57 protein-coding genes (1 of these 57 running past the window's edge) are annotated in these 56,431 nt (G+C 51.2%); 24 read left to right on the forward strand and 33 right to left on the reverse strand.

Going from position 1 to position 56,431, the window contains the following annotated elements:
• Positions 1-161: 161 nt before the first annotated feature.
• Positions 162-548, reverse strand: coding sequence for a cytochrome b562 (cybC, locus tag ACJHWR_RS04430; protein WP_001232253.1), 387 nt, complete (start codon positions 546-548; stop codon positions 162-164).
• A 55-nt stretch (positions 549-603) separates the two neighbouring features.
• Positions 604-1,956: a metalloprotease PmbA gene (pmbA, locus tag ACJHWR_RS04435; protein WP_001162169.1), complete on the reverse strand. Its 1,353-nt coding sequence runs from the start codon at positions 1,954-1,956 to the stop codon at positions 604-606.
• Positions 1,957-2,049: 93 nt separating this feature from the next.
• On the opposite strand from pmbA, the gene yjgA reads away from it, so the two are divergent.
• The gene (gene yjgA, locus ACJHWR_RS04440) at positions 2,050-2,601 is read left to right on the forward strand and encodes a ribosome biogenesis factor YjgA (protein ID WP_000166270.1); all 552 of its coding nucleotides are present in this window, start codon (positions 2,050-2,052) and stop codon (positions 2,599-2,601) included.
• Positions 2,602-2,683: 82 nt separating this feature from the next.
• On the opposite strand, the gene mpl is transcribed toward yjgA, so the two are convergent.
• Entirely contained in the window at positions 2,684-4,057 is a 1,374-nt protein-coding gene (mpl, locus tag ACJHWR_RS04445) for a UDP-N-acetylmuramate:L-alanyl-gamma-D-glutamyl-meso-diaminopimelate ligase (protein ID WP_001219785.1), read from the reverse strand.
• A 175-nt stretch (positions 4,058-4,232) separates the two neighbouring features.
• Here mpl and fbp point away from each other — a divergent pair, with 175 nt between their 5' ends.
• Positions 4,233-5,231 carry a class 1 fructose-bisphosphatase gene (gene fbp / locus ACJHWR_RS04450; RefSeq protein WP_000853753.1) on the forward strand — a complete coding sequence of 333 codons (999 nt, stop codon included), beginning with the start codon at positions 4,233-4,235 and terminating at the stop codon, positions 5,229-5,231.
• Positions 5,232-5,263: 32 nt separating this feature from the next.
• Here the strand turns inward: fbp and yjfF are convergent, their stop codons facing one another.
• The 4 genes from yjfF to ytfQ all read right to left on the reverse strand — a co-directional run bounded on the left by yjfF (position 5,264) and on the right by ytfQ (position 9,873).
• Positions 5,264-6,259, reverse strand: coding sequence for a galactofuranose ABC transporter, permease protein YjfF (gene yjfF / locus ACJHWR_RS04455; RefSeq protein ID WP_000595993.1), 996 nt, complete (start codon positions 6,257-6,259; stop codon positions 5,264-5,266).
• The gene (gene ytfT, locus ACJHWR_RS04460) at positions 6,246-7,268 is read right to left on the reverse strand and encodes a galactofuranose ABC transporter, ATP-binding protein YtfT (RefSeq protein WP_012311695.1); all 1,023 of its coding nucleotides are present in this window, start codon (positions 7,266-7,268) and stop codon (positions 6,246-6,248) included. The genes yjfF and ytfT overlap by 14 nt, the downstream gene beginning before the upstream one ends.
• A 13-nt stretch (positions 7,269-7,281) precedes the next feature.
• Positions 7,282-8,784: a galactofuranose ABC transporter, ATP-binding protein YtfR gene (gene ytfR / locus ACJHWR_RS04465; protein WP_001095664.1), complete on the reverse strand. Its 1,503-nt coding sequence runs from the start codon at positions 8,782-8,784 to the stop codon at positions 7,282-7,284.
• Between the two features lie 132 nt (positions 8,785-8,916).
• On the reverse strand, positions 8,917-9,873 hold the full coding sequence (ytfQ, locus tag ACJHWR_RS04470; protein WP_000265933.1) for a galactofuranose ABC transporter substrate-binding protein YtfQ: 957 nt from the start codon (positions 9,871-9,873) through the stop codon (positions 8,917-8,919).
• 309 nt (positions 9,874-10,182) lie between these two features.
• On the opposite strand from ytfQ, the gene ppa reads away from it, so the two are divergent.
• Positions 10,183-10,713, forward strand: a complete 531-nt coding sequence (ppa, locus tag ACJHWR_RS04475) for an inorganic diphosphatase (RefSeq protein WP_000055075.1) — start codon at positions 10,183-10,185, stop codon at positions 10,711-10,713.
• 78 nt (positions 10,714-10,791) lie between these two features.
• Here ppa and chpB read toward each other — a convergent pair whose 3' ends face one another.
• The 5 genes from chpB to tamA form a co-directional block, all read right to left on the reverse strand.
• Positions 10,792-11,142 carry an endoribonuclease toxin ChpB gene (gene chpB, locus ACJHWR_RS04480; RefSeq protein ID WP_000239581.1) on the reverse strand — a complete coding sequence of 117 codons (351 nt, stop codon included), beginning with the start codon at positions 11,140-11,142 and terminating at the stop codon, positions 10,792-10,794.
• Positions 11,136-11,387 carry a type II toxin-antitoxin system antitoxin ChpS gene (chpS, locus tag ACJHWR_RS04485; protein WP_001223213.1) on the reverse strand — a complete coding sequence of 84 codons (252 nt, stop codon included), beginning with the start codon at positions 11,385-11,387 and terminating at the stop codon, positions 11,136-11,138. Before chpS ends, chpB begins: the two co-directional genes overlap by 7 nt.
• Before the next feature lie 211 nt (positions 11,388-11,598).
• A complete protein-coding gene (locus tag ACJHWR_RS04490) occupies positions 11,599-11,940 on the reverse strand; it encodes a gamma-glutamylcyclotransferase (RefSeq protein WP_001219160.1) in 342 nt (113 codons plus the stop codon).
• Positions 11,941-11,942: 2 nt separating this feature from the next.
• Positions 11,943-15,722, reverse strand: coding sequence for an autotransporter assembly complex protein TamB (tamB, locus tag ACJHWR_RS04495; protein WP_000060872.1), 3,780 nt, complete (start codon positions 15,720-15,722; stop codon positions 11,943-11,945).
• Positions 15,719-17,452 (reverse strand): autotransporter assembly complex protein TamA, encoded by a 1,734-nt coding sequence (gene tamA, locus ACJHWR_RS04500; RefSeq protein WP_001269298.1) that lies wholly within the window; start codon positions 17,450-17,452, stop codon positions 15,719-15,721. Before tamA ends, tamB begins: the two co-directional genes overlap by 4 nt.
• 205 nt (positions 17,453-17,657) lie before the next feature.
• On the opposite strand from tamA, the gene msrA reads away from it, so the two are divergent.
• Both msrA and ACJHWR_RS04510 read left to right on the forward strand, forming a co-directional pair.
• Positions 17,658-18,296, forward strand: a complete 639-nt coding sequence (msrA, locus tag ACJHWR_RS04505; protein ID WP_012311599.1) for a peptide-methionine (S)-S-oxide reductase MsrA — start codon at positions 17,658-17,660, stop codon at positions 18,294-18,296.
• Positions 18,297-18,618: 322 nt separating this feature from the next.
• Positions 18,619-19,962, forward strand: a complete 1,344-nt coding sequence (locus tag ACJHWR_RS04510; RefSeq protein WP_000935036.1) for a hemolysin family protein — start codon at positions 18,619-18,621, stop codon at positions 19,960-19,962.
• A gap of 61 nt (positions 19,963-20,023) precedes the next feature.
• Here the strand turns inward: ACJHWR_RS04510 and ACJHWR_RS04515 are convergent, their stop codons facing one another.
• Positions 20,024-20,230: a DUF1107 domain-containing protein gene (locus ACJHWR_RS04515; protein ID WP_000689228.1), complete on the reverse strand. Its 207-nt coding sequence runs from the start codon at positions 20,228-20,230 to the stop codon at positions 20,024-20,026.
• A gap of 324 nt (positions 20,231-20,554) precedes the next feature.
• Between ACJHWR_RS04515 and ACJHWR_RS04520 the strand changes: the two genes are divergently transcribed.
• Complete coding sequence (locus ACJHWR_RS04520) at positions 20,555-21,112, forward strand: YtfJ family protein (protein ID WP_000175289.1); 558 nt, start codon at positions 20,555-20,557, stop codon at positions 21,110-21,112.
• Here the strand turns inward: ACJHWR_RS04520 and cysQ are convergent.
• Complete coding sequence (gene cysQ / locus ACJHWR_RS04525) at positions 21,102-21,842, reverse strand: 3'(2'),5'-bisphosphate nucleotidase CysQ (RefSeq protein ID WP_000886909.1); 741 nt, start codon at positions 21,840-21,842, stop codon at positions 21,102-21,104. The genes ACJHWR_RS04520 and cysQ overlap by 11 nt on opposite strands.
• A 189-nt stretch (positions 21,843-22,031) precedes the next feature.
• Between cysQ and cpdB the strand changes: the two genes are divergently transcribed.
• Positions 22,032-23,975, forward strand: coding sequence for a 2',3'-cyclic-nucleotide 2'-phosphodiesterase (gene cpdB, locus ACJHWR_RS04530; RefSeq protein WP_000589431.1), 1,944 nt, complete (start codon positions 22,032-22,034; stop codon positions 23,973-23,975).
• A 128-nt stretch (positions 23,976-24,103) separates the two neighbouring features.
• Here cpdB and ACJHWR_RS04535 read toward each other — a convergent pair whose 3' ends face one another.
• On the reverse strand, positions 24,104-24,484 hold the full coding sequence (locus ACJHWR_RS04535) for a winged helix-turn-helix transcriptional regulator (protein ID WP_001317588.1): 381 nt from the start codon (positions 24,482-24,484) through the stop codon (positions 24,104-24,106).
• An 88-nt stretch (positions 24,485-24,572) separates the two neighbouring features.
• On the opposite strand from ACJHWR_RS04535, the gene qorB reads away from it, so the two are divergent.
• From qorB to ytfE, 3 genes are all read left to right on the forward strand, one after another.
• Positions 24,573-25,433 carry an NAD(P)H:quinone oxidoreductase gene (gene qorB / locus ACJHWR_RS04540; protein ID WP_000560583.1) on the forward strand — a complete coding sequence of 287 codons (861 nt, stop codon included), beginning with the start codon at positions 24,573-24,575 and terminating at the stop codon, positions 25,431-25,433.
• Positions 25,434-25,540: 107 nt separating this feature from the next.
• The gene (locus ACJHWR_RS04545) at positions 25,541-26,506 is read left to right on the forward strand and encodes a DMT family transporter (RefSeq protein WP_001572291.1); all 966 of its coding nucleotides are present in this window, start codon (positions 25,541-25,543) and stop codon (positions 26,504-26,506) included.
• 107 nt (positions 26,507-26,613) lie between these two features.
• Entirely contained in the window at positions 26,614-27,276 is a 663-nt protein-coding gene (gene ytfE, locus ACJHWR_RS04550; protein WP_000331451.1) for an iron-sulfur cluster repair protein YtfE, read from the forward strand.
• A 44-nt stretch (positions 27,277-27,320) separates the two neighbouring features.
• Here the strand turns inward: ytfE and ACJHWR_RS04555 are convergent, their stop codons facing one another.
• From ACJHWR_RS04555 to fklB, 4 genes are all read right to left on the reverse strand, one after another.
• On the reverse strand, positions 27,321-28,814 hold the full coding sequence (locus ACJHWR_RS04555; RefSeq protein ID WP_000936769.1) for a hypothetical protein: 1,494 nt from the start codon (positions 28,812-28,814) through the stop codon (positions 27,321-27,323).
• A gap of 32 nt (positions 28,815-28,846) precedes the next feature.
• Complete coding sequence (locus tag ACJHWR_RS04560; protein ID WP_000240851.1) at positions 28,847-30,004, reverse strand: hypothetical protein; 1,158 nt, start codon at positions 30,002-30,004, stop codon at positions 28,847-28,849.
• A gap of 133 nt (positions 30,005-30,137) precedes the next feature.
• A complete protein-coding gene (cycA, locus tag ACJHWR_RS04565) occupies positions 30,138-31,541 on the reverse strand; it encodes a D-serine/D-alanine/glycine transporter (RefSeq protein WP_000228367.1) in 1,404 nt (467 codons plus the stop codon).
• A gap of 308 nt (positions 31,542-31,849) precedes the next feature.
• Positions 31,850-32,470, reverse strand: a complete 621-nt coding sequence (gene fklB / locus ACJHWR_RS04570; protein WP_000211225.1) for an FKBP-type peptidyl-prolyl cis-trans isomerase — start codon at positions 32,468-32,470, stop codon at positions 31,850-31,852.
• A 217-nt stretch (positions 32,471-32,687) separates the two neighbouring features.
• Here fklB and ACJHWR_RS04575 point away from each other — a divergent pair, with 217 nt between their 5' ends.
• The gene (locus ACJHWR_RS04575; RefSeq protein ID WP_001119488.1) at positions 32,688-33,317 is read left to right on the forward strand and encodes a LysM-like peptidoglycan-binding domain-containing protein; all 630 of its coding nucleotides are present in this window, start codon (positions 32,688-32,690) and stop codon (positions 33,315-33,317) included.
• Here ACJHWR_RS04575 and ACJHWR_RS04580 read toward each other — a convergent pair whose 3' ends face one another.
• Positions 33,318-33,956 carry a TetR/AcrR family transcriptional regulator gene (locus tag ACJHWR_RS04580; protein ID WP_001361377.1) on the reverse strand — a complete coding sequence of 213 codons (639 nt, stop codon included), beginning with the start codon at positions 33,954-33,956 and terminating at the stop codon, positions 33,318-33,320.
• A gap of 209 nt (positions 33,957-34,165) precedes the next feature.
• On the opposite strand from ACJHWR_RS04580, the gene ACJHWR_RS04585 reads away from it, so the two are divergent.
• Genes ACJHWR_RS04585 through ACJHWR_RS04620 form a run of 8 tightly spaced genes read left to right on the forward strand, consistent with a single transcriptional unit; the run spans position 34,166 to position 43,089 of the window.
• Entirely contained in the window at positions 34,166-34,957 is a 792-nt protein-coding gene (locus ACJHWR_RS04585) for a 3-ketoacyl-ACP reductase (protein WP_000843407.1), read from the forward strand.
• A 9-nt stretch (positions 34,958-34,966) separates the two neighbouring features.
• The gene (locus ACJHWR_RS04590; RefSeq protein WP_001205230.1) at positions 34,967-35,809 is read left to right on the forward strand and encodes a sugar phosphate isomerase/epimerase family protein; all 843 of its coding nucleotides are present in this window, start codon (positions 34,967-34,969) and stop codon (positions 35,807-35,809) included.
• A 9-nt stretch (positions 35,810-35,818) separates the two neighbouring features.
• Positions 35,819-36,595 (forward strand): enoyl-CoA hydratase/isomerase family protein, encoded by a 777-nt coding sequence (locus ACJHWR_RS04595; protein WP_001283555.1) that lies wholly within the window; start codon positions 35,819-35,821, stop codon positions 36,593-36,595.
• Between the two features lie 9 nt (positions 36,596-36,604).
• On the forward strand, positions 36,605-38,146 hold the full coding sequence (locus tag ACJHWR_RS04600; RefSeq protein ID WP_001226970.1) for an acyl CoA:acetate/3-ketoacid CoA transferase: 1,542 nt from the start codon (positions 36,605-36,607) through the stop codon (positions 38,144-38,146).
• Positions 38,143-40,224, forward strand: a complete 2,082-nt coding sequence (locus tag ACJHWR_RS04605) for an FAD-binding protein (RefSeq protein WP_000080366.1) — start codon at positions 38,143-38,145, stop codon at positions 40,222-40,224. Before ACJHWR_RS04600 ends, ACJHWR_RS04605 begins: the two co-directional genes overlap by 4 nt.
• Before the next feature lie 20 nt (positions 40,225-40,244).
• A complete protein-coding gene (locus ACJHWR_RS04610; RefSeq protein WP_012311688.1) occupies positions 40,245-40,721 on the forward strand; it encodes a TRAP transporter small permease in 477 nt (158 codons plus the stop codon).
• A 42-nt stretch (positions 40,722-40,763) separates the two neighbouring features.
• Positions 40,764-42,065, forward strand: coding sequence for a TRAP transporter large permease (locus ACJHWR_RS04615; protein ID WP_000386846.1), 1,302 nt, complete (start codon positions 40,764-40,766; stop codon positions 42,063-42,065).
• A gap of 52 nt (positions 42,066-42,117) precedes the next feature.
• Entirely contained in the window at positions 42,118-43,089 is a 972-nt protein-coding gene (locus ACJHWR_RS04620; protein ID WP_000695886.1) for a TRAP transporter substrate-binding protein, read from the forward strand.
• Between the two features lie 111 nt (positions 43,090-43,200).
• On the opposite strand, the gene rplI is transcribed toward ACJHWR_RS04620, so the two are convergent.
• Genes rplI through rpsF form a run of 4 tightly spaced genes read right to left on the reverse strand, consistent with a single transcriptional unit; the run spans position 43,201 to position 44,640 of the window.
• Positions 43,201-43,650: a 50S ribosomal protein L9 gene (gene rplI / locus ACJHWR_RS04625; protein ID WP_001196062.1), complete on the reverse strand. Its 450-nt coding sequence runs from the start codon at positions 43,648-43,650 to the stop codon at positions 43,201-43,203.
• Between the two features lie 41 nt (positions 43,651-43,691).
• The gene (rpsR, locus tag ACJHWR_RS04630; protein WP_000135199.1) at positions 43,692-43,919 is read right to left on the reverse strand and encodes a 30S ribosomal protein S18; all 228 of its coding nucleotides are present in this window, start codon (positions 43,917-43,919) and stop codon (positions 43,692-43,694) included.
• A gap of 4 nt (positions 43,920-43,923) precedes the next feature.
• Positions 43,924-44,238, reverse strand: a complete 315-nt coding sequence (priB, locus tag ACJHWR_RS04635; RefSeq protein WP_001296681.1) for a primosomal replication protein N — start codon at positions 44,236-44,238, stop codon at positions 43,924-43,926.
• Between the two features lie 6 nt (positions 44,239-44,244).
• Positions 44,245-44,640 carry a 30S ribosomal protein S6 gene (gene rpsF / locus ACJHWR_RS04640; protein ID WP_001216676.1) on the reverse strand — a complete coding sequence of 132 codons (396 nt, stop codon included), beginning with the start codon at positions 44,638-44,640 and terminating at the stop codon, positions 44,245-44,247.
• A gap of 327 nt (positions 44,641-44,967) precedes the next feature.
• Between rpsF and yjfY the strand changes: the two genes are divergently transcribed.
• Positions 44,968-45,243, forward strand: coding sequence for a DUF1471 family protein YjfY (yjfY, locus tag ACJHWR_RS04645; protein WP_000492914.1), 276 nt, complete (start codon positions 44,968-44,970; stop codon positions 45,241-45,243).
• A 128-nt stretch (positions 45,244-45,371) separates the two neighbouring features.
• On the opposite strand, the gene ulaF is transcribed toward yjfY, so the two are convergent.
• From ulaF to ulaA, 6 genes are read right to left on the reverse strand one after another with little or no spacing between them, the layout of a single operon-like run.
• Complete coding sequence (ulaF, locus tag ACJHWR_RS04650) at positions 45,372-46,058, reverse strand: L-ribulose-5-phosphate 4-epimerase UlaF (RefSeq protein WP_001170789.1); 687 nt, start codon at positions 46,056-46,058, stop codon at positions 45,372-45,374.
• The gene (gene ulaE / locus ACJHWR_RS04655) at positions 46,058-46,912 is read right to left on the reverse strand and encodes an L-ribulose-5-phosphate 3-epimerase UlaE (protein WP_000949488.1); all 855 of its coding nucleotides are present in this window, start codon (positions 46,910-46,912) and stop codon (positions 46,058-46,060) included. Before ulaE ends, ulaF begins: the two co-directional genes overlap by 1 nt.
• A 9-nt stretch (positions 46,913-46,921) precedes the next feature.
• Positions 46,922-47,572 (reverse strand): 3-keto-L-gulonate-6-phosphate decarboxylase UlaD, encoded by a 651-nt coding sequence (ulaD, locus tag ACJHWR_RS04660; RefSeq protein ID WP_000056760.1) that lies wholly within the window; start codon positions 47,570-47,572, stop codon positions 46,922-46,924.
• A gap of 13 nt (positions 47,573-47,585) precedes the next feature.
• Complete coding sequence (ulaC, locus tag ACJHWR_RS04665; protein WP_000776521.1) at positions 47,586-48,050, reverse strand: PTS ascorbate transporter subunit IIA; 465 nt, start codon at positions 48,048-48,050, stop codon at positions 47,586-47,588.
• A 9-nt stretch (positions 48,051-48,059) separates the two neighbouring features.
• The gene (gene ulaB, locus ACJHWR_RS04670; RefSeq protein ID WP_000218360.1) at positions 48,060-48,365 is read right to left on the reverse strand and encodes a PTS ascorbate transporter subunit IIB; all 306 of its coding nucleotides are present in this window, start codon (positions 48,363-48,365) and stop codon (positions 48,060-48,062) included.
• A 15-nt stretch (positions 48,366-48,380) separates the two neighbouring features.
• A complete protein-coding gene (gene ulaA, locus ACJHWR_RS04675; protein ID WP_001300695.1) occupies positions 48,381-49,778 on the reverse strand; it encodes a PTS ascorbate transporter subunit IIC in 1,398 nt (465 codons plus the stop codon).
• A 354-nt stretch (positions 49,779-50,132) separates the two neighbouring features.
• Here ulaA and ulaG point away from each other — a divergent pair, with 354 nt between their 5' ends.
• The gene (ulaG, locus tag ACJHWR_RS04680) at positions 50,133-51,197 is read left to right on the forward strand and encodes an L-ascorbate 6-phosphate lactonase (protein ID WP_012311879.1); all 1,065 of its coding nucleotides are present in this window, start codon (positions 50,133-50,135) and stop codon (positions 51,195-51,197) included.
• Positions 51,198-51,304: 107 nt separating this feature from the next.
• A complete protein-coding gene (ulaR, locus tag ACJHWR_RS04685; RefSeq protein ID WP_000133639.1) occupies positions 51,305-52,060 on the forward strand; it encodes an HTH-type transcriptional regulator UlaR in 756 nt (251 codons plus the stop codon).
• Here ulaR and yjfP read toward each other — a convergent pair.
• Positions 52,057-52,806 carry an esterase gene (gene yjfP / locus ACJHWR_RS04690; protein WP_000569683.1) on the reverse strand — a complete coding sequence of 250 codons (750 nt, stop codon included), beginning with the start codon at positions 52,804-52,806 and terminating at the stop codon, positions 52,057-52,059. The genes ulaR and yjfP overlap by 4 nt on opposite strands.
• Before the next feature lie 181 nt (positions 52,807-52,987).
• Between yjfP and bsmA the strand changes: the two genes are divergently transcribed.
• Both bsmA and yjfN read left to right on the forward strand, forming a co-directional pair.
• On the forward strand, positions 52,988-53,317 hold the full coding sequence (bsmA, locus tag ACJHWR_RS04695; RefSeq protein WP_000254636.1) for a biofilm peroxide resistance protein BsmA: 330 nt from the start codon (positions 52,988-52,990) through the stop codon (positions 53,315-53,317).
• A 148-nt stretch (positions 53,318-53,465) separates the two neighbouring features.
• Positions 53,466-53,741, forward strand: coding sequence for a DUF1471 family protease activator YjfN (gene yjfN / locus ACJHWR_RS04700; protein ID WP_000811566.1), 276 nt, complete (start codon positions 53,466-53,468; stop codon positions 53,739-53,741).
• Between the two features lie 116 nt (positions 53,742-53,857).
• On the opposite strand, the gene ACJHWR_RS04705 is transcribed toward yjfN, so the two are convergent.
• A complete protein-coding gene (locus ACJHWR_RS04705) occupies positions 53,858-55,483 on the reverse strand; it encodes an isovaleryl-CoA dehydrogenase (protein ID WP_012311664.1) in 1,626 nt (541 codons plus the stop codon).
• A gap of 83 nt (positions 55,484-55,566) precedes the next feature.
• A protein-coding gene (locus tag ACJHWR_RS04710; RefSeq protein ID WP_000944003.1) for a glutathionylspermidine synthase family protein crosses the window boundary here: on the reverse strand, positions 55,567-56,431 show its 3' portion. The gene runs 299 nt beyond the window's last position; only the last 865 of its 1,164 coding nucleotides appear in the window; the start codon falls outside the window, past its right edge; the stop codon is at positions 55,567-55,569.

Below are 56,431 nucleotides of genomic sequence, written 5' to 3' on the forward strand. Positions count from 1 at the left end.
GCATTATAGCATTACATATGCATTACATTCATTTCTGGAAAACGCCTCGCAAAAATGAGGACGACACGCAGGAATATGCCGTGGTGAAGATAGATATTGCGGTGATTTTACGAAGGGAGAAGAAAGCGTTGGGCGGTAACGTTTCACCGCCCAATAAGGAATTAACGATACTTCTGGTGATAGGCGTTGCGGGTCGTTTTCAGTTGCTCTGCGGCAGCCTGCGCTTCTTTTACTTTACCTTCATTTGCCAGCTTCAGCGCGTCGTCAATCTGACCGACCAGAATGTCGAAACCGTGGCGGAAGTCTTTCATTTCCGGGCTGTCCGGTGATTTGCCTTCAAGCTTCGGCGGCGTCGCTTTTTGCGCATCCAGCGCCGCAGCGCGCATTTTAGTTAACGCGTCTTTGACTTGCACCGCGTTATCGGCTTTTTCGACCACTTTTAAATTGTCGTTGAGGGTTTCCATATTGTCTTCCAGATCAGCGGCAAACGACGCCGAACTGAATACCAATGAGGAGACGGCAAGAATAGCTAACAGGCTTTTACGCATTGCTCACTTCCTTTTTTATTATGGAGATTTGGCGCGGCAGGTCGCGCCAGTTTTTTTACTGCCCGGCGATTTTCATCTCCGGCAACAGCACTGAACCACACTGTATGTTACTGCGTGTTTCAATATCATTACCAACAGCAACGATATTACGCCACATATCTTTTAAATTACCTGCGATGGTGATTTCGCTCACCGGATACTGAATTTCGCCATTCTCTACCCAGAAGCCCGCTGCACCACGGGAATAATCACCGGTAATGGCACTCACGCCCTGGCCCATCAGCTCCGTCACCACCAGCCCGGTGCCCATCTCTTTGAGCATTTGTTCGAAGCTTAGCCCTTGTCCGGCAATCCGCCAGTTGTGAATACCGCCCGCATGTCCGGTGCTTTTCAGCCCCAGTTTTCGCGCCGAATAGCTGGTCAGCAGCCACTGAGTCAGGATGCCATCTTTGACGATATCGCGGCGCTCGGTGCGCACACCTTCGCTGTCGAATGGTGTAGATGCCAGCCCTTTCAGCAGATGCGGATGTTCTTCAATAGTCAGCCAGTCCGGCAGAATTTGTTTACCCAGCGAATCCAGCAAGAAGGTCGATTTACGGTAGACCGCACCACCCGCTATCGCCCCCACCAAATGACCAAACAACCCTGTTGCCACTTCATTGGCAAAAATGACCGGCGCTTTCATGGTGGAGAGTTTACGCGGTGACAGACGCGATAAAGTGCGGCGAGCACAGTCGGCCCCAACCCACTCTGGCGTTTGTAGATCGCTCATCGCACGCCCAATGGTGTAGGCATAATCGCGCTCCATATCGCCATTTTCTTCGGCGATTACACAACTGGAGAGCGAATGACGCGTTGAGCAGTAACCCTGCAACATGCCGTGGCTGTTGCCAAAAACTTTGACACCGTAGTGGCTGTTAAAGCTACCGCCTTCGGTATTGGTGATGCGTTTGTCCGCCTGCAATGCCGCCTGTTCCGCGCGGGCCGCCAGTTCAATGGCTTCATCCGGGGAAACTTCCGCAGGGTGGAACAAGTCGAGATCCGGTGCGTCAAAGGCCAGCAGCTCTTTGTCTGCCACGCCGGCACAGGGATCTGGCGAGGTATAACGGGCAATATCCAGCGCCGCCTGTACGGTGCGGGCAATGGCCTGCGGGCTTAAATCGGTAGACGATGCGCTCCCTTTGCGGTTCTGGTGATAAACAGTGATCCCCAGCGCGCCATCGCTATTGAATTCAACATTCTCCACTTCACCATAACGCGTGCTTACGCTAATGCCGGTGGTCTTGCTGACGGCAACTTCTGCACCGTCCGATTTGCCTGAGGCCAACTCCAGCGCAGTCGAAACTGCTTCTTCCAGAATCTTGCGCTGCGCTTCAACTTGAGAGATTACTTTCATTGCAAGTGCCATAATGTAGAGAGTTTCTCTGAAGTCTAACAGAGAACCGTTTTTCAGTGCGCATCTTAACTGGTAACATTAGCCTCTTTTTTTAAGGAGCCTGAGATGACTAAGCAGCCCGAAGACTGGCTCGACGACGTTCCCGGTGATGACATCGAAGACGAAGACGATGAAATTATCTGGGTCAGTAAAAGTGAAATTAAACGTGACGCCGAGGAGCTAAAACGCCTGGGCGCAGAAATTGTTGATCTGGGGAAAAACGCGCTGGATAAGATCCCGTTAGATGCGGATCTGCGTGCGGCTATTGAGTTAGCCCAGCGTATTAAGATGGAAGGTCGCCGCCGCCAGTTGCAGCTCATCGGCAAGATGCTGCGCCAGCGCGACGTAGAGCCTATTCGTCAGGCGCTGGATAAGCTGAAAAACCGCCACAACCAGCAGGTGGTGCTGTTCCATAAACTGGAAAACCTGCGCGATCGTCTGATCGACCAGGGTGATGATGCCATCGCTGAAGTATTGAATCTGTGGCCCGATGCCGATCGTCAGCAACTGCGTACTCTGATCCGTAACGCGAAGAAAGAGAAAGAAGGGAATAAGCCGCCGAAATCCGCGCGCCAGATTTTCCAGTATCTGCGTGAGTTAGCGGAAAACGAAGGGTAATTTTCGTTGTTGATGTGAGTATGGTTTGCCGGATGCGGCGTGAACGCCTTATCCGGCAATACTATATCAGGCTGAGGCCGAATTACTGCGCGGCTTCCGCTTTCTTCGCCAGCCCATCCAGCAGTTTCTGATGGATCCCACCAAAACCGCCGTTGCTCATCACCAAAATATGGTCGCCAGGCTGAGCGGTTTTCACCACCATATCTGCCAGCGTATCCACATCGCCGCTCCAGTGTGCAGGCTGAACGCAGGCTTCTGCCACTTCTGCCACCTGCCACGGAATATGCGCCGGTTGCAGCAGGAAGACTTCATCGGCACGACCTAATGAAGGTGCCAGATCGTCTTTGCAGATCCCCATTTTCATGGTATTCGAACGCGGCTCCAGCACGGCAATAATGCGCGCCGTACCGCCAACTTTGCCACGCAGCGCCGCCAGCGTTGCCAGAATCGCCGTCGGGTGATGGGCAAAATCGTCATATACCGTGACGCCATTCGCTTCACCACGCAACTCCAGGCGGCGACGAGCGTTAATAAACGAACCCAGCGCGTTAGCAGCATCTGCTGGCGCTACGCCAACATGACGGGCCGCCGCAATCGCCATCAGGCCGTTGTGCATATTATGTTCGCCCACCAGCGACCATTTCACTTCGCCCACTTTTTCGCCATCCAGCAAGACTTCCCATTCGGAAGCGTCAGTGGTCAGCTTTTTCGCCTGCCAGTGCCCCTGCTCGCCCACCAGCTCCTGCTCGCTCCAGCAGCCCATCGCCATGGTCTGTTTCAGGTTGATGTCGTTTTCCGGCCAGATAATACGGCCCTGCCCCGGAACGATACGCACCAGATGGTGGAACTGTTTCTGGATCGCCTTCAGGTCGTCAAAGATATCGGCGTGATCGAACTCAAGGTTGTTGAGGATCAGCGTACGCGGGCAGTAATGGACAAATTTAGAGCGTTTGTCGAAGAAGGCGCAGTCGTACTCATCCGCTTCGATAACAAAGAAATCGCTTTCGCCCAGACACGCCGAGACCTCAAAGTTCCCCGGCACACCGCCGATCACAAATCCTGGTTTGTAACCACACTGTTCCAGAATCCAGGTCGCCATTCCCGCCGTGGTGGTTTTGCCGTGTGTACCGGCAACGGCCAGCACCCAGCGGTCACGCAGCACAAAATCGTGCAGCCACTGCGGACCTGACATATAAGGGATGTTTTTTTCCAGTACCGCTTCCACACACGGATTTCCACGGGTCATGGCGTTGCCAATAATCACCAGATCCGGCTGCGGGTCGAGCTGGCTGGCATCGTAACCCTGAATCAGTTCAATGCCTTGCTTCTCAAGTAAGGTGCTCATCGGCGGATACACATTGGCGTCCGAACCCGTTACTTCATGGCCTAACTGGCGCGCCAGCATCGCCAGACCGCCCATAAACGTGCCACAAATTCCTAAAATATGAATGCGCATACGTCACTATCCTTTTTTAATCTGCCGCTCATTTTACGCATATGTCGGGCAAGTGAGAAACGCATTTCAGGATAATCCGCAATTTGCTGGCGCGATTCACCTGAGCGCAACATTGAGATTATTTGTTAAGATTGTTGCGGTCGCTTTACTCCATAAACATTGCAGGGAAAGTTTTATGAAAACGTTAGGTGAATTTATTGTCGAAAAGCAGCACGAGTTTTCTCATGCTACCGGTGAGCTCACTGCTTTGCTGTCGGCAATAAAACTGGGCGCCAAGATTATCCATCGCGATATCAACAAAGCAGGACTGGTTGATATCCTGGGTGCCAGCGGTGCTGAGAATGTGCAGGGCGAGGTTCAGCAGAAACTCGACTTGTTCGCTAATGAAAAACTGAAAGCCGCACTGAAAGCACGCGATATCGTTGCGGGCATTGCCTCTGAAGAAGAAGATGAGATTGTCGTCTTTGAAGGCTGTGAACACGCAAAATACGTGGTGCTGATGGACCCCCTGGATGGCTCGTCCAACATCGATGTTAACGTCTCTGTCGGTACCATTTTCTCCATCTACCGCCGCGTTACACCTGTTGGCACGCCGGTAACGGAAGAAGATTTCCTCCAGCCTGGTAACAAACAGGTTGCGGCAGGTTACGTGGTATACGGCTCCTCTACCATGCTGGTTTACACCACCGGATGCGGTGTTCACGCCTTTACTTACGATCCTTCGCTGGGCGTTTTCTGCCTGTGCCAGGAACGGATGCGCTTCCCGGAGAAAGGCAAAACCTACTCCATCAACGAAGGAAACTACATTAAGTTTCCGAACGGGGTGAAGAAGTACATTAAATTCTGCCAGGAAGAAGATAAGTCTACCAATCGCCCGTATACCTCACGTTATATCGGTTCACTGGTCGCGGATTTCCACCGTAACCTGCTGAAAGGCGGTATTTATCTCTACCCAAGCACCGCCAGCCACCCGGACGGTAAACTGCGTTTACTGTATGAGTGCAACCCGATGGCATTCCTGGCGGAACAAGCAGGCGGTAAAGCGAGCGATGGCAAAGAGCGTATTCTGGATATCATCCCGGAAACCCTGCACCAGCGCCGTTCGTTCTTTGTCGGCAACGACCATATGGTTGAAGATGTCGAACGCTTTATCCGTGAGTTCCCGGACGCGTAATCTCCTGCGCCTCTCCACACGGAGAGGCGTTTTTATCGCTGCGCAATGTTGACTCTTGTCACAGGCGAACTCTGACGATTCTCCCACAGCACCGTTAATCCACGCTGTAATGCTATAAAAATAAACAACAAAATACCGATGGCGATTTTCGTCCACCAGGAACTCAGCGTGCCATCAAAGTTTATGTAAGTCTGAATCAGTCCCTGAATCGCCACGCCAAAAAGCGTCCCTAATACCGTTCCAACGCCACCGCTCAAAAGCGTACCGCCAATTACCACTGAGGCGATAGCATCCAGTTCCACACCTACGCCCGCCAGCGCATATCCGGCCTGGGTATAAATCGAGAAGACAATCCCCGCCAGCGTTGCCAGTCCGGTGGAGAGCATATAAATGCGAATAGTGGTGCTGCGAGTGGAAATCCCCATCAGGTTCGCCGACGTTGCGTTGCCGCCAATGGCGTATACCTGATTACCAAAACGGGTACGATGCGCGAGGAAAATACCGATAACCACCACCGCCAGCATCAGCAGCCCCATCGCACTTAAGCGACCGCCGCCAGGGATTTTCCATGCAAGGCTTGAGAGCGTGTCATAAACAGGATGATTTATCGGGATCGACTCTTCCGAAACGAGATAGCTGACGCCACGCAAAAAGAACATTCCCGCCAGAGTAATAATAAACGCCGGGATCTTCAGGGCGTCGATCAAAAGCCCCATAAATGCGCCGAAAGCACAGCCCATCACCAGCACTAGCGGAAACGCCAGCAACGGCGAGAGGCCGAAATCGCCAATCACTTTTGCCAGAAACACGCCGGTAAAGGCGATCACCGAACCGACGGAGAGATCGATCCCACCGGAGAGGATCACAAAGGTCATACCAACGGCGATTATCCCAAGAAAGGCATTATCAGTCAGGATATTGCAGATCACTCTTGTGGAAGCAAAACCGGGAAACTGGGTCAGACAGTAGATATAACCCAACACAAAGACGCCGATGGTGATCATCAGTGGCAAATTACGTTTTATCACGGTTACGTACCCCTTTAATCAGACTGATAAAGCGTTGCGACTGAACAATCAGCACACAAAGCACCACCACCGCTTTTACGACCTGGTTCATCTCCGGCGGAAAGCCAGAAAGCAAAATTCCGGTGTTCATTCCCTGAATAATCAGCGCCCCCACCACCGAAAGCAGCAGGTTAAAGCGCCCGCCCATCAGCGATCCGCCGCCAATCACCACCGCGAGAATGGCGTCCAGCTCCAGCCATAACCCGGCGTTATTGGCATCGGCACCGCGAATATCCGCCGCCACGATAATGCCCGCAATCGCCGCACATAGCCCGCTCAACACGTAGGTGAGCATGACGATGATTCGCGTGTTAACTCCGGCATTTTTTGCCGCCCGAATGTTGATACCAACGGCTTCGATAAACATTCCCAGCGCCGTTTTGCGGGTCAACAGCCAGAAGAGGAGAAGCGTCAGCACCGCAATAATGACGGGCGTTGGCAGGAACAACAGCGATCCGCTGCCGAACCATGAGAGATCCGGCGAGTTAAACGTGACGATCTGCCCGGCGGTGATCAACTGCGCCACGCCGCGCCCGGCAACCATCAGGATCAGGGTGGCGACAAACGGCTGAATTTTAAGGATTGCCACCAGAATGCCGTTCCACAATCCCGCCAGGATGCCGGTGCCCAGGGCGCTTAACAAAACAATCGGCAGGCTAAATCCCGCGACCGTCATCGCAGCGGTAGTCGCTCCGGCGATAGCCATCACTGCCCCTACGGAGAGATCGATACCACCGGTGGCGATCACCAGCGTCATGCCAATCGCCAACAGCGCAACGGGTGCCGCACGGTTAAGAATGTCGATGGGGCTACCGAACAAACGCCCGTCCTGAAGCACCACTTGCCAGAAATGCGGGGCTACCAGGCTGTCGACCAGCAGCACCAGCAATAGTGCCGCCAGCTGCGGCATTCCCGTTGGCCAGCGAAAGCGCCTTTTCGACGGCGTAGTGTCCGGGAGAGATTGAGGCATCACACTGTTCTCCTTACGCCGCAATGGCGTTCATGATCGCCGGAACGGAAAGCGCTGCCAGCGGGATCTCCGCCACCTGTTTGCGATCGCGCATGATAATCACCCGATCGGCATAGCCCACCAGCTCTTCCAGTTCAGAGGAGATCACCAGCAGCGCCAGACCGTCAGCGCATAGCGTTTCAATCAGGCGGATGATCTCGGCGTGCGCACCAACGTCAATTCCACGCGTTGGCTCGTCGAGGATCAGAAATTGCGGACGAGTCAGCAGCCAGCGAGAGAGCAGCACTTTTTGCTGATTGCCGCCGGAGAGAAATTCAATCGGTTGTTCAGTGGAAGGGGTGCGAATGCCAAGCTGGCGGATAAAGCGTTCGGCAATCTCTTGCTGTTCTTTGCGGGAGATCGGTCGCAGCCAGCCGCGCTGGGCTTGTAGCGCGAGAATGATATTTTCCCGCACCGAGGCGGCGGCGATGATGCCATCGGTTTTCCTGTCTTCCGGGCAAAAGCCAATGCCAAGTACCGAAGCCTGATGTGGCGATCGCAGGGTTTGCGGTTTGCCTTTGATCAACGCCGTGCCGCTGTCAGCAGGTTTAATACCGAAGATCACTTCGGCGGTTTCGGTACGTCCTGATCCCAGCAAGCCTGCCAGACCGACGATCTCGCCGGGGCGCACTTCGAGATCAAACGGTGCGATCATTCCTTTTTTGCCGTAATTTTTGAACGCGGCGACGGGTTTGTCGCTCAACAATGTTCGTCCGGCACGCTGTAGCGCGTGGGTGTCCAGCTCGCGCCCCAGCATCATTTTTACCAGTTCGATCTGTGGTAGCTCGCGGGTTTCCCGACAGCCTACGAAACTGCCGTTGCGTAAGACGGTGATCCGATCGCTGACCTGATAGACCTGATCGAGAAAGTGAGTAACGAAGATCAGGCTGACGCCGCGATCGCGCAACTGACGCATCAGGCCAAACAGTAACTCTACTTCCTGAGTGTCGAGGCTGGCGGTGGGTTCATCGAGGATCAGCACTTTGGCGGAGAGATCGATGGCCCGGCAAATGGCGACGATTTGCTGCATCGCGACTGAAAAGCGGTTGAGCGGTTCGCGCACGTCGAGGGAGAAACCGTAAGATGCCATCAGTTCGGTGGCGCGCTTTTCCATCTCTTTACGGCGTAGAAGGCCGAAACGTTTGGGTTCGCGACCTATGAATAGATTATCAGCGACCGACATATTGGGTAGCAGGTTGACTTCCTGATAGACGGTGCCGATGCCGAGTTGTTGTGCGTGGGCGGTGTTTTTCGGTGAGATAGTCTGGCCTTCCAGCCAGATGGTGCCACGATCGGCGTGGTAGACACCGGTTAAGGCTTTGATTAGCGTTGATTTTCCCGCCCCGTTTTCACCGAGCAGCGCCATAATTTCGCCGCGACGCAGGCTGAAATCAACGTTGTCTAACGCTTTGACGCCGGGGAAAAATTTACTTAATCCTTCGGTGCGGAGGATTTCCTGGTGTTGGTTAGTATTCATAGTTTCCCCCGTTGTAAAGCGTGCGCCAGATAAGACACAACAGCGTCGCATCAGGCATCTCGCACAACCGCCGGATGCGGCGTGAATGCCTTATCCGGCGGCCCACAAATCGGCATTAGGCATTGATGCCCCTCAATACCCCATATTTTTCTTCTTCTCTAACTCTTCTTTTGCGGTATCAGGCAGGTAAAGGGTGGACTTGGTCAGCGTCAGCTTTTCAGGCATGGTGCCGTCTTTTTTGTATTTCTCCAGCGCGTCAAAAGCAGGGCCTGCCATATTCGGCGTTAGTTCAACGCTGGCGTTCGCTTCGCCATCAATCATCGCTTTGTAGATGTCCGGCACGCCGTCGATAGAGCCTGTCAGGATATCTTTGCCCGGTTTCAGGCCCGCTTCTTTAATTGCCTGAATTGCACCAATTACCATGTCATCGTTATGGGCGTAAACCATGCAGATGTTTTTGCCGTTGTTTTCCGCTTTGATAAAGCTCTCCATCACTTCTTTGCCTTTGCTGCGGGTGAAGTCACCTGACTGCGAGCGGATAATTTTGATATTTGGCGCATTCTTAATGGCTTCGGCAAAGCCTTTCTTACGGTCAATGGCGACGCTGGCTCCAACGGTGCCCTGCAACTCCACCACGTTGCATGGTTTGCCATTCACTTCTTTTACCAGCCAGTCACCAATCAACTTGCCTTCGAGGATGTTGTCGGCGGTGACAGTGGTCATATAGAGAGATTTGTCTTTCACATCGATGGAACGGTCAAGCAAGAAGACCGGGATTTCGGCATCTTTCGCCTCTTTTAATACCGGCTCCCAACCGGTCGCTACCACTGGAGCGATAAAGATCGCATCCACCCCTTGCGCGACGAAGGAACGTACCGCTTTAATCTGGTTTTCCTGCTTTTGCTGACCATCGGCAATTTTCAACGTAATTCCGCGCTTTTCGGCTTCACTTTTCGCCACATTGGTTTCTGCGGCGCGCCAGCCGGATTCCGATCCGACCTGCGAAAATCCAACGGTTAATGGAGCGGCCAACGCCATAGACGACATGGCTGCCGAGACTGCAGAGACTACAAGTAAGCGTTTCCACATAGGGTTGTCCTCGTCGGGGTAATTATTATTGGTGAAAAGATGTTCGCGAAAAAACTATAGACAATTCGTTATGTAACGGATTGCGTTACATCACACTTCAAAAAAGTAAATAAAACGTTAATCACAAGTTTGTAATCGCTTTCATCTCACTATGAAAAATGCGGCTACGGTTATGGATTTTCCTGCTCTTTAAACCATCTTAAAACTGGCTAAAAAGGAAAATGAAGAAGAAAACAAGCGAAGACATTCGGCGCGAGTTGGCTATAATACTCGGCACTTGTTTGCCACATATTTTTAAAGGAAACAGACATGAGCTTACTCAACGTTCCTGCGGGTAAAGATCTGCCGGAAGACATCTACGTTGTTATTGAGATCCCGGCTAACGCAGATCCGATCAAATACGAAATCGACAAAGAGAGCGGCGCACTGTTCGTTGACCGCTTCATGTCCACCGCGATGTTCTATCCGTGCAACTACGGTTACATCAACCACACCCTGTCTCTGGACGGTGACCCGGTTGACGTACTGGTCCCGACTCCGTACCCGCTGCAGCCGGGTTCTGTGATCCGTTGCCGTCCTGTTGGCGTTCTGAAAATGACCGACGAAGCCGGTGAAGATGCGAAACTGGTTGCGGTTCCGCACAGCAAGCTGAGCAAAGAATACGATCACATTAAAGACGTTAACGATCTGCCTGAACTGCTGAAAGCACAGATCGCTCACTTCTTCGAGCACTACAAAGACCTCGAAAAAGGCAAGTGGGTGAAAGTTGAAGGCTGGGAAAACGCAGAAGCCGCTAAAGCTGAAATCGTTGCCTCCTTCGAGCGCGCAAAGAATAAATAAGTTCTTCTAGCGTAATAACCCTGAACGCCGGGCTTCGGTTAGTAGGGGTTTTTTATGCCCGCGATAAATAAACACACCTTATTCCACCACCGCCTGCAAACGTAATAACGCCTCTTCCACCACCTCACCCGCAGCCAGACCAATACGCTTTGCCAGCCGGGCGCGTAGATCCATCATCCGCACCTGATTCACCAGCACCACGCCGTGCACATCGCCTTCTTCGCAATGTAAAGGAACGCTAAATCCGGCATAACGGGCAAAATTTCCGCCCTGCGTAATGGGGGCCACCAGCGTCATTCCCAGTTGATTAAAGGCTTGAACGGAGAGCACAAGCGCAGGTCGACCAGCACCTTGCTGTTCATGGCCGCTTGCTGGATCAAAGCCAACCAGCACAATGTCTCCCCGTTCAAATTCACTTTTCTTTACCATATTTCGTCACCCGCAGGGGTGGATTTACCCCAGACATCCTGCTCGCTAAGTTCCGTGGCGTTCATGTCACACTGTGCCAGCAGTTCATCAAGCGAGTAGCGCCTGGAGATGGGTGTCAGAATCAGTTGATTGTTGCTCACTTGCGCCTCCACGCTCTGCCCCGGCCGTAAGTTAAGTTCTTTCATCACAACATTAGGAATGACCATACCTGAACTGTTCCCCCATCTTTTTATGGTAATACGCATCTGCACCTCCTTAAGTTATACAAAGTATAACTCACGGTGCTACAGGAAACGTTTTACCCCTGCGCATTTGTGAACGCCAGCAGAGTTTTTTATGCGTTAACAGATATGGAAAGCGGCTCGGAGAGAAAAGCAAAAGGTGAGGGAATTACAAAACAGAATGCGAGTCGTCTCGCAAAAAACAACGCCACCCGAAGGTGGCGTATGCGTATGGTTACTTATCCCTGTCTAACCAGTCGCCGCTTTCAATTAGCTTTAATCCATCGACGGGTCGTTGATAAACGTACATCCATGCACTCCCGTACGGCGTCTGAATCAACTGGCGCGCGTATTCACCGCCCCTGGTGCGCAAGGCATCAAGTTCGGCCAGCGTGGCGTTGTCAATACGATAAACTTCACCGTGTACTGTTCCGTTCCCCGGAACTGCGCCTGGATAGTGGCCCAGGCTATACAACTGGTAGTTATCGATACTGAAATCGCCCAGTAACTGGGCATTGGTCATCCAGTGACTGTTGCCTTGTTTGTGGCGTAAACTGCCGTAGACAAATATTCGCATTGCTAAAACTCGAACTGATAGAGCAAATCCAGTGCCTGGTCTACACCAGACACGGCTTCCAGATATAGCTTAGGCATCAGGCGATAACGTAACGTGAGTGTTGCTATAGAGTCAAATATACCCACGCCGTATTTCACTTGCAGACCTGGCAATACATAGCCGCTGACCACCACCTGGGAGGAGTCGCCTACTCCCTGGGTGTCGAGCGCTAAATTGCTTACGCCAAACGTCTCGCCGATTTTACCCACAATCTGACCACTTTGTGCAACCCCCAGACCAATCAGCATCGAGGTCATCGCCGCACTGTCGCTCTGATCGCTCTCCAACCCTTGTCCACGTAGCAAATAAGACAAGGCAGCCTGTTGCGACATCGCCGGGTCAGAGAAGATCTCCGCTTTCGGTTCGTCCGCCAGACCAGTGACGCGAACTCCGGCGATTACGTCGTCTTCTGTAGCATCCGGGTTACGAATAGCTTCGATATTAAGATACGGTTGATCCGGCGGACCAGAGAACAGTAACTCACCCTTACGCACAATCAGATCCTGACCATAGGCATGGAAGCGCCCTTCAGGGATGTTGATCTGCCCGTTCAGGCCCAGCCCTTGTTTATCCTGTACGACGTTAAGATCGCCCGTCAGCCGCGCTTTCAGGCCAAAGGCGTCAATGCGCACATTGTTGCCGACGTGGACAATCAGGTTGCTGTTAATCGGAATCGACGCCGTTTTTGCCTCTTCCGGTTGCAGGTTATCGTTAAGCATCACCACATCGCTGGAGACGCCCACCGCGCTTTCCGGCAGCTCATGCACCACGATGCGCGCCCACGGGACATCCACGCGACCATCGAGGGTAAACAGGTTTGGTGTAGCCTCGAATACAACATCTGGTGATACATCCATTCGTACCATCGGCGGCACGGTGATACGCACTTTACTGCCCTTCGCTGTTACCCGCGCCCGCCAGTTTTCAATCTGGCTCCAGTCGGCGTCGCCGTTCAGGTAGATCTCACCCTGCTGGGTCCGTACTGTACCGGCAAGCGTCGAGCGCATACCGCTAAAGTTGACCGCAAGCTGGCTCGGCTGCATATCAAACGGCATAAAGTTGCCGTCGATATCCACACCCGTAACCTGTAGCTGCCCAAACAACTGCGGGCTTTGCACATCACCACCCAGACGTAAGTTGGCACTCACCATCCCCGCAGCTTTTTCCCCACGGGTAAAGATAGGGTTTATCATCGCAAGGTTGAAGTTACGGATATTGACGTTGCCACCAAGATTACGGCGGCCTTGCGGATCGGTCACCTGCACCTGTCCATCAAACTGGCCGTTATTGGTCAGGCGGATGGTCCAGCCCAATTCGGCACGGTTGTTACGCAATTCCGCCGTCAGATTCAGCGTCTGAAACGCCACGGGCAGCGCCGCATCGTTGACGGTTTGCGTTACCTGCACATTACGCCCCGAAAGGGTGATACTGCCCTGCGGCAGCCCCTCTTTCGTGGTGTCCCAGGCAACGTCCGCTTTACCCGTGAAGATACCGCTGGCCTGAGTGGTTTCTGGCATAAACGGTTTCAGCATGGCGAGGTCGAAGCGGTTGAGATTCACCACCGCACGCCCTTCGGCCCCCGCATCGATAGTTTGCGGCACGCACAATTCCGCATTCGGGTTAAGCCAACAGTGTGGCCCGATGCTGATTTTTTGCTCCTTATTGCGGTAATCCAGCGCAATATCGCGGGTCAGCGACCACGGGCCGACCGGCGTCTGGAAGCGGGTATTGCTAAGAGTTCCCTTCCAGCGTTCTTCTTTGCGATCAAAACTTCCTGCCAGATTAAGCTGCCCGGAAACCGGCTCGCCCTGAATCCGCAACTGTAACTCGTGCTGTTTTTCGCTGCCTTTGGCATTCAGGGTGACGAGGTTGATACTCACATCGGGCTGCGAGATTTGCTCAACGCGTACGTCAAGTTTACCCGCAATCTGATCGGTGGATTTGATATCGCCTTCCACGCGAACCTGCGCCACGGAAAGTTCCTGCCAGCGCAGGCCGCGCGCGGTGATATCTGCCAGTAGTTGTGGCGCTTCCACCGTGCCGCGAACTTTCACCAGCCCTTTCGCTGTACCGCCAAGCCCCGGCAGCGCGTTATCCAGCCCCGGCGCGTTGATGGTGGCATCAAGATTGAGATCTTTTACCCCCAGCTCGCCTTTCACTTCGGCACTGTTTGGCCCCAGTTCCAGATGCAGCCCTGGGATCTTCCACTGCATATAACTGTTGCCTTTCAGCGTGCCGTCAACGTTCACTTTGTTCTGTTTGACGTTACCGGTCAGCTTCAGTTCTGGCACCTCCATCTGCCAGGTACCGCCGTACAGGCTACCGCGGGTTTTAATCAAGCCATTGAGTTTCGACGGCCACTCCGGGAACTCTTTGGCGGTGTTAATGCCGTTAAGCGTTAGCTCACCGCGCCAGCTAATTGCCTGCTGCCAGTCGAGCAACGCCTTGAGTTCAGTTTTCCCTTCCAGCGCCGCGACGGTAAGTTTGTCGAGATTGACCTGCTGTTCATTACCTTTGGCATCAAGGGTAATGGTGGCTGGCGGGATCTCCTGTCCCTTCACTGCCGTTCGCATAGAGAGCGTGTAATCGGTCATTTTACCGGTGAGTTTCAGTTTCAGATCATCCGCCTGATACTGCTTCTCACCAGTGAACGGCCAGTAAAGCTGTTTGCTGTTCACTTCCACGTTGAGCGGCAATCCGGCTTCCGCCAGTCGCGTCTGGGCGCGTAAATCCATATCCACCGGACCGGAAAGGTTTACGCCAATCTCCAGCTGTTCGCGCAGCGCGCCGCCCACTTTCAGCTTCACCTTTTCACCTTTCAACGGCTCCACGTTCAGTGTGCTGTTGAGGGTGATATCCACCGGCCAGTTGTCTGACAGCTGCGCCGTGCCGCTGGCGTTGACGATCCCTTGACTGGAATCGATATCCAGGGCGTCCAGTTTAGTATTACCGTCGATGCTGCTCACTTTCAGCAGCATGGTGCTCACGGTGATGTCCGTGTCACCCGTCACGCGCAGCTGCTCGCCCTTAAACTCTTCAATGTTCAGGTTAAGCGGCAAATGCACGTCGGTCATTTCCGGCAATACCGGGCGAGAAAAGAGATCTTTCAGCGTTTCGCCGAGCGGTTTTTCATCAGGCTGCGGATTTTCAATCTTCGGTTCGACCACTTCTTCCTGCGCCACGTCCGCCACCTTCGGCAAGGCAATCAGCAAGCCTTTCAGCGACGTCGGTTTCAGGGTCAGAGTTTTCTCCTGCCAGTTCAGGCCGGAGGTGAAGTCCATCACCGATACCGTGGTGTCATCAATCTTGATGTTGACGTTGTCCAGCGCCACCCGTGTCAGGGTAATGGGATACGGCGTGGAGAGATCCAGCGGACCGCTATCTTCCTCTTCTTCAACCTGTTCAGAAGGAGGCATTTTTTTACTGTCGATGTTGACCTGAATGTCTTTCAGCGCCAGGTCATTAATACAAACGCTACTGTTCCACAGGCACTCAAGCCCGACCGCCAGATGCAGATTGCCCGCTTTTACCGCCACGCCTGGCTGCTCATAACGAACGTCAGACAAGGTGAGATCGCGCCAGCCGCCGGTGACCTTGCCAATATCCAGTCCTGGCACCCAGCGATCCGCCGCTTTAAATACCAGATGCAGGCCGCTAGTGGTGCCCACCAGAAACGCCACCGATCCCAGCAACAGTAAGATAACGATAACCACGCCGAGGCTGATTTTTTTCCATAAACTCATAATTCTGGCCCCAGACCGATGTAAAACTGTAACCCGTGCTCGTCTTTATCCGCGACCGGTACGGCAAAATCGAGCTTGATTGGCCCGACCGGCGATTCCCAGCGCACGCCGACCCCGGTACCGGTTTTAAAGTCGCTGCGGCGAATATCGCTTACCGCTTCGCCGCTATCGACAAACACCGCGCCCCACCATTTTCCGGTCACGTTGTACTGGTACTCCAGCGATCCGGTTATCAACTTCGAGGCCCCTTTCAGGTCACCGTTGGCGTATTTCGGAGCGATTGATTTGTATTTGTAGCCGCGAATACTGCGATCGCCCCCGGCGAAGAAACGCAGATCCGGCGGTACTTTGTCGAAATCACCCGTTTCAATCCAGCCCAGCGTGCCGCGTGTCACAAAACGATGGCGATCGTACAGTGTGCGGATCCAGACGTTCTGCGCCTGGAAAACGGAGAAATCGACATCTGAGCCCCAGGCCGTGTTGGAGTAGTCGATAGAGTAGCGTTGCGAGTCGCCCCAGGTTGGCATCAGGCCACCGCGAGAACGCGTGCGGCTAATCATCACCCCAGGATAAAACAGCATCGTGGTGTTGGTAATTTCACCCTGGGTAAAGTGATCGAGGCTCCAGCGCAGGTTAATGGCACGCTGCCAGCCGCTGGAGAGATCCCAGTAGCGAGAAGCCACCAGCGTAGTGGAGTCAGACTCGGTATCGTTCAGGTCAGTGCGCTTAAAACCGCCCTGCACCAGATAATATTGTTCCAGTGGATTCTTCAACAGCGGCATTTTATAGCTGAAGTCGAGGATCTGTTCCGGCGCGGAAATACTGGTACTGGTGGTCAGACTGTGACCATAAGAGTTCATCCACGGCTTTTTCCACGTCGCTTTCACGCGCGGTCCCACGTCCGTAGAGTAACCGACCCCGGTTTCGATGGTGTTTTCAGTTCGCGGCGAAACCACGCCCGTCAATGGTAATACTTTCGTTTCGCGCGATTTATCAAATTGTGGAGCCACTACGACCGAGTTAAACCAGCCGGTAGCAGAAAGTCGACGGTTCAGCTCTGCCAGATCTTTCGATTCGTACTCATCGCCCTCTTTAAACGGCACCAGATTTTGCAGGTATTCATCGCGGATTTGTGATCCTTCAAAGGTCACATGCCCAAAGCGGTAACGTTCGCCACTGTTATAATCAATATCCCAGAAGGCTTTATGCAGGCCGAGCGCAATGCCCAGCTGCGCTTTGGTAAATTCGCTATCGAAATAACCTTTACGCAACGCAATGCTGGTTAAGGACTTTTTGAAATTTTCATAATCGCCCTGGTTCAGTACCGTACCAATAGCCGGGCGAGTATCGAGCAATTTCAAATAGTCTTTATCGGTCCGCGCGCCGCCGCGCAATACCACATCGGTGCCGCCAATTAACACCGGCACGCCTGGCGTGACTTTGGCGATCAATACCTGACGCCCTTTCTTTGGCGGTGGACGGAGATCAAATTCAATGGTCGGCTGGTAATAACCCAGCGCTTTCAGACCTTCGCGGATGGCATCATCGACGCGTGCGCGAAAGCGACGGTCTGGCGTCACTTCATCACTTTCAATCGTAGAAAGCTGCGCACGAACGTTCTTTTCCAGCTGTCCCGATAACCCCTCGACCTGTAGACGGATGTTCGCGGCGACGGCAGATCCGCTTAAGCAGAGTAAGCTTACACAGCATAACTGTCGGATATAGCGCACATTTTCTCCTGAATATCCTTTTTTCCTGCCCCTGGAACGCCGTTAAACGGCTTAACAAAAATCCAGTAATATGGATTAAAAAGCAGACTAAACCCCAAATATTTCTTATGTTTTACTTTAGACCTATTCACAGCGGTTATTGTGTGCAAATACGCCTCTTGTTACAACCTTAACCCCAATGACCGATTTTCGGGAGAGCGACACCATGAGTTTATTTGATAAAAAGCATCTGGTTTCCCCCGCCGATGCCCTGCCTGGACGTAACACCCCGATGCCCGTAGCCACGCTGCATGCGGTCAACGGTCACTCAATGACCAATGTACCTGACGGAATGGAGATTGCCATTTTTGCGATGGGTTGTTTCTGGGGTGTGGAGCGTCTGTTCTGGCAGTTACCCGGCGTTTACAGCACCGCCGCAGGCTATACCGGCGGCTATACGCCAAATCCGACTTATCGGGAAGTGTGCTCCGGCGATACTGGCCATGCCGAAGCGGTGCGCATTGTTTACGATCCATCCGTCATCAGCTATGAGCAGTTGCTACAAGTATTTTGGGAGAATCACGATCCCGCCCAGGGAATGCGTCAGGGCAATGACCACGGTACGCAGTATCGTTCAGCGATTTATCCTCTGACCCCAGAACAGGATGCCGCCGCTCGCGCCAGTCTGGAACGTTTTCAGGCGGCGATGCTTGCCGCCGATGACGATCGTCGCATCACCACGGAAATCGCTAACGCCACACCGTTTTATTATGCCGAAGATGACCACCAGCAATATCTGCATAAAAACCCGTATGGTTACTGTGGAATTTGCGGAATTGGCGTCTGTCTGCCGCCGGAAGCATAGCGTTACGGGTACAAATGTAGATTGTTGATAAAGTGCTATTTGTCTATGCCGGATGCGGCGTAAACGCCTTACCAGGCCTACAAAATCGTCCAAAATCAATAAATTGTGGGGACTGCGTAGGCCTGTTCGGCATAGCGCATCAGCCAGTTTTTCATTTTTCAGCTGTCTGAATTTTAACCCTCTGGCGGCTTTACAGTACCTTACGCTATACTAGCCACTGAAAATGCCGGTTCACTTTCTTCGAATCGGCTTTCAATGTGTATTTCACACAAATTAATCAACTTCCCCTTCCGAGGATCTGGCCTGAAAGGTCGGATAAGATATGTTAAACAGTATTTTAGTCATACTCTGTTTGATCGCTGTAAGTGCGTTCTTCTCGATGTCCGAGATCTCGCTTGCCGCCTCACGCAAAATCAAACTTAAACTGCTGGCTGATGAAGGCAATATAAATGCCCAACGCGTTCTGAATATGCAGGAAAATCCCGGCATGTTCTTTACCGTGGTCCAAATCGGTCTGAACGCAGTGGCGATTCTCGGCGGTATCGTCGGTGATGCGGCATTTTCTCCAGCTTTTCACAGCCTGTTCTCCCGCTATATGTCGGCAGAACTCTCTGAGCAACTGAGCTTTATTCTCTCTTTCTCGTTAGTGACTGGCATGTTTATCCTGTTTGCGGATTTAACCCCGAAACGCATCGGTATGATTGCGCCAGAAGCTGTGGCTTTGCGTATCATCAACCCGATGCGCTTCTGCCTGTACGTTTGCACCCCGCTGGTGTGGTTCTTCAACGGACTGGCGAACATAATCTTCCGTATTTTCAAACTGCCAATGGTACGTAAAGATGACATCACTTCTGATGACATCTACGCGGTAGTGGAAGCCGGTGCGCTGGCAGGCGTGTTACGTAAACAGGAACACGAGCTGATTGAAAACGTCTTTGAGCTGGAATCCCGTACCGTTCCGTCTTCAATGACACCGCGTGAAAACGTGATTTGGTTTGATCTCCACGAAGATGAGCAAAGTCTGAAGAATAAGGTGGCGGAACATCCGCACTCTAAGTTTCTCGTCTGTAATGAAGATATTGACCACATCATCGGATATGTCGATTCTAAAGACCTGCTGAACCGCGTGCTGGCTAACCAAAGCCTGGCACTGAACAGCGGCGTACAAATTCGCAACACGCTGATTGTGCCGGATACGTTAACCCTTTCAGAAGCGTTGGAAAGTTTTAAAACCGCAGGTGAAGACTTCGCGGTGATCATGAACGAGTACGCGCTGGTAGTGGGGATCATCACCCTCAACGACGTGATGACCACGCTGATGGGCGATCTGGTCGGTCAGGGGCTGGAAGAGCAGATTGTCGCCCGTGATGAGAACTCATGGCTGATTGACGGCGGCACCCCGATTGACGACGTCATGCGCGTGCTGGATATTGACGAGTTCCCGCAGTCGGGCAACTACGAAACCATCGGCGGCTTTATGATGTTTATGCTGCGTAAGATCCCGAAACGCACCGATTCGGTGAAATTCGCCGGCTACAAATTTGAAGTGGTGGATATCGATAACTACCGTATCGACCAACTGCTGGTGACCCGGATCGACAGCAAGGCCACCGCCCTTTCGCCAAAACTGCCTGACGCTAAAGATAAAGAAGAAAGCGTCGCGTAACCCCCAGAAACATCAACGGCTCCTGAATCAGGAGCCGTCTTATTACTGCATAGCACTTTGGTTAAGCCATCTCTGTTTGCAGACGCATAACCTGACGGTTAACTTCGGACATCACTGACAAATGCAGCTTATCCTTCACTTTTGGGATAAGAATCTTACCCTTATCAAATTCAAAAGCGCCAACGTCCTTGATGTATAACCGTCCACGGAACAGGATCTTTACGTACTTCGCCACCTGAAGTGGGTTGTACCGTTGGAAAATTTTCATTGTTATCTCCTGCTGAGTATTACGCCTGTGCGGTGCCACAATCGGCCCAACGATTATGAGGCGCAAATTTTAATGCCTAGTGACTATAGACTATCCGGGCAATGTTTCCACCGCGTATAACTTTTTTTACCTAAAGGTTACAATTATTCAGAATTATCTTTTTACCGAAGCGCGGTCTTCAGTATAAGCATTCATTTTTCATATGATTTGTGCGCTTGACCGCAAACTGGCATCACACTTGCGGGAAATTCGATAAATAGCACATATGATTAAAACTCAGACCCAAGTGGTCGGATCACCTGCATATCATAAGAAGGAAACACCATGACCCTACGCAAGATTCTGGCACTCACCTGCCTGCTGTTGCCGATGATGGCTTCCGCACATCAGTTCGAAACCGGTCAGCGAGTGCCGCCGATTGGCATCACCGATCGTGGCGAGTTGGTGCTTGATAAAGATCAGTTTAGCTACAAAACCTGGAACAGCGCGCAGTTAGTGGGAAAAGTGCGAGTACTGCAACATATTGCTGGTCGCACCTCTGCAAAAGAGAAAAACGCGACGCTGATTGAAGCGATTAAATCAGCAAAGTTACCGCACGATCGTTACCAGACCACCACCATTGTTAACACCGACGACGCAATTCCGGGTTCCGGCATGTTTGTGCGCAGCAGTCTGGAGAGTAATAAAAAGCTTTATCCCTGGTCGCAGTTTATTGTTGATAGCAATGGCGTCGCACGCGGTGCCTGGCAGCTGGATGAAAAAAGTTCCGCTGTAGTGGTGCTGGATAAAGACGGTCGCGTGCAATGGGCCAAAGACGGGGCGCTTACTCAGGAAGAGGTGCAGCAAGTGATGGACCTGCTGCATAAATTAATTAATAAATAGACACTCTGAACCCCGGATTCAGGAACGACTCGCGCGGAGTGTAATCCAGCGGTTTACCCTGCCAGTCGTGAACGTGCGCTCCGGCAGCCGCAGCCACAGCATGACCAGCGGCGGTATCCCAAATATTCGTTGGCCCGAAACGCGGGTACAGCTGCGCCTGTCCTTCCGCCACCAGGCAGAATTTCAGCGAAGAGCCGATGGACGTGGTCTGATGTTCGCCAAGCTGTTGCAGATACTCTTTCAGCTCCGCATCTGCATGGGAACGGCTGATCACCACCAGCGGCGGGCGCGCATCGCGGACCTGAATCTGCTTGCGCACACCGCACTCTTCTTTCCAGGCTTTGCCTTCTGCCGCGCTGTACATTACGTTCATTACCGGCGCATACACCACACCTAAAATCGGTTTGCCGTGGTCGATGAGCGCAATGTTAACGGTGAATTCGCCATTACGTTTAATAAACTCTTTAGTACCATCCAGCGGGTCTACCAGCCAGTAACGCTGCCAGTGCTGACGGACTTCCCAACCGGGAGGATCTTCTTCAGAAAGGACCGGAATATCCGGTGTCAGCGTACGTAAACCGTCCATGATAACGGTGTGTGCGGCAATATCCGCTGCCGTTACCGGAGAATTGTCCGCTTTGCTGACGACGTCCATCGGTTTCGTCCCGTCGTAGACCTGCATAATGGCATCGCCTGCATTCCGTGCAAGCTGGCATACTTGATCTAACATTTCTCCACCTCGTCTCTGTGAGCGGTGTTAACTTATTGTTTTACTTATACCCTATCGTTAATGAATGCGCCAACTGTGATAGTGTCATCATTTTCAAAGCGTAAAATTGTGGCATTCTTCACTGTTCTATAAGTAATACGTTTATTCTCCCTTTTCTTTCGTATTCCCGATGATAAAAGGATGTCCCTGATGATTAAGTTTAGCGCAACGCTCCTGGCCACGCTGATTGCCGCCAGTGTGAATGCAGCGACGGTCGATCTGCGTATCATGGAAACCACTGATCTGCATAGCAACATGATGGATTTCGATTATTACAAAGACACCGCCACGGAAAAATTCGGACTGGTACGTACGGCAAGCCTGATTAATGATGCCCGCAATGAAGTGAAAAACAGCGTACTGGTCGATAACGGCGATTTGATTCAGGGGAGTCCGCTGGCAGATTACATGTCGGCGAAAGGATTAAAAGCAGGTGATATTCACCCGGTCTATAAGGCATTAAATACGCTGGACTATACCGTCGGCACGCTTGGCAACCATGAGTTTAACTACGGTCTGGATTACCTGAAAAATGCGCTGGCGGGAGCGAAATTCCCTTATGTAAATGCCAACGTCATTGACGCCAGAACCAAACAGCCAATGTTTACACCGTATTTAATTAAAGACACCGAAGTGGTCGATAAAGACGGAAAAAAACAGACGCTGAAGATTGGCTATATTGGCGTCGTACCGCCGCAAATCATGGGCTGGGATAAAGCTAATTTATCCGGGAAAGTGACGGTGAATGATATTACCGAAACCGTGCGCAAATACGTGCCTGAAATGCGCGAGAAAGGTGCCGATGTCGTTGTCGTTCTGGCGCATTCCGGGCTGTCTGCCGATCCGTATAAAGTGATGGCGGAAAACTCAGTTTATTACCTCAGTGAAATTCCGGGCGTTAACGCCATTATGTTTGGCCATGCTCACGCCGTTTTCCCGGGTAAAGATTTTGCTGATATCGAAGGAGCTGATATCGCGAAAGGCACGCTGAATGGTGTTCCGGCGGTAATGCCAGGCATGTGGGGCGATCATCTTGGTGTGGTCGACTTACAACTCAGTAATGACAGCGGTAAATGGCAGGTAACACAGGCGAAAGCGGAAGCACGACCGATTTACGACATCGCTAATAAAAAATCCCTCGCGGCGGAAGACAGCAAGCTGGTAGAAACACTCAAAGCCGATCACGATGCCACACGCCAGTTCGTCAGCAAGCCAATCGGTAAATCTGCCGACAATATGTATAGCTATCTGGCACTGGTGCAGGACGATCCGACCGTGCAGGTGGTGAACAACGCGCAAAAAGCGTATGTCGAGCATTACATTCAGGGCGATCCGGATCTGGCAAAACTGCCAGTGCTTTCAGCTGCCGCACCGTTTAAAGTTGGTGGTCGCAAAAATGACCCGGCAAGCTATGTGGAGGTGGAAAAAGGTCAGCTGACTTTCCGTAATGCCGCCGATCTTTATCTCTACCCCAATACGCTGATTGTGGTGAAAGCCAGCGGTAAAGAGGTGAAAGAGTGGCTGGAATGCTCTGCCGGACAGTTTAACCAGATTGATCCTAACAGCACGAAACCACAGTCACTCATTAACTGGGATGGTTTCCGCACTTATAACTTTGATGTGATTGATGGTGTGAATTATCAGATTGATGTTACCCAGCCCGCCCGTTATGACGGCGAGTGCCAGATGATTAATGCCAATGCGGAAAGGATTAAGAACCTGACCTTTAACGGCAAGCCGATTGATCCGAACGCCATGTTCCTCGTTGCCACCAATAACTATCGCGCTTACGGCGGCAAATTTGCCGGTACGGGCGACAGCCATATCGCTTTTGCTTCACCGGATGAGAACCGCTCGGTGCTGGCAGCGTGGATTGCTGATGAGTCGAAACGTGCGGGGGAAATTCACCCGGCGGCAGATAACAACTGGCGTTTAGCACCGATAGCCGGCGATAAGAAACTGGATATCCGTTTCGAAACCTCTCCGTCAGATAAAGCCGCAGCGTTTATTAAAGAAAAAGGGCAGTATCCGATGAATAAAGTCGCGACCGATGATATCGGGTTTGCAATTTATCAGGTGGATCTGAGTAAGTAATACACTTCTTTTTCGGCCTGCAAATCATCAACCGCATCCGGCATTTATTGGCGGATGCGATGCTGACGCATCTTATCCGCCCTACAAGCCATGAACCTTAGTCCGGATAAGCGCAGCGCATCCGGCAGTTATGCCGCACGTTCATCCCGCACCGCTAACACCTCGGGCAAATTCAACTCAATCCAGTCCGCCAGTGCAGCAACCTTTTCGCTCACCTGCTCGCCCAGCGGCGTGAGGCTATATTCCACATGCGGCGGCACCACCGGATACGCGATACGGTTAAGAAAACCATCCTGTTCTAATGCCTGTAACGACTGCGCAAGCATCTTTTCACTCACCCCGCCCATTTTGCGCCGCAGGTCGCTAAAGCGATGAGTACCTTCGCGTAGCGCCACCAGAATCAACACCCCCCAACGGCTGGTGACGTGTTTCAACACCTCGCGCGACGGGCACTGTTCGGCGAAGAGGTTACCCTCTTTCAGTTGTTGCGACAGGCTAACCTGACTCATTTCATACTTACCTTTTTGTACGTACTTACTAAAAGTAAGTTTAGGTGGTAGCGTATTTAAACACAAGACAAACCGATGGAGGCTTCCCATGATCGCAATTACCGGCGCAACCGGCCAACTTGGTCACTATGTTATTGAATCCTTGATGAAAACGGTTCCTGCCAGCCAAATAGTGGCTATCGTTCGTAATCCGGCAAAAGCCCAGGCACTGACAGCACAAGGCATTACCGTGCGTCAGGCTGATTACGGCGATGAAGCCGCACTGACATCTGCGCTTCAGGGAGTGGAAAAACTACTGCTGATCTCTTCCAGCGAAGTGGGTCAACGTGCCCCGCAGCATCGTAATGTTATTAATGCCGCAAAGGCGGCTGGTGTGAAATTTATCGCTTATACCAGTCTGCTTCACGCGGATAAATCTCCGCTCGGCCTCGCCGATGAGCACATTGAGACGGAGAAAATGTTGGCTGATTCTGGCATCGTTTACACCCTGCTGCGCAACGGCTGGTACAGCGAAAACTACCTCGCCAGCGCCCCGGCAGCACTGAAACACGGCGTATTTATCGGTGCGGCGGGCGATGGCAAAATCGCCTCAGCAACGCGGGCAGATTATGCGGCAGCTGCGGCACGCGTGATTAGCGAAGCAGGTCACGAAGGCAAGGTTTATGAACTGGCAGGTGATAGCGCCTGGACACTGACACAGTTAGCGGCGGAACTCACCAAACAGAGCGGCAAACAGGTTACCTATCAAAATCTGAGTGAAGCTGATTTCGCCGCGGCACTGAAAAGCGTCGGACTGCCTGACGGACTGGCGGATATGCTGGCGGATTCTGACGTTGGCGCATCGAAAGGTGGTCTGTTTGATAACAGCAAAACGCTTAGCAAATTGATTGGCCGCCCAACGACAACGTTAGCCGAAAGCGTAAGCCATCTTTTTAATGTTAATAACTAGTTAATTAAAGTGGCATCCTCCCGCATCCTCTCTGATAATGACGGGATGCCGGGAGCAATCATGTCTGCTTCCTGAACTTTCTTCTGACAGATCAATGGATGCCAGTAATGATTAGCGGCGTGCTGTACGCCCTATTAGCAGGGTTGATGTGGGGGCTTATTTTTGTCGGGCCGTTGATCGTGCCGGAATACCCGGCGATGTTGCAGTCGATGGGGCGTTATCTGGCGTTAGGGTTAATTGCGCTACCCATTGCCTGGCTGGGACGCGTGCGTCTGCGTCAGTTGGCGCGTCGCGACTGGCTTACCGCCTTGATGCTCACTATGATGGGCAACCTCATCTATTACTTCTGCCTTGCCAGTGCCATTCAACGTACTGGCGCGCCTGTTTCCACGATGATTATCGGCACCCTGCCGGTGGTGATTCCCGTTTTTGCCAATCTGCTTTATAGCCAGCGCGACGGCAAACTCGCGTGGGGAAAACTCGCCCCGGCACTGATTTGTATTGGCATCGGCCTGGCGTGTGTGAATATTGCTGAGTTAAACCACGGACTCCCCGATTTTGACTGGGCACGTTATACCTCAGGCATCGTGCTAGCGTTAGTTTCCGTGGTCTGCTGGGCATGGTATGCCCTGCGCAACGCCCGCTGGCTGCGGGAAAATCCCGACAAACATCCAATGATGTGGGCGACGGCGCAGGCGCTGGTCACGCTGCCGGTTTCTCTCATCGGCTATCTCGTCGCCTGTTACTGGCTGAATATGCAAACGCCGGACTTCTCCTTACCCTTTGGCCCCCGTCCGCTGGTGTTTATTAGTCTGATGGTTGCGATAGCCGTGCTTTGCTCATGGGTTGGCGCACTCTGCTGGAACGTCGCCAGCCAGCGATTACCGACAGTGATTCTCGGGCCGCTGATTGTTTTCGAAACGCTGGCAGGTTTGCTGTACACCTTTTTACTCCGCCAGCAAATGCCGCCGCTAATGACGCTGAGCGGTATCGCGCTGTTAGTGATTGGCGTGGTCATCGCGGTCAGAGCAAAACCAGAAAAACCTTTAACTGAATCTGTCTCAGAAAGTTGACACGCTGGCAGTGAGTTAAATAAGCCTCTGCTACGTAAGGGTTATAGCTTTTGCCTTAAAGATGCATTTAAAATGCATCTTATCTTATTAAGAATGAGGTATCAGCTATGGCTTATCGCGACCAACCTTTAGGTGAACTGGCGCTCTCTATTCCTCGCGCTTCGGCTCTGTTTCGTAAATATGATATGGATTACTGCTGTGGCGGTAAGCAGACGCTGGCGCGCGCGGCGGCACGTAAAGAACTGGATGTTGACGTCATTGAAGCCGAACTGGCAAAGCTTGCTGAACAACCGATTGAGAAAGACTGGCGTAGCGCCCCGCTGGCGGAAATCATCGACCACATTATTGTGCGCTATCACGATCGCCATCGCGAGCAGCTGCCGGAGCTGATCCTGCAAGCGACTAAAGTCGAGCGCGTTCACGCCGACAAACCAAGTGTGCCAAAAGGGCTGACAAAATACCTGACTATGCTGCATGAAGAGCTTTCCAGCCATATGATGAAAGAAGAGCAAATTCTCTTCCCGATGATCAAACAAGGCATGGGCAGCCAGGCAATGGGGCCAATCAGCGTAATGGAAAGCGAGCACGATGAAGCGGGCGAACTGCTGGAAGTGATCAAACACACCACCAATAACGTCACACCGCCGCCGGAAGCCTGCACCACCTGGAAAGCGATGTATAACGGCATTAATGAACTGATTGATGACCTGATGGAGCACATCAGTCTGGAAAACAATGTACTATTCCCGCGCGCGCTGGCGGGTGAGTGATTTGTTCGATCAACGATCCTGACATGGGCAGGATCGTTGATTATTCAGTCATTCAGTGGAAGTAATTCATTGTTGTAACTGGTGTACTTACCTTCAACGGTAAGCAAACTGCCGTTTTTATCAAGATGCGCCGCATCGAGTTGTCGAGTCTCATTACGCCGCTTCGCATCACGTACCAGCCCATCGCCTACGTAATAAATATAGTGGTCATCATGAGCAAAGGTATCTGATAATTGACCATTGGCGTATTTAAACCACGTCCATTGGCCTTTCAGTTCAAAATGCTCAACCGTGTCTTCATCAATAAAATACGTATAGCGATCGTCATGTGCTAAATAATTTAATGGTGTGCCATCGGGGCTTTTATACCACTGCCATTGCCCATTAATATCAAAAATAGTCACATCATCGCGCGCGATGAAATAAATTTTGTTCCCTACAACATTAGCACCTTTCTGTAATTCTTGTTGTGGGTCTGGTAAATGTATGACCGACAGCGTTTTTTCGACCGCAGATATATATTTCACCAGATAGAGCGAATCTTTATATTGCGCCACATTCTCCGTCAGCGGGCGAAAATATTCCGGATCAACATCAGGAATTGTCGCAACCCGGCAGTCATTAGCACGCCTGGAAGCATCACGCGTCATCCAGGTTACTTTATCCCGCTGTAGGTCAAATATACTTCGGCAGTTTTTACCGAACGCATAACGTTTCTCCCCGTCTTTATCGCGATAAATTAGCAGTGAACCGGCTATCCAGCGCACAATATGAAAGGTATCCGGATCGGCGTTGATGGCATCTCCATTCACAAAGACCTGCGATTTAGTCCGCCAGATTGTATCCCAGGGTCCCGGATTACTTTTGCTTTCGCAGCTATTAGGTGAATAAATAATGGGACGACGTGTCCAGGGTTTAATGTCAAGAATAGAATACCCTTGCGCACTACCTAACCAGCGCCCCTGAAAGTAAAGATTGCGACGATCTTTCAGCACATCCGCGGAATCAAGTGAATTCATCCTTCCCCCCACCTGTTGCAGCGAATCCATATCGACCTGCTTTTCGCCGTGATTATCATCCGTGCGTTCGCCATCAAAATAGAGGCTGTCTTTATCGGCAGCAAAACGCCCCCATGCGCGGAATGTTGCGGCATCGACTTTCGGTGTTCCCGGCGGGTTCTGAACTATTTTCCCTGCCCATAAAATATGGCGGCCATCAGTCAACCAGTCGAAACGCCAACCACCGTTGGTTCTGATATAAGCGCCACCATCCACCCGCACAAAATCATTATTGATATCATCAGGAGAATCATATTCATCATCAGTGCCGTCAGATACACGGCGCAGTTGTTTGAACCTCACCTGCGGTAAATGAATATCCGGAAAATAGAGTCCGTAACCATCGCTATCTTCAACAATATATTTTGTTCCTTGCCCCCACGGTTGGTAATAAAAAGAGGCAGATGGTACGCCGGAGCAGGCTATTGAATTGAGTGAAAATAAAGCCAGTGCGAGACAAACGGGTTTAATTGGTAACATAGCGTCATCCTGATGCTGTTAGCGTGAATAGGTTATTTAAATAAGGGTTTAAGCCCGCTCGGGGGTTGCTTCACCGATAACCAACCTCCCTTGCCTAAGTTATAACGCAGCCATTCACCTTGTTGGGCGTGTTCTTTCCCAATTCCAGTCGCTTGTTGAGTGTAAAGCTGCCCGTCTGTTGATATAAACGTGTTAGTTAATCCCCAACTACCCCCTGCTTCAAGTGAGTCGGAGAGATCCTCTGGCTTGAGATTAACCAACTCACCTTCGCCCAGGGCGTTAATTGTGACTTTATATATTTGGTTCTTATATAAACCGGTATTCCGAACAAACAGATAAAAATATTCCGGATCAACTCCCGCCAGCGTTTCATAAATACACTCACTGCCCGCTGGAGTGGCTTCATATTTGAGCCAGGACACGTTATTCAGACCAATATTAAAAGGTGCACAGCGATAGCTGGTATCCTCCAGCTCATAGTCACGCTCGCCGCTTTTATCGCGATAAACTAAGCGTTCGCCAGGCATCCAACGTTTAATCTGAAAAGTTTTGCGATCGGCGGGCAGTGGCTTGCCATTAACAATCACCTGCGAATTTGTCTGCACAACAAATTGCAGGGAGGAATCATGCCGCAGGATTTGAAATCCGTCAGCGCTTCCCAACCAGTGCCCCTTATGCCAAAGACTATTTTTATCACGCAGTAAATTCCAGATGTCCGTCTCTTCAAGCGTTGACATATCCACCTGCTTATCACCGCTATTATCATCGGTACGCTGACCATCAAAATAGATACTGCGTTTATCAGCAGCGAAAGCGCCGAATGCCTGAAAACTGGCAGCGTCGACTATAGGTTTACCGGGGGGATTTTTCAGGACTTTGCCAGACCAAAGAACAGAGCGTCCATCGGTGAGCCAGGCATGTTCGCAATCCCCCTCATCATCGCAATCGAACTTATCGGGATTAAAATCGGACAGTAACCGGGAATCTTGTTTATTGGCTAAATTGGCAATACGCCAAAGGCGGGAAAAATTAATATCTGGTAATTCGGAGAGGATCTCATCTTTTTCCCCCTTCTGTTCGACAACATAAACCGTGCCTTTCTCCTGCTGGCGGTAATAAAAATCCGCGCCCCAGGAAGGTGAAATAGAGGGAGGTAATGCGGCGATTAATAACCAACTGCGCTTAACCATAATGAACTCTGCAACGAGTGGCAAAGATCCACGGTAAGCTCGCGCCTGAGGGCTGTCTATGATGGTAGATTTTTTTAGGAATATATAAAGACAAAGGCACCCGCAGGTACCTTTCAGAGTTATAAACGCGGCATTACTTCGCCATGCGTTTTTTACCAATAAACAGCCAGCCCAGCCCCAGCGCGATAAACCACAGCGGGGTAACCAGCAGCGCCTGGCGGGTGTCATCTTCCAGTGTCAACAACACCAGAACAAACACAAAGAACGCCATACATACCCAGCACATCAGCTTGCCGAGTGGCATCTTGTAGATCGACTTCTCATGCAGATGAGGACGCTGTTTGCGATACACCAGGTACGAGCAAAGGATAATCGTCCAGACAAACATAAACAGAATCGCGGAAACGGTTGTAATCATCGTGAACGCGCCAATCACGCTGGGATTCACATACAACATCACCACGCCGCCGAGCAGACAGATACAAGAGAAGGTCAGCCCTTTCGCGGGTACTGCGCGCTTAGAGAGTTTAGCGAACGCTTTCGGTGCCACACCTTCCTGGGCCAGACCAAACAGCATACGGCTGGTAGAGAAGACACCGCTGTTAGCGGAAGACGCCGCAGAGGTCAGCACCACAAAGTTGATCACGCTGGCAGCCGCAGGCAAACCTACCAACACAAACAGTTCAACGAACGGGCTTTTCTCCGGGACTACCGAACTCCACGGCGTCACGGACATAATCACAATCAGCGAGAAGACGTAGAACATAATGATACGGATCGGAATGGAGTTAATCGCGCGTGGCAGTGATTTCTCTGGATCTTTGGTTTCCGCAGCGGTGGTACCTACCAGCTCAATCCCTACGAAAGCGAAAACCGCTATCTGGAATCCAGCAAAGAAGCCACTTAAGCCTTTCGGGAACCAGCCGCCGTCATTCCACAAATGTGCAAATGATGCTTCCACACCGGTCGGTGACTGAAAGTGCATCGCCACCATGACCAGGCCGACAACAATCAGCGACACGATGGCGACGATTTTGATCATCGCAAACCAGAACTCCATCTCACCGAACATTTTTACCGTGGCGAGGTTTAGAACCAGTAACAGAATGATCACGGATAACGAAGCAACCCAGTCAGAAAGCCCAGGGAACCAGAATTGCGCATAGGCGGTAATGGCAACCACGTCTGCCATACCGGTTACAACCCAGCAGAACCAGTAAGTCCAGCCGGTGAAATATCCTGCCCACGGCCCGAGTAAATCGGAAGCGAAGTCACTAAAAGATTTGTATTCCAGATTCGAAAGCAGCAATTCCCCCATTGCCCGCATCACGAAAAAGAGCATAAAACCGATGATCATATAAACGAAAATGATCGACGGCCCGGCAAGGCTAATCGTTTTGCCGGACCCCATAAACAACCCTGTACCAATGGCACCGCCAATGGCAATAAGCTGAATATGTCGGTTTGTGAGATTGCGCCGTAGCGACTGTTCAGCCGGAGCCTGATCATCGGCAACGACTTTTACCTGATCTACCATGTTTTTTTCTTCCTGTACCTGTCTGTGTTGTTCAGGCTCTACGGCCTTTAGTCAGTCTATGATACGACGAATCTGTATCGGGACTCATCGATATTAGGTAACAATACGCGGGATGAATACTAAGATTTAGATCTAATGTTAATTTTATGTTTAAAGTGAGTGTCATATCACGGTGATAACGCGAAACAGCTCACAAAAATACACGCTTACGGGGTCTTTGCAACATAAAATAGCGCCGTTTGGCAAACTGAAGGGTTTATTGCTGAATGCCTGCTCCCCTCTGGTTCGAGGGGAACAGAATGCGCTGCTTAGAGGATTTCCAGCAGTTCGACTTCAAACACCAGGGTGCTGAACGGAGGGATGGACGCGCCTGCGCCACGCTCGCCATATGCCAGTTCCTGCGGGATAGTCAGTTCCCATTTAGAACCTACCGGCATCAGAGTCAGTGCTTCAATCCAGCCAGGGATCACGCCGTTAACCGGGAATTCAGCTGGCTCGCCGCGAGCAACGGAGCTGTCAAACACGGTGCCGTCGATCAGTTTACCGGTGTAATGAACACGAACGCGGTCGGTACGTGCCGGAATTGCGCCTTCACCCTGGTTGATCACGCGGAATTGCAGGCCAGATTCGGTGCTATTTACACCTTCTTTTTTGGCGTTTTCTTCCAGGTATTTCACACCTTCAGCAGCCATCGCCTGGAAACGCTGACGACGAACGGCATCGGCGCGTTCGTGGATTTCACGCAGCGCGCGGTGCACCACATCAACCGGAACAGCCGGATGTTTGCCTTCCAGCGCATCAGCAATGCCTGCAACCAGTGCTTCTGGCAGCAGCCCTTCCAGGCCAGATTCACTCAGTTGTTGCCCTACCTGCAAACCAATGCCGTAGCTTGCTTGCGCTTCGATGGTGTCAAAAGTTGGGGTGGTCATCGTATTTCCTTTCTTAGGGTATAAAGTAGCGGGCAGCATATCAGCCACACTTCTTTGGGTAAAACTTTGTCGCGGGAATGATGACAAATCCCGGGGAAAAAGAAACAATAGCAATATCCCGTATGAATATAATAAAGGCGGGTTTACCACGGACATCATAGCGTTAGCTTATTCATAGGCTATGATTGAGGAACAAGACGCGGAGCAGGAGGAAACCATGCCCGGGCGCTTTGAACTAAAACCAACCCTGGAGAAAGTCTGGCACGCGCCGGACAATTTTCGCTTCATGGACCCGCTGCCGCCGATGCATCGCCGGGGAGTCATTATTGCGGCAATAGTGCTGATTATCGGTATTCTTCTGCCTGGAGATGAAACACGCCAGATGCCTGTTGTCACCCGCGAAGCGCAGTTAGATATGCAATCACCCCCCCCAGGTGAAGCACAGCTACAGGCACATTTAGTGACGCCGCAAAACGATCCGGATCAGGTCGCCCCGGTCGCGCCGGAACCTATTCAGGAAGGTCAACCTGAAGAGCCACCTGTTGCAGAGACACAATCTTTCCAACCGGAAAGTGGTATCGATCAACAGTGGCGGACATATCGCGTAGAACCAGGCAAGACCCTTGCCCAGCTGTTCCGCGACCATAATTTGCCGCCTACAGACGTGTACGCTATGGCCCAGGTCGAGGGCGCGGATAAACCACTCAGTAACCTGCAAAATGGTCAGATTGTTAAAATCCGTCAAAATGCGAATGGGGTGGTTACCGGCTTAACCATTGATACGGGAAATAATCAGCAAGTCCTGTTCACCCGCCAACCTGATGGTAATTTCATCCGCGCACGCTGATTACCCACGGGCAGGGTTCACCAAAAGCCAGCTCAGGATGGTCTCTTTGATCACCCTGCGTCTGGCTTCCAAAGCCTCAGGTGAAACCATGCTAATGTGATAAACCATCCCCAGTGTGTACTGGTTTATTAAATAATATGCACCCAGTGCGGCGATATTAATGTTGATTTGTAAGGGATCAATATATTTCTTAAAGGTTTTCTGCCGCTGCCCTTCTTCTAATAATGAAGCCATTGACTGCAAATGTGCATGGTTAATTTCAGCGAGGCGTTTTGATTTTTTATAATGCACACCCTTACTTTGGTTTTCACTATGGACAATTTTTAAAAACCACGGGTTATTGATGTAATAATCCCAAGTAAAATCAATTATTTTCTCGATCGCAATAACCGGCGAAAGCCCTGAAATGTCAAGCTCTCTCTCTTTTTCGCGAATATCGTTCCAGGTATATTCCAGTACTTCAATAAACAAATTTTCTTTATTACCAAAGTGGTGATAAACCGTCTGTTTACTGCACCCTGCTGCCTTAACAATATTATCTACTCTGGCCCCTTCGTAACCATATTCGGCAAATTCATTAACCGCGCATAGCAGCAATTTTTCCTTCAGGTTTTGTGCGTGACTGGTATCAAGATACATTCCACTTCCCCACTTCCTCTTCGTGATGGCTATCATAACCGGATTTGATCTCAGCGACAGCAAAAAGGATAAAAGTCGTAATTTCATTGAGTTATCAAATTACCTGTGATCACTCTCGCATATCAACCAACTAGATGGTTGATCTTTTTACCTTCCAGTCGCAAGCTAATCATCACTCAAGGAAACAATATTCAAAAGAGGGTCATTGTATGAAATCCACTCGTCCTGTTGCTGTCATCACTGGTGCTGCACGTGGTATTGGAAAGGGTTGTGCGCTGGAACTTGCTCGTAGCGGGTTTAACCTGCTGATTAACGATCGCCCTGATGCCGACAGCGTAGAAAAACTGCATATCACACAACAAGAATGTATGGCAGAAGGCGTGGAGGTCATTTGCTTCCCTGCCGATGTTGGCGATCTCTCCCTGCATGAAGAGATGCTCGACGCGGCGCAAAACCAGTGGGGGCGTCTGGACTGTCTGCTCAACAACGCAGGGATTTCAGTGAAAAAGCGCGGTGACCTCCTCGATCTCGAGCCAGACAGTTTCGACCAAAACATTGCCATCAATACCCGCGCGCCGTTCTTCCTCGCTCAGGCATTCAGTAAACGTCTGCTCGCACAGCCGAAACCGGAAGCGGAGCTGCCGCACCGCTCGATTATTTTTGTCAGTTCAATCAACGCCATCATGCTGGCGATGAATCGCGGCGAATACACCATTGCCAAAACCGCCGTTTCTGCCGCTGCTCGTCTGTTTGCTGCTCGCCTTTGTAATGAACAAATTGGCGTTTATGAAGTGCGTCCTGGTCTCATCAAAACCGATATGACTATTCCGGCAACGGCCTATTACGACGAACTGATTGCCAAAGGTCTGGTGCCGTGGGGACGTTGGGGTTATCCGGCTGATATTGCTTCCACTGTCCGCGCGATGGCGGAAGGTAAACTGATTTACACCTGTGGTCAGGCGGTCGCCATCGACGGCGGCTTAAGTATGCCGCGCTTCTGAGGCTGAATCATGAGAGATCTGTTACAACGCCCGGATTTATTCAGTATCAATACCGCGACACTGGGCTATAAAACGCCGCTGCCCGCCATTATTGATGCCTGCGCCGCACGCGGTATTGGCGCCATTGCCCCCTGGCGCAGGGAGTTGCAGGGTGAAGATCTCCAGCAAATCGCCCGCCAGCTTGCTGCCAGTAACATAAACGTTTCCGGTTTGTGCCGTAGCACCTACTACACCGCACCGACGCTGGCGGAGCGCAAACTGGCGATTGACGATAACCGCCGGGCGCTGGACGACGCCGCTGTACTGAACGCCGCCTGTTATATGCAGGTGGTTGGCGGTCTGCCAATGGGAACAAAAGATCTGTACGAAGCGCGGGAACAGGTGAAACAAGGGATTCGCCAGTTGCTGCCACATTCGAAAGATGTCGGTGTGCCAATTGCACTGGAGCCACTGCACCCGATGACTGCTGCCGATCGTTCTTGTCTGTGCACGTTACGTCAGGCGCTGGACTGGTGTGATGAACTCGATCCCGATGGCGAATTTGGCCTCGGCGTGGCGGTAGATGTCTACCATGTCTGGTGGGATCCGGATCTCGTCAGTCAGATCCTGCGTGCCGGAAAACGCATCCTCGCGTTTCATGTTTCCGACTGGTTAGTGCCGACCACCGATCTGGTCAATGACCGTGGAATGCCGGGAGATGGTGTCATCAATATTCCGTCAATTCGTCGGCTGGTTGAAAACGCCGGATTTAATGGCGCTATTGAACTGGAAATATTCTCACCGTATTGGTGGCAGCAAGATATTGACAGCACACTGGATATTAGCGTCGATCGCATCGCGCATTATTGCTAAGGAATAATCATGAGTGACCAACCCGTTCTGTTCAGCAGAGCGGCGGCTTCTTGCCGCCTGACATTGAACCGTGAAGATAAATGTCATGCTATTAATGAAGAAATGATCGAATCTCTCGACCATTATTTAAATGAAATTGAAAACGACACCACATTACGATTAGTCGAATTAACGGCAACCGGCGATAAATTCTTTTGTGCAGGCGGCGATATTAAATCGTGGTCAGCCTATTCGCCATTAGATATGGGCAGAAAATGGATTAAACGCGGCAATGACGTTTTTAATCGCCTGCGCAATTTACCTCAATTAACGGTTGCGAATCTCAACGGTCATACCATCGGCGGTGGTATTGAACTTGCCTTGTGCTGCGATATTCGTATTGCTCGCCCCAGCGCGAAATTCTCTAATCCGGAAGTAATGCTCGGCATGGTGCCTGGCTGGATGGGCATTGAACGCGTGCTTAATCAGGTCGGTCCGGTGGTCGGTCGCCAGATGCTGATGCTGGGTAAACGCCTGACGGCGCAGGAAGCTCAGGCGGCGAATTTAATTGATGAAGTGGTAGAAAAAGAACAGGTGGAAAGCTGGATGGCGAATCAGTTAGCGCAGCTGGAAAAATGTGGTCCGGTGGCGCTTGCACATATTAAGCAACTGATTCTGGCACTGGAAAATAAACATGCCGATTACCCGCACCAGCTACTGGCCGGATTAATGTCCGCCACTCAGGATTGCCAGCAGGCGACGCGCGCCTTTGCCGAAAAAAGTAGCGTGAGCTTCCATAATCAATAAGGAAATTGTATGCGTAAGATAACAACCGCCGAGGCACTGGCGGCGCAAATTCAGGACGGTGCGACTATTGCTATTAGCGGTAACGGCGGCGGTATGGTGGAAGCCGACCATATTCTGGCTGCTATTGAAGCGCGTTTCCTGCAAACCGGACACCCGCGCGATCTGACATTAATCCACTCGCTGGGTATTGGCGATCGCGACAGCAAAGGCACTAACCGTTTTGCTCACGCCGAAATGCTCAAACGCATTATTGCCGGACATTTTACCTGGTCGCCCAAGATGCAGGAACTGGTGAAAAGCAATGCTATTGAAGCCTACTGTTTCCCTGGTGGCGTGATTCAGGCGTTGCTACGGGAGATCGGTGCCGGACGTCCGGGGCTTTTTACCCACGTTGGGCTGGGATCGTTTGTTGATCCACGCAATGGCGGCGGTAAGTCGAATGAATGCACTACCACCGACCTGGTAGAACTGATTGAAATCGATGGTGAAACCAAACTTCGTTATCGCCCTTTCAAAGTGGATTACGCGATTTTGCGTGGCACTTATGCCGATCCTCGAGGCAACGTCAGCCTTGAAGAAGAAGCGATTGATATGGATAGCTATTCCATGGCGCTGGCAGCACACAACAGCGGCGGCAAAGTGTTCGTACAGGTACGCGATGTGCTGGAAGCTGGCGCGATTGAACCACGTCGGGTCAAATTACCGGGGATTCTGGTTGATGGCATCGTTGAGCACCGCGAACAACCGCAAACCTATCTTGGTGGTTACGACCTGACCATTAGCGGTCAACATCGCCGTCTAAGTTCTAACGACGCTATTGAACTGGTTAGTCATCCGGTGCGTCGCCTGATTGCCCGTCGGGCAGCACGGGAACTGGTGGCAGGCGCTTCAACCAACTTTGGCTTTGGTATTCCGGGCGGTATTCCAGGCGTAGCGCTGCGCGAAGGCGTGCCTTATCAAAGTTTGTGGCTGAGTGTAGAACAGGGTGTACATAACGGCATGATGCTGGATGATGCTCTGTTCGGCTGCGCCCGTAACGCCGATGCCATTATTCCATCACTCGATCAATTCGAATTCTACAGTGGCGGAGGGATCGATATCACCTTCCTCGGCATGGGAGAGATGGATCAGTACGGTAACGTCAACGTCTCCCATCTCAATGGCAATCTGATTGGCCCCGGCGGATTTCTCGAAATTGCGCAAAACGCCCGTAAAGTGGTGTTCTGCGGCACGTTCGACGCCAAAGGTAGCAAGATTGATGTAACGCCAGATGGCTTGCATATCGCCCAGTCAGGTCAAATCCCTAAACTGGTTACCCAGGTGGAAAAAATCACTTTTAGCGCCGCCTACGCACAGCAAAGTGGTCAGGAAGTGTTGTATATCACTGAACGTGCAGTATTCCAGTTAACGGCAGAAGGCGTTGAATTAATTGAAATCGCACCAGGTGTGGAGATTGAGCGCGACATTCTGCCGTATATGGCCTTCCGTCCAATTATCAATCAGCCACGCCTGATGGAAAGTAGCCTGTTTACGCCGATGGAGGATGCATGAGCCAGCTTGATGACACCCTCCTTGATGCGCTCACACACGTCACTTTTCCAAAGGGTTTTGTGTCAGCAGAGCCAGCGTCAATTGTCACCGTTGAGGATGTTGATTACCCGATCTGGCAAGTTGATGCGCTGGTCGTTGGTAGCGGCGCAGCAGGATTACGTGCGGCAGTTGAACTTAAACGCCGCCAGCAAAATGTGCTGATCGCCACCGCCGGGTTATATATGGGGACATCGGCATGTTCTGGCTCTGATAAACAAACACTGTTTACCGCCGCTACCGCGGGCAACGGCGACAACTTCACCAAACTGGCAGAGGCACTGGCGAGCGGTGGGGCGATGGATCACGACACCGCTTATGTCGAAGCGGTAGGTTCTCTGCACACTCTAGGCGGGTTGCAATATCTTGGTCTGGAATTACCGGAAGATCGCTATGGCGCGATTCTTCGTTATCAAACCGACCATGACGAAGCCGGGCGTGCAACCTCGTGTGGGCCGCGTACCTCAAGGTTAATGGTGAAAGTGCTGCTGGAAGAAGTACAGCGTCTTGCTATCCCAATGTTGACCAGTGCAACAGTGATTAAACTGCTACATCAGCGTGACGAAAACGGCGAAGACCGCGTGGCGGGGGCAATCCTCGCGACCGGTCATCGCGCCCATAACCCATGGGGGCTGGCAATTGTGACTGCGCCCAATGTGGTACTGGCAACAGGAGGGCCTGGCGAGCTTTATCGCGACAGTGTGTATCCACACAAATGTTTCGGCTCACTGGGGCTGGCGCTGGAGGAAGGTCTGACGCTCACCAATCTGACCGAAAGCCAGTTTGGTATCGGCACAACGCGCAGCACCTTTCCGTGGAATTTGTCCGGGACTTATGTACAGGTGATCCCATATATCTATTCCGTGGATGCCGGGGGTAACGAGTATAACTTCCTCGCGGATTACTATCGCACCACCCAGGAGCTGGCTTCAAACATTTTCCGTAAAGGCTATCAGTGGCCGTTCCACGCCACGCGGGTAATGGATTTTGGCTCCAGCTTGTTAGATATGGCAGTAGCGCAAGAGCAGCAATCAGGGCGTCAGGTATTTATGGATTTCAATCGTAATCCTGAACCTGTGCCGGGTGACCTGCCGTTCTCATTAGATCGACTGGACGACGACGTTCGCGCGTATCTGGAAAATAACGACGCTCTGGCACCATCGCCCATCGAACGACTGCAACGAATGAATCCGCTGTCTATCTCGCTGTATAAGATGCACGGTTACGATCTCACCACGCAGCCATTGCAGTTTGCCATGAATAATCAGCATATGAATGGCGGCATTGAAGTCGATATCTGGGGACAAACATCTCTGCCCGGTTGTTTTGCAGTGGGGGAAGTTGCTGGCACACACGGCGTCACCCGACCTGGCGGCGCGGCGTTGAATGCCGGGCAGGTTTTTGCTGTTCGTCTGGCACGTTTTATTGGTTGCACGCAAAAGCGGAATATTGATGGAGATATAGCACAGCTGGCAGCTCCGGCACTGGCTTCTATAAGAGAGATCATTACTCAGGCGCACGATAACGGGACCGGGATGCCGTTGTCGGTTGTGAGAGAAAAAATTCAGGCACGAATGTCTGACCATGCGGGATTTATTTGCCATGCCGATAAAGTCCGACGTGCCACTCGTGATGCCCTGCTATTGAACGAATTTGTGCAACGACATGGATTGGCAATCAAACATGTGGGTGAAGTTGCCGAGCTGTTTATGTGGCGGCATATGACGCTGACTTCTGCCGCCGTCTTAACTCAACTGACACATTATATTGATGCAGGTGGTGGTAGCCGGGGAGCACGTATTATTCTCGACAGGGATGGAAATTCTATTCCGCAAACACGAAATGGTTTTTGTGATGCCTGGCGCTTTCGTTCAGAGCGTACTGAGGATAAAAAAGATAAACTGCTTATTCATTATTGCAACAGTATCTTTCACGTCAGAGAAACACCTGTCCGTGAGTTTCCCACTATCCGCGGCATTTGGTTTGAAAAAAACTGGCCTGGCTTTCTTAATGGGACAATTTACCAGCCACAGGATGAATGATATTGCAAAGGTTAATCACTATGCGAAATATAATTAGATCTATTAATGCTCTGCTTGCAACATTGAATATTACCATTTTGGCGATCATTGTGGCATGTGTGACATGGCAAGTGGTAGCACGATTTATATTTAAAAGCCCCAGTATATTTACGGATGAACTCAGTCGTTTGCTTTTTATTTGCCTTGGCCTTTTTGGTGGTGCCTATACCGCGGGGCAGAACCGGCATCTGGCGATTGATCTGCTTCCTATGATGCTGAAAGGAAAAGCCCGGCGTCATTTATTTTTGTGTATTCAGATTATCGTTATTATCTTCTCTACCATCATTATGGTATATGGTGGTGGGCTATTAACGCTGGACACATTCGATTCAGGTCAAACCTCACCCGCTTTAGGCTGGCAGATGGGATATATCTATATGAGTATCCCGATTAGTGGTGTTCTTATTATTATATACACCATAGATATGGTTTTAACAGAACTTAAACAACCACTCTAAAGATAATAAACAACAACCAACCATAGTAGGAATGGAGAAATTATGGATTACTGGTTACCGATTATTGTGTTATTTGGTGCCTTCTTTTTTATGTTGGCATTAGGTGTACCTATTGTTTATGCCATTGGTTTATCCACACTGGCATCAATTTCCACACAACTCGATTTCAACTCAGCATTGAGTGTGGTTTCCCAAAAGTTAGCCTCCGGGTTAGATAGCTTTACATTATTGGCAATTCCATTTTTTATTTTGTCTGGCAACATTATGAATCATGGAGGAATAGCGCGACGATTAATCAACTTTGCCAGAATTCTTGGCGGTCGACTGCCTGGCTCACTTGCTCACTGTAATATTCTTGCCAATATGCTGTTCGGGGCAATTTCTGGTTCAGCTGTTGCTTCGGCGGCTGCGATGGGCGGCGTCATGCATCCGCAACAGGTTAAAGAGGGCTACGACCCGGCATTCAGTACTGCGGTTAACGTTGCCTCTGCCCCGACGGGTTTGCTTATTCCACCAAGTAATACGTTAATCGTCTATTCACTGGTCAGTGGTGGTACTTCTATTGCCGCACTGTTCCTGGCGGGTTATGTTCCGGGAATTTTGCTGGGTCTGGCACTGATGGTAATAGCCGGTATTATCGCGGTACGTCGCGGTTATCCAAAGCCAGAACGCCCGACTTTACGCCAGGCTGGCGTTGCGATATGGATGGCTATCCCCAGTATTTTCCTGATTATTTTAATTATGGGGGGTGTATTAAGTGGTATTTTTACCCCGACAGAGGCCTCCGCAATTGCAGTAATTTATACCCTTTTCCTTGCACTGGTTCTTTATCGTGAAATCTCAGTTAAAGATTTACCTAAAATATTTCTGGAATCCGTTATTACCACTGCAATTGTCTTGTTATTAATTGGTTCTTCGATGGGAATGTCATGGGCGATGTCAAACGCTGACGTTCCCTTCCTGATTCTCGATTTGCTTAACACTATTTCTGACAACCCAATAATAATCCTGCTTATTATCAATATTATCCTGTTGATTATCGGCACTTTTATGGATATGACACCGGCGGTACTGATTTTTACGCCGATATTTTTACCGGTTGTCACCGAACTGGGCATGGACCCGATTCACTTTGGTATTGTCATGGTACTGAACATGTGTATCGGTATTTGTACTCCGCCTGTAGGCAGTGTGTTATTTGTCGGTTGTAGTGTATCTAAATTACCGATTAATAAAATTATCAAACCTATGCTGCCATTTTATGCCGTGATGGTATTGGTGCTGGCAATGGTGACCTATATTCCGCAAATCAGTATGGCATTGCCAAGAGCACTGGGTTACTGATGCGCATTCACTGGCGGCACCTGCCGCCATATTTATTAGAAAAGGAACATCTATGAAAATAAAAGTATCCGCTGGCATTATCGGTGCTGTTCTTATGTTATCCGCAAGCCAGTCCTGGGCAGTGACATTAAAACTGAGTCATAATCAGGATAAGTCTCATCCTGTTCATAAAGCGATGGAGTTCTTTGCGAAAAAGAGCAAAGAGTACTCTAACGGTGATATTACTATTCGTATTTATCCAAATGGAACATTGGGTACTCAACGAGAAACAATGGAGCTGATTCGTTCTGGCGCTATTCCACTGGTAAAAACCAACGCGGCAGAAATGGAAGCATTTGAAAATTCCTATAAATTATTTAGCCTGCCTTATTTGTTCCGCGATCGTGATCATTATTATCAGGTCATGCAGGGCGATATCGGGAGAAAAATCCTCGACTCAACGAAAAGCAAAGGTTATTTCGGGCTGACTTTTTATGATGGAGGCGCCCGCAGTTTCTACGGCAATAAACCAGTACTGAAACCAGACGATCTCAAAGGCATGAAAGTCCGTGTCCAGCCAAGTCCTGGCGCAGTTGAAATGATCAAAGTCATGGGCGGTAACCCGACGCCACTGGATTACGGCGAGTTGTATACAGCCTTACAGCAGGGTGTGGTCGATATGGCAGAAAACAGCGTGATGGCGCTGACCACCATGCGTCACGGTGAAGTGGCAAAATCCTTCAGCCTTGACGAACACACTATGGTTCCCGATGTGGTTCTGATGAGCAATGCTGCGTTTGATAAACTTAGCCCGGAAAATCAGGCAGTTATATTAAAAGCAGCTAAAGAATCAATGAGCTACATGAAAGACTTGTGGAGCGAGGAAGAGAAACAAGAATTTGCAAAACTGGATAAAATGGGCGTGAAAGTCTACCAGGTAGATAAAGCTCCGTTTATCGAGAAAGTACAGCCAATGTACGCAAACTTCGCTAAGGACAACCCAGCCCTTGCCCCAATGCTGGCTGATATTCAGGCAGCTAAGTAATTATCTTCGTAGGGCTGCTTATTGTGGCCCTTATCGATATCTGCAAGTGCTCGCTACAAAAGCAAAACGCCGACCAATGGTCGGCGTTTTTACGTCTCGTTGAATAACGAATTATTCAGCTACTACGTTTACGATCACTTTCGCGAATACTTCGCTGTGAACCTGGAAGCTCACTTCGTGTTCGCCAGTGGTACGCAGAACGCCGTTCGGCAGACGAACTTCGCTCTTAGCCACTTCAACGCCAGCTGCAGTTACAGCGTCAGCGATGTCGCGAGTACCGATGGAACCGAACAGTTTACCTTCGTCGCCAGCTTTAGACGCGATGGTAACAGTTTCCAGTGCATTGATTTTCTCAGCGCGAGCATTAGCTGCTGCCAGAACTTCAGCCAGTTTAGCTTCCAGTTCAGCGCGACGTGCTTCGAAGAATTCAATGTTTTTCTTGGTAGCTGGAACAGCTTTACCCTGCGGTACCAGGAAGTTACGAGCATAGCCCGCTTTAACGTTTACCTGATCACCCAGGCTACCCAGGTTTGCTACTTTATCAAGCAGAATAACTTGCATTACCTTATCCTCTCAAAGTCGTATTAATGGACCGTGACCGATTACTGATGGCGATCAGTGTACGGCAGCAGGGACAGGTAGCGAGCGCGTTTGATAGCGCGAGCCAGCTGACGCTGGTATTTTGCACGGGTACCGGTGATACGGCTTGGGACAATCTTACCGCTTTCGGTGATGTAGTTTTTCAGCGTAGCGATATCTTTATAGTCGATCTCTTGAACGCCTTCCGCGGTGAAACGGCAGAACTTGCGACGACGGAAATAACGTGCCATATGGCTAGTCTCCAGAATCTATCAATTCAATCTGCTCGGCATGCAAAACCATTTTGCTCAGTCCGTTCTTTGCCTTGTGGCATGAAATGAACCCCTGAACGGTTATGCGACTGCCGACCGTTATACTGTGAGTAATGGCCTGGTTTTCGTGTCCGCTAACAATAACGGGCATTTGGCACCACGCCTGCCGGTGAAAACCGGCTTCCTCCTGCACAGAACGATGCTCAAGCACGAACTGGCAGTGAGGAATTCCTGATGGACTGACCTTTCGAAGGGGAGTCCTGCACACGGTGCCGGACAACACCAGACGGTTGGTCATCAGAAATTACTCTTCAGAATCCCCAGCTTCAGCATCATCAGCGGTTTCGTTTGCGAAATCATCGCGACGCTCACGGCGCTCGTCTTTCGCTTTAACCATCGGAGATGCTTCGGTAACAGCGTGCTTGGTACGCATAACCATGCTGCGGATAACGGCATCGTTGAAGCGGAAGGTAGTTTCCAGCTCATCGATCACTTCCTGCGGAGCTTCAACGTTCATCAGAACGTAGTGTGCTTTGTGCAGTTTGTTGATCGGGTAAGCCAGCTGACGGCGGCCCCAGTCTTCCAGACGGTGGATCTTGCCTTCTGCACCAGTGATGGCAGCAGTGTAGCGCTCGATCATGCCCGGAACCTGTTCGCTCTGGTCAGGATGGACCATAAAAACGATTTCGTAATGACGCATCGAATTGCTCCTTACGGATTATTCAGCCTCCTGTCTGGGTCAGCCGAATCCCGGGGAGGCAAGGAACGTGTTAAAGGTCGGCTGAAAAATGACGCGTTATAGTACTGACATACCCCGCTAAACTCAAGGCCAGCCGACAAATAAATCTCATCTTTCACCAAATCGTACTAACACGCTGATTTGAAGTTCATCACACTTCATCATGGTGTTTTTTTGAACAACTGCATCAGAAATGGTCACCATCCACTTCTTTATCATTGATTAAAATTAAATCAGAAGATCACCACAAGAGGAGAGCACACAAAGTCAGCCGTTGAGGAGGTATCTATGTTCAGTCGTGTTTTAGCCCTTCTGGCTGTGCTTTTGCTAAGTGCAAATACATGGGCAGCCATTGAAATTAATAACCACCAGGCCAGAAATATGGACGATGTGCAAAGCTTAGGCGTGATTTATATCAACCATAACTTCGCCACTGAAAGTGAAGCACGTCAGGCATTAAATGAAGAGACAGATGCGCAGGGCGCAACGTACTACCACGTGATTCTGATGCGGGAACCGGGGAGTAACGGCAACATGCACGCCAGCGCGGATATTTATCGCTAGCACCAGGTATAACCAACGAAACATTGCCATAGTTTGCTTTGCCCCCTTCGCAGGGGGCTTTTTTTGAAAAACGGCTGCGGAATCAGACCAGTTATCTCCCGAAGAAGGAAATTTCCGCAGCGCGTGTTTTACTTCTGCCCGTAATAAGCGTTGGGACCATGCTTACGCATGAAGTGTTTATTCATAAGATAGCTGTCGATGTGATTCAGTTGCGGGTTTATACTGCGCGCAATCCACGCCATTTTCGCCACTTCTTCCATCACCACCGCGTTATGCACCGCATCGTGGGCATCTTTCCCCCAGGCAAACGGCCCGTGCTGATACACCACAATTCCCGGCGTATGCAACGGCTCGGCGTCACCCAGCGTTTCGATAATCACTTTGCCGGTGTTCAGTTCGTACTCACCCTGCACCTCTTCTTCGCTTAATCCGCGCGTACACGGGATATCACCAAAGAAGTAGTCGGCGTGCGTAGTGCCTAACGCCGGGATCGCCAGCCCCGCCTGCGCCCATGCGGTAGCATGAGTGGAGTGGGTATGGACAATGCCGCCAAGCGACGGATAACGACGGTAGAGTTCGAGATGCGTCGCGGTGTCGGAAGACGGGCGATATTCCCCTTCCACCACCTTGCCGCTCATATCAACCACCACCATATCGGCCGCTTTCATGGTTTCGTAGGCAACGCCGCTGGGCTTGATCACCACCAGCCCGCGTTCGCGGTCAATGGCGCTGACGTTGCCCCAGGTAAAGGTCACCAGCCCATAGCGCGGCAGATCCATGTTGGCTTCAAATACCTGCTGTTTTAGCTTTTGCATTATGCCGCCTCCACCATGCCCGCTTTCGCCATGCGCGCTTTCACCCAATCACGCGCTTTCGCCACTTCTGCTGCCGGGTCTTCCGCCGTTTCGCTCCACATCTCAATCAGGTACGGCCCGCAATAGCCACTCTGTTTGAGCGTTTCGAAGCAACGTTCGAAATCCACTACGCCTTCGCCAAACGGCACATTTTTGAAGACGCCTGGTTTGGTGTCTTTCACATGCACCGCGACGATATGCCCAATTCCGGCCTGCAATTCCATCTGCACGTCGTTGTCCCACGCCGACAGGTTGCCGATATCCGGGTAGAGCTGGAACCACGGGTTGTTGAGATAGTGCGCATAGCCCAGCGCCTTGCTGATGGAGTTCATCAATGGATAATCCATGATCTCCATTGCCAGCGTCACCTGCGCGCGGCTTGCCATCTCAACGCTCTCTTTCAGGCCGTCACGGAAACGACGACGCGTTTCGTTATTGGCTTCCTGATAGTAAACGTCATAGCCCGCCAGTTGGATTACGCGAATGCCAACGTCCTGGGCGAACTGGATAGCTTTACGCATAATCTCCAGCCCCTGCGCCCGTACCGCGTCATCTTCGCTGCCCAGCGGGAAACGACGATGAGCAGAAAGGCACATGGACGGCACGCGCACGCCGGTTTCAACAATCGCATTCACCAGCGCCAGACGCTGCTCGCGGCTCCAGTCGAGGCGCGACAGGCGATCGTCAGTTTCATCTACCGACATCTCGACAAAATCGAAGCCTAATTTTTTTGCCAGTTGCAGCCGTTCCAGCCAGCACTCCCCGGCGGGGAGCGCTTTTTCATAGATGCCAAGCGGGATTTGTTTGGACAACATATCCGCTCCTTAACCCCACAGTTCGGCGATGGAACGTTTGAACTGACGTGCGGCTTCCACCGGAGAAGCGGCATCACGGATACTACGGCCCGCGATAAAGACGTGAATCGGAATGCCTTTGAACAGCGGCAGATCTTCCAGCGCCAGGCCACCAGTGACGGTCACTTTGAAGCCCATATCGGAAAGACGTTTGATCGCGGTAATGTCCGCTTCGCCCCACGCTACGCCTGCGGCCTGTGCGTCACGGCTGCGGTGATAAACCACCTGCTGAATGCCTGCGTCGCGCCACTGCTGCGCCTGTTCCCAGGTCCAGTAACCGGTCAGTTCGATCTGCACGTCGCCGTTAAACTCTTTTGCCACGTCCAGCGCACCTTTGGCGGTGTTGATATCCGCACAGCAAATCACGGTCACCCAGTCAGCGTTGGCTTCGAAGCACATGCGAGAAAGGATTTTGCCTGCATCGGCAATTTTGGCGTCAGCCAGTACGATTTTGTGCGGGTACAGCGCTTTCAGGTCACGAACCGCACGCACGCCTTCGCCTACGCAAAGAATGGTGCCCACTTCGATAATGTCGACTTCTTCGGCAATCAGGCGAGTGGTTTCGTAGGCGCTATCCATAGTCTGGTTGTCCAGCGCGACTTGCAACATCGGTAATGACATTTTCAATTCCTTCTTAAGCTGCCGCGTTGGTGCGGTCAATGAGATCCAGTACTTCCTGCTCGGTACGGCAGGCACGTAAACGGTCGAAATTCTCTTCATCTTCAAACAGGTTAACGATCTGCATGATGCCCACTTCCTGGTGAGTGTTGGCATCGACCGCCGCCATGGTGATGAGGATATCCACCGGATCGTTATCTTCGTGGTTGAACTCCAGCGGCTTTTTCAGCGTTACCAGAGAGAAACCGGTTTTCTTAACGCCCTCTTCCGGACGCCCGTGCGGCATTGCCAGTCCCGGTGCGATAACGAAATAAGGACCAAACTGTTCAACGCCATCCAGAATCGCCTGGTAGTAACGCGGCTCTACCACATCTGCCGCTACCAGCAGGTCAACACCGATTTTCACCGCTTCCTGCCAGGTATTTGCTTCGGCCTGCAGGCGGATAGATTTATTTTCAGCCAGCGAATCACGTAATTTCATGGCGCGTCCTTACTTCACATCCTGCGGGAAATGCGCTTTGATCACTTCCAGCAGTTTCGGGCCAAAGTCAGCAGGAGAGAGCATGTTGCGCACGCCAACCACATATTTGTTGCCGGTCACGGTGATTTCGCCCGCAATGTGCGTAGAAGCGATGATGATATCCGCGCCGCTCAACTCGCTTTTGTATTCGCCAACCGCGCAGCTGTTTACCGTGTGGTCAATGTTTGATTGGGTTAAAAACTGGTCCACTTTCATCTTCATGATCATGGAACTGCCTTGTCCGTTGCCACACACAGCCAGAATACGTACGGTCATAATCAAAACTCCTTATTAAGCAGACTGTTCTGCCAGTTGTTTTTCTGCATCTTCTTCTGCGCGCAGTGCGCGGCCAGCGAAGAACATATAAGCCAGTGCAATTACAATGATGACAGCCATAAAGGCGATACCGATGGAGAAGAAGCCCTGCATCATCGGCGGTGCCAGAATCGACCAGTCCGCCATACCCATCCAGGCACTCATACCGGTAAGTTTCACCGCCCAGACGCAACCAAAGATTTCGATCATCCCCATCACCAGACAAATCTTCAGCGCCGCACGCCAGCCGCCGAAGTGGTTAGCGAACACGCCGATGGTGGCGTTGGAGAAGAACATCGGGATAAAGCCGGGGATAATCAGGATCGAGGAACCGCAGGCGACCAGGATGCCAACCGCAATCAGCTGACCGATGGTGCCCCACATAAAGCCCCAGACCACGGCGTTCGGCGCGAAGCTATAAATAGCCGCACAGTCAATCGCCAGAACCGCGCCAGGGATCAGGCGCTGAGAGATACCGTTAAACGCTTCAGAGAGTTCCGCTACAAACATGCGCACACCCTGAGTGATGATGAAGATCGCCACCGCGAAGGAGAAACCGGTTTGCAGGATATACACCGTCCAGTTCACTTTGCCTGCCATCGCCTGCACGGTGTCGATACCGAAGGAGAGCAGAATGGCACCAAAGAAGATGGTCATGACAATCGCCGTGGAGACGATGTTGTCGTGGAAAATATTCAGCCAGCCTGGCAGTTTGAGGTCTTCAACGCTTTCCTCTTTTTTGCCAAGGAACGGCGCAACCTTATAGGCAATCCATGATGCAAACTGTTGCTGGTGACCGATGGAGAAACCGCAGCCGTCCGTCACTTCCTGAGTCGGCTTGTACATCATGTTGGAGGTTATGCCCCAGTAGAGCGAAACCAGAATCGCCGTGCAGATAATGGTCGTCCACATGGAATAGCCGAAAATAAACAACGTAACGGCAATCAGTCCCGCCTGCTGGAACATGATGTGTCCAGTCAGCATGATGGTACGAATACCGGTAATGCGACGCAGCAGCACGTAACAGATGTTCAGCGCCAGCGCTAACAACACCGCGTAACCTACCCAGCTATAGGCATCGCCCATGCGGTCGATGGTTGCCATCATCGACGCGTAAGTATCGGAAATTGCGCCGTTAATGCCGTAGACTTCGGACATTTTCGCCACCACCGGTTTGAAGGTGCTGGTGAGGATGCCGGACCCTGCCTGCAACAACATGAAACCAATTATGGTTTTAATCGTGCCTTTAATAATAACGCTGACACTTTTGCGCAGTAGGATGTAGCCCAGACAGGTCACAATACCCAGCAACAACGGGGCATTGGTCATGACCTGGTTAAAAAACACGGTAAAGATGTTGTAGAGGATCTCCATAACGATCTCCTGAAGAAGAGGTAACCGGGTATTCCACACACCCGGAATGTTGTGCATTCACTCTAATTTTCAAAAGTAATCACAACAAGATTATTTATGATTAAATGTGACGCGACCCGCAAATAATTCCACATGGATAGAGTGGGATTCACACAACGAAATAATTATTCATTTAAATTCATTTAGTTAATTGAATTACACATTCCATTAAATCTTTCCACACTCAAAATCAACAACAACTTCCCTGGCAAAAAGTCAAAAAATGGTCATTGCCTTCCTGAAAAAATAGTGTCAGGATTAATCAAAACCAATCACATGTTGATTCGAATTGAACTATCATGAAGGTAAATGGCGATGAGTAAAGTGAAAAGTATCACCCGAGAATCCTGGATCCTGAGCACTTTCCCGGAGTGGGGTAGCTGGCTGAATGAAGAAATTGAACAAGAGCAGGTCGCCCCTGGCACATTTGCGATGTGGTGGCTAGGCTGCACCGGGATCTGGCTGAAATCAGAAGGTGGCACCAACGTTTGCGTTGATTTCTGGTGCGGCACTGGCAAACAAAGTCACGGTAACCCGTTAATGAAACAGGGTCACCAGATGCAGCGCATGGCTGGCGTGAAAAAACTGCAGCCAAACCTGCGCACCACCCCGTTTGTTCTTGATCCGTTTGCGATTCGCCAGATCGACGCGGTACTGGCGACTCACGATCACAACGATCATATCGACGTTAACGTCGCTGCTGCCGTGATGCAGAACTGTGCTGATGACGTACCGTTCATTGGGCCGAAAACCTGCGTTGATTTGTGGATTGGCTGGGGCGTACCGAAAGAGCGTTGCATCGTCGTTAAACCGGGCGACGTAGTGAAGGTAAAAGACATTGAAATTCATGCACTTGATGCTTTCGACCGCACGGCACTGATCACCCTGCCTGCCGATCAAAAAGCAGCTGGCGTACTGCCGGACGGCATGGACGATCGCGCGGTAAACTACCTGTTCAAAACCCCAGGCGGTACCCTGTATCACAGCGGCGATTCCCACTACTCTAACTACTATGCAAAACATGGTAATGAGCATCAGATCGACGTGGCTTTAGGTTCATACGGCGAAAACCCACGCGGTATTACCGACAAAATGACCAGTGCTGATATCTTGCGTATGGGCGAAGCGCTGAATGCGAAAGTGGTTATCCCGTTCCACCACGACATCTGGTCAAACTTCCAGGCCGATCCGCAAGAAATCCGCGTGCTGTGGGAGATGAAAAAAGATCGTCTGAAGTATGGCTTCAAGCCGTTTATCTGGCAGGTGGGCGGCAAATTTACCTGGCCGCTGGATAAAGACAACTTCGAGTACCACTATCCGCGTGGTTTCGATGATTGCTTCACTATTGAACCGGATCTGCCGTTCAAGTCGTTCCTGTAATCTGTCGTTTATACCGGATAGCGTGGAGTAGTTCGCGCTATCCGGCGTAGTATTTCCTGGCTATTTCAAATATCATCTAAAAAAATCAAATTTTATCGGAATAGCTCATGACTGAAGCACAAAGACATCAAATCCTCCTGGAAATGCTCGCACAATTGGGCTTTGTGACCGTTGAGAAAGTCGTTGAGCGTCTGGGAATTTCGCCTGCCACTGCACGACGCGATATCAATAAACTTGACGAAAGCGGCAAACTGAAAAAAGTGCGCAATGGCGCAGAAGCTATTACCCAGCAGCGCCCACGCTGGACGCCGATGAATCTGCATCAGGCGCAGAATCACGATGAAAAAGTACGTATTGCTAAAGCGGCCTCGCAGCTGGTTAATACGGGCGAAAGCGTAGTCATCAACTGCGGCTCCACCGCGTTTCTGCTTGGGCGGGAAATGTGTGGCAAGCCAGTGCAAATCATCACTAATTATCTACCGCTGGCAAATTACCTGATCGATCAGGAGCATGACAGCGTGATCATTATGGGCGGACAGTACAACAAAAGTCAGTCCATCACTTTAAGCCCGCAGGGCAGCGAAAACAGTCTCTATGCCGGGCACTGGATGTTTACCAGCGGCAAAGGGCTGACAGCAGAAGGGTTGTATAAAACCGATATGTTGACGGCAATGGCAGAGCAGAAGATGCTGAGCGTGGTAGGGAAACTGGTGGTACTGGTTGATAGCAGTAAGATTGGCGAACGCGCGGGAATGCTTTTTAGCCGTGCCGATCAAATCGATATGCTGATCACCGGCAAAAATGCTAACCCGGAAATCCTGCAACAACTGGAAGCGCAAGGGGTCAGCATTCTGCGTGTTTAAAGATGCTGGCGGAAAAATGTCACGGCAGCATCTAACGCCTCAGGCGTAATGCGGTGACGCACGCCAGGCTGCCATGAACAGGTTAGCAGTTTATCCCGTCCCGTCTCGCTTAAGGCCTGCTGCAAACGTAGTGATTCGTCGGCAGGCACGACGTCATCGTCAAGGCCATGCCACAGCAGTAGAGGTCTGTCACCAAGTTGTTCCAGGTGGTTTGTCGCTTCCCACTCTGCCAGCGGCGCGACAATGTTATTGAATTCATTCTGCTGTGCTGCCGTTTCAGGTATCAGCGGTGGAAACAGTGAACGGGCGAGCAATGTAAAATAGCCCGATCCCATCATGCTGGCGGTACATTTCACCGTGGGGTGGCGAGCGGTAATTCCCAGTGCCGTCATCGCGCCCATCGACGCGCCACCGACTGCCAGACGGTCATCAAGCAGCCAGTTTTCTTCGGCTATTGCCGCACGTAAAGTAGTGAATTCCTGCATACTTTGTAGCAAGATTTGCCAGAATTGATTTAACCGCCGCGCTGCGTCGCCACTAAAACGACTACCGTGATCGGGCGCATCCGGCATGATCACCCGCAAACCAGCCTGCGCCAGCGCAACGGCAAAATAGCTATACACCAGACTGGACGAAGTAAAGCCGTGATAAAAAATCGCGCACGGTAACGGGGTATCTTTTTGCCCGACAGGATAAGCATGAAGAACGGGAATATCTGCCAGCTCGCGTGATTCTATTTCAATCATCTGTCTCTCCTTTTTGTCTGGTATGACATGAAGAAATCCTTAGCACAAGTTTCTGCTGGCGGTATTAGTTCATAATGTTGAGATGTGGGTTACGCTTTCATCACGTTTTCATTCGAAAATCGCGTACCAGGTAACAATTCGGGAACATTCCCCCAAAGTTAAATTAATAAGGCACTACACTATGGTTAGCAGGAAACGTAATAGCGTTATTTACCGGTTTGCCAGTTTATTATTGGTGTTGATGTTAAGTGCCTGTAGCGCACTGCAAGGTACGCCACAGCCAGCACCGCCAGTAACCGACCATCCGCAAGAGATTCGCCGCGACCAGACGCAAGGGTTACAGCGAATAGGTAGCGTAAGCACGATGGTTCGGGGTTCTCCGGATGACGCATTAGCAGAAATCAGAGCGAAAGCTGTCGCTGCAAAAGCTGATTATTACGTTGTCGTCATGGTGGACGAAACCATCGTGACAGGACAGTGGTATTCACAAGCCATTTTGTACCGTAAATAAATCAGACAACTTACATAGTCAGCTTTACATTGCTTTGCGTCCCTATGCGTTTACCTGTGCACAATAAATTACCGGCTGGAAGCCTGGGCGTTTATTACCGCGATGGAATGCCCTGCAACATGTGGGGAAACGAAAAATGGAGCTGACGATGAAACAATTACTTGCCTCACCCTCGCTGCAATTAGTGACTTATCCTGCGAGCGCCACGGCACAGTCTGCAGAATTCGCCAGTGCTGACTGCGTGACGGGCCTGAATGAAATAGGTCAGATCTCAGTTAGCAATATTTCAGGGGATCCGCAGGACGTGGAACGTATCGTGGCGTTAAAGGCCGATGAACAAGGTGCGTCATGGTACCGCATTATTACCATGTACGAAGACCAGCAGCCTGATAACTGGCGCGTACAGGCGATCCTGTATGCGTGAGTATCATCTACAGCAAATGAACAATGCCGGATGCGGCGCGAGCGCCTTGTCCGGCCTACAATTTTAAAATATTTCATTTAGTTAATCGAAACCAGCGTCGCATCCGTCGTATACGCTTACAAACACACTCCTCCCGTCGCCCGCAGCAATAAATCATTCTGGATCTGCTCTGACAACCGTACGCCGCCGCGCGTATCTAACATCACCTGACACCACGCCTGCGCCATTGGCGGAGAGGCATATTTCAACATTTGCGCACCGCAGCCCAGCAGGAATAGCTGATGAGTAATCTCTCGCCCCAATTCTTCAGCTGGCTTACGCAGCTGCTGCTGTAAACGACGAACCGCGCGATCAAAATAGCGATCCTGCCCTTTCACTTCCACAAATGCTTCCGACAATAAGTCGTATACGCCCGCTTGCTTATTGAGAACGCGCAGCACATCCAGGCACATAATATTGCCGGAACCTTCCCAAATACTGTTTACCGGCATCTCCCGGTAAAGCCGCGGCAGCTCGCTCTCCTCGCAATAACCAATGCCGCCCAGCACCTCCATCGCTTCGGCCACAAACGGAATACCATGTTTGCAGATCACAAATTTCGCCGCAGGCGTAAATAAACGCGCCCACAGAGCTTCTTTGGCATCGGCACGCCGGTCCCACGCTCGCGCAAGACGAAACAGCAACGCCGTTTGCCCTTCAAGCTGAAGCGCCATGCGACTTAAGACATGACGCATAAGGGGCTGTTGGATCAATGGATTACCAAAAACATGGCGTTGATGTGCATGATAAATCGCCAGCGAAAATGCACGGCGCATCATGGCATGGCTACCCAGGGCGCAATCAAAACGCGTCATCCCACCCATTTTCAGGATCAGACGAATTCCTTCCCCTTCCTGCCCCAACAACCAGCCAATGGCATCCTGAAACTCCACTTCGCAGCTGGCGTTAGAGCGATTACCCAGCTTATCTTTCAGCCGCTCGAGGCGAATCGCGTTGCGTTGCCCGTCAGGCAAAAAGCGCGGCACAAAAAAGCAGGACAAACCGCCCGTAGTCTGCGCCAGCACCAGATGCGCATCGCTTTGCGGCACCGAGAAAAACCATTTATGCCCCACCAGCCGATAAGAGCCATCTTCCAGGCGCTCTGCGCGGGTGGTGTTGCTCATGACATCGGAACCGCCCTGCTTTTCCGTCATTCCCATGCCAATCAACAAACCGCGTTTTTGCCCACCTGGCAATAAGTGAGAATCGTAGCGATCGCTCAACAGCGGCGTGGTCCAGTCCTGAAACGGCGCGGGTAACATCTGTAACAGCAATGGCGTGGCGGCAAAGGTCATCGTTATCGGACATAACGACCCAGCCTCAACCTGCGCATGTAACATAAAACGCGCCGCGCGCGCCACAAATGCGCCGGAGCGAGCGTCTTCTTCCCAGGCAAGATTGTGCACCCGATTGGTACATAGCGCCTGCATCAGCAGGTGCCAGGCGGGGTGAAAACGCACATCGTCCAGACGGCGTCCTTGCGCATCGTAGCGCAATAATTCAGGCGGATTCACATTCGCCAGCCGCCCCAGTTCAAGGGATTCAGCCGTCCCTAACTGCTGACCAATACTGGCTAGAAAATCGCTATCCCAGCCAGCACCTTCACGCGTTACCGCTTCGCAGAGCGCGCCATCAGACAGGTATAAATTGCTATTATTTAATGGTATAGGTTGATTAAAAACGGTGTGAGTTTGCCAGTGCACTGTGTCTCCCTCCATCAATGGCAGTCACCATTAGTATGGTCACTGCCATGGATTCATGACAGAAAGAGATTGCTAAAACATTCTTATCCAGCAATGTAATGCGGAACGAAACGTGAGGTGTCTTTGGTGATCAACGTGTTATCTTCACGGATCCCCATTCCGCACGCTTCATCATCGACAATCCAGCTACCGATGAGTGTGTAGCTATCGCCAAATCGCGGCAGAGGTTGAAACGCCTGGTAGATCATCGGTTCATCGGCGTAATCACCATCAGCGTGGTCAACGACGTTATTCTGACCGTCGAAAATGGTGACGTTTCCGCCTTCGCGCGAGTAAATCGGTTTACGCACATAGCTTTCGCCAGCGGCAATCTGCGGTTTTTCACCCTCAAACCAGGATGCAAGAAGGTTAGGATGACCAGGGAAGAAGCGCCAAAGCAGCGGCATTAGCCCTTTATTACTCAAGATACTTTTCCATAACGGCTCCACCCATTGCTCACGACGCTTGCGCAGCAGCGGACCGTTATCGTCACGCATCATCCACTCCAGCGGATACAGCTTAAATGCACGCTGGATGACATTATCATCAAGATCGGTCAGTACTCCGCCGACGCCCAAACCGAGATCTTCAATGTAGATAAACCGCGACTCCTGCCCTGCCTGCTGGGCGCAGTCCTGCAAGTACAGCACGGTACTCCTGTCTTCATCGGTGTCCTGACAGCAGCAAAAATAAAACGGTTCCCGACTGTAAAGCTCACTAAAGCGCGAAATCAGGCGTTCCTGAATGGCATTGTACTGATCGGCATCACGCGGAATAACGCCGCTGCGCCGGGCATCTTCCAGCCACAACCACTGGAAATAAGCCGACTCGTACAATGAAGTTGGCGTATCGGCGTTGTACTCCAGCAACTTAACCGGTGCATTACCACACCAGGCAAAATCCATACGG

This window comes from Escherichia sp. WS568 (assembly GCF_046486085.1).
Taxonomy (GTDB): domain Bacteria; phylum Pseudomonadota; class Gammaproteobacteria; order Enterobacterales; family Enterobacteriaceae; genus Escherichia; species Escherichia coli.

What these genes read in the sequence shown, in the direction of transcription:
- cybC (WP_001232253.1), bottom strand. Translation starts at nt 548, where the DNA reads ATGCGTAAAAGCCTGTTAGCTATTCTTGCCGTCTCCTCATTGGTATTC.
- pmbA (WP_001162169.1), bottom strand. Translation starts at nt 1,956, where the DNA reads ATGGCACTTGCAATGAAAGTAATCTCTCAAGTTGAAGCGCAGCGCAAG.
- yjgA (WP_000166270.1), top strand. Translation starts at nt 2,050, where the DNA reads ATGACTAAGCAGCCCGAAGACTGGCTCGACGACGTTCCCGGTGATGAC.
- mpl (WP_001219785.1), bottom strand. Translation starts at nt 4,057, where the DNA reads ATGCGCATTCATATTTTAGGAATTTGTGGCACGTTTATGGGCGGTCTG.
- fbp (WP_000853753.1), top strand. Translation starts at nt 4,233, where the DNA reads ATGAAAACGTTAGGTGAATTTATTGTCGAAAAGCAGCACGAGTTTTCT.
- ytfT (WP_012311695.1), bottom strand. Translation starts at nt 7,268, where the DNA reads ATGCCTCAATCTCTCCCGGACACTACGCCGTCGAAAAGGCGCTTTCGC.
- ytfR (WP_001095664.1), bottom strand. Translation starts at nt 8,784, where the DNA reads ATGAATACTAACCAACACCAGGAAATCCTCCGCACCGAAGGATTAAGT.
- ytfQ (WP_000265933.1), bottom strand. Translation starts at nt 9,873, where the DNA reads ATGTGGAAACGCTTACTTGTAGTCTCTGCAGTCTCGGCAGCCATGTCG.
- ppa (WP_000055075.1), top strand. Translation starts at nt 10,183, where the DNA reads ATGAGCTTACTCAACGTTCCTGCGGGTAAAGATCTGCCGGAAGACATC.
- chpB (WP_000239581.1), bottom strand. Translation starts at nt 11,142, where the DNA reads ATGGTAAAGAAAAGTGAATTTGAACGGGGAGACATTGTGCTGGTTGGC.
- chpS (WP_001223213.1), bottom strand. Translation starts at nt 11,387, where the DNA reads ATGCGTATTACCATAAAAAGATGGGGGAACAGTTCAGGTATGGTCATT.
- ACJHWR_RS04490 (WP_001219160.1), bottom strand. Translation starts at nt 11,940, where the DNA reads ATGCGAATATTTGTCTACGGCAGTTTACGCCACAAACAAGGCAACAGT.
- tamB (WP_000060872.1), bottom strand. Translation starts at nt 15,722, where the DNA reads ATGAGTTTATGGAAAAAAATCAGCCTCGGCGTGGTTATCGTTATCTTA.
- msrA (WP_012311599.1), top strand. Translation starts at nt 17,658, where the DNA reads ATGAGTTTATTTGATAAAAAGCATCTGGTTTCCCCCGCCGATGCCCTG.
- ACJHWR_RS04510 (WP_000935036.1), top strand. Translation starts at nt 18,619, where the DNA reads ATGTTAAACAGTATTTTAGTCATACTCTGTTTGATCGCTGTAAGTGCG.
- ACJHWR_RS04515 (WP_000689228.1), bottom strand. Translation starts at nt 20,230, where the DNA reads ATGAAAATTTTCCAACGGTACAACCCACTTCAGGTGGCGAAGTACGTA.
- ACJHWR_RS04520 (WP_000175289.1), top strand. Translation starts at nt 20,555, where the DNA reads ATGACCCTACGCAAGATTCTGGCACTCACCTGCCTGCTGTTGCCGATG.
- cysQ (WP_000886909.1), bottom strand. Translation starts at nt 21,842, where the DNA reads ATGTTAGATCAAGTATGCCAGCTTGCACGGAATGCAGGCGATGCCATT.
- cpdB (WP_000589431.1), top strand. Translation starts at nt 22,032, where the DNA reads ATGATTAAGTTTAGCGCAACGCTCCTGGCCACGCTGATTGCCGCCAGT.
- ACJHWR_RS04535 (WP_001317588.1), bottom strand. Translation starts at nt 24,484, where the DNA reads ATGAGTCAGGTTAGCCTGTCGCAACAACTGAAAGAGGGTAACCTCTTC.
- qorB (WP_000560583.1), top strand. Translation starts at nt 24,573, where the DNA reads ATGATCGCAATTACCGGCGCAACCGGCCAACTTGGTCACTATGTTATT.
- ACJHWR_RS04545 (WP_001572291.1), top strand. Translation starts at nt 25,541, where the DNA reads ATGATTAGCGGCGTGCTGTACGCCCTATTAGCAGGGTTGATGTGGGGG.
- ytfE (WP_000331451.1), top strand. Translation starts at nt 26,614, where the DNA reads ATGGCTTATCGCGACCAACCTTTAGGTGAACTGGCGCTCTCTATTCCT.
- ACJHWR_RS04555 (WP_000936769.1), bottom strand. Translation starts at nt 28,814, where the DNA reads ATGTTACCAATTAAACCCGTTTGTCTCGCACTGGCTTTATTTTCACTC.
- ACJHWR_RS04560 (WP_000240851.1), bottom strand. Translation starts at nt 30,004, where the DNA reads ATGGTTAAGCGCAGTTGGTTATTAATCGCCGCATTACCTCCCTCTATT.
- cycA (WP_000228367.1), bottom strand. Translation starts at nt 31,541, where the DNA reads ATGGTAGATCAGGTAAAAGTCGTTGCCGATGATCAGGCTCCGGCTGAA.
- fklB (WP_000211225.1), bottom strand. Translation starts at nt 32,470, where the DNA reads ATGACCACCCCAACTTTTGACACCATCGAAGCGCAAGCAAGCTACGGC.
- ACJHWR_RS04575 (WP_001119488.1), top strand. Translation starts at nt 32,688, where the DNA reads ATGCCCGGGCGCTTTGAACTAAAACCAACCCTGGAGAAAGTCTGGCAC.
- ACJHWR_RS04580 (WP_001361377.1), bottom strand. Translation starts at nt 33,956, where the DNA reads ATGTATCTTGATACCAGTCACGCACAAAACCTGAAGGAAAAATTGCTG.
- ACJHWR_RS04585 (WP_000843407.1), top strand. Translation starts at nt 34,166, where the DNA reads ATGAAATCCACTCGTCCTGTTGCTGTCATCACTGGTGCTGCACGTGGT.
- ACJHWR_RS04590 (WP_001205230.1), top strand. Translation starts at nt 34,967, where the DNA reads ATGAGAGATCTGTTACAACGCCCGGATTTATTCAGTATCAATACCGCG.
- ACJHWR_RS04595 (WP_001283555.1), top strand. Translation starts at nt 35,819, where the DNA reads ATGAGTGACCAACCCGTTCTGTTCAGCAGAGCGGCGGCTTCTTGCCGC.
- ACJHWR_RS04600 (WP_001226970.1), top strand. Translation starts at nt 36,605, where the DNA reads ATGCGTAAGATAACAACCGCCGAGGCACTGGCGGCGCAAATTCAGGAC.
- ACJHWR_RS04605 (WP_000080366.1), top strand. Translation starts at nt 38,143, where the DNA reads ATGAGCCAGCTTGATGACACCCTCCTTGATGCGCTCACACACGTCACT.
- ACJHWR_RS04610 (WP_012311688.1), top strand. Translation starts at nt 40,245, where the DNA reads ATGCGAAATATAATTAGATCTATTAATGCTCTGCTTGCAACATTGAAT.
- ACJHWR_RS04615 (WP_000386846.1), top strand. Translation starts at nt 40,764, where the DNA reads ATGGATTACTGGTTACCGATTATTGTGTTATTTGGTGCCTTCTTTTTT.
- ACJHWR_RS04620 (WP_000695886.1), top strand. Translation starts at nt 42,118, where the DNA reads ATGAAAATAAAAGTATCCGCTGGCATTATCGGTGCTGTTCTTATGTTA.
- rplI (WP_001196062.1), bottom strand. Translation starts at nt 43,650, where the DNA reads ATGCAAGTTATTCTGCTTGATAAAGTAGCAAACCTGGGTAGCCTGGGT.
- rpsR (WP_000135199.1), bottom strand. Translation starts at nt 43,919, where the DNA reads ATGGCACGTTATTTCCGTCGTCGCAAGTTCTGCCGTTTCACCGCGGAA.
- priB (WP_001296681.1), bottom strand. Translation starts at nt 44,238, where the DNA reads ATGACCAACCGTCTGGTGTTGTCCGGCACCGTGTGCAGGACTCCCCTT.
- rpsF (WP_001216676.1), bottom strand. Translation starts at nt 44,640, where the DNA reads ATGCGTCATTACGAAATCGTTTTTATGGTCCATCCTGACCAGAGCGAA.
- yjfY (WP_000492914.1), top strand. Translation starts at nt 44,968, where the DNA reads ATGTTCAGTCGTGTTTTAGCCCTTCTGGCTGTGCTTTTGCTAAGTGCA.
- ulaF (WP_001170789.1), bottom strand. Translation starts at nt 46,058, where the DNA reads ATGCAAAAGCTAAAACAGCAGGTATTTGAAGCCAACATGGATCTGCCG.
- ulaE (WP_000949488.1), bottom strand. Translation starts at nt 46,912, where the DNA reads ATGTTGTCCAAACAAATCCCGCTTGGCATCTATGAAAAAGCGCTCCCC.
- ulaD (WP_000056760.1), bottom strand. Translation starts at nt 47,572, where the DNA reads ATGTCATTACCGATGTTGCAAGTCGCGCTGGACAACCAGACTATGGAT.
- ulaC (WP_000776521.1), bottom strand. Translation starts at nt 48,050, where the DNA reads ATGAAATTACGTGATTCGCTGGCTGAAAATAAATCTATCCGCCTGCAG.
- ulaB (WP_000218360.1), bottom strand. Translation starts at nt 48,365, where the DNA reads ATGACCGTACGTATTCTGGCTGTGTGTGGCAACGGACAAGGCAGTTCC.
- ulaA (WP_001300695.1), bottom strand. Translation starts at nt 49,778, where the DNA reads ATGGAGATCCTCTACAACATCTTTACCGTGTTTTTTAACCAGGTCATG.
- ulaG (WP_012311879.1), top strand. Translation starts at nt 50,133, where the DNA reads ATGAGTAAAGTGAAAAGTATCACCCGAGAATCCTGGATCCTGAGCACT.
- ulaR (WP_000133639.1), top strand. Translation starts at nt 51,305, where the DNA reads ATGACTGAAGCACAAAGACATCAAATCCTCCTGGAAATGCTCGCACAA.
- yjfP (WP_000569683.1), bottom strand. Translation starts at nt 52,806, where the DNA reads ATGATTGAAATAGAATCACGCGAGCTGGCAGATATTCCCGTTCTTCAT.
- bsmA (WP_000254636.1), top strand. Translation starts at nt 52,988, where the DNA reads ATGGTTAGCAGGAAACGTAATAGCGTTATTTACCGGTTTGCCAGTTTA.
- yjfN (WP_000811566.1), top strand. Translation starts at nt 53,466, where the DNA reads ATGAAACAATTACTTGCCTCACCCTCGCTGCAATTAGTGACTTATCCT.